The sequence below is a fragment of the Corallococcus sp. AS-1-6 genome, from assembly GCF_020037015.1.
GTDB lineage: Bacteria > Myxococcota > Myxococcia > Myxococcales > Myxococcaceae > Corallococcus.
Genome location: NZ_JAIQDE010000024.1, coordinates 1 through 57,159 on the forward strand (window position 1 = coordinate 1; position 57,159 = coordinate 57,159).

The window sequence follows — 57,159 nt, forward strand, 5'->3', positions numbered from 1 at the left end:
ATGACAAGGTTGAGAACGGAGGGCACGAGAAGCCCGGACTCATGCCTTCAAACCGGGCTTCTTCAACAGCCTGCTAGGGCTGGATGAAGGCGGTGGGCGGCTTCCGAAAACGCGTTTCAAAGGCCGGGAGCGGACAGAGCTGGCCGCCTACCTGGTTGGCGCCGCGTACAACCTGGTGCGGAGGGCGCGGCTGGCTGCCGCATAGGCACCCTCCGCTCTCCGCCCTCCGCCCCCCCGATGACAAGGTTGAGAGCGGAGGACATGGGAGGCCCGCTCTCATGTCTACAAACCGGGCTTCTTCAACAGCCTGCTAGTACCGTTTGAACAGATTCGCGACAGTTCCCAAGGAGGGGTGAGAGTACTGAGCTCGTGAGCGTATCTCCAAGCCAGGACTTCGCGGTTGAGCCCAGTGCTCGGTCAACACTGTGAGGGCACTCTTGCCGCGTACAATGCTTCCTCGACTTCGGATGGTAAGGGATGCGGACGAGTTTCCATGTTGACGAACGTCACCCCTGCGCCGTCACAGATGACGAGATGCTGACCGTGCTTCAACGCGCTCAGAACCTTGTCTGTCTGGCTTCTGGTGCGTGTCACCTTCGTAGGTTTCGCAATCCCCTCAAAGCTCAGCTTGAAAAAGCCTTCGTCGCGTTGCCACCGTGCCAATACAAGGGGACCACGAAAACCGATCGCCATTCCCGTTGGGAACCAGCACAGCACGTCTTTCTGTTTCCAAGCGACGGCCAGTTCCTTTGCTGCGGCGCAATGGGTGAGAAGCACGAATGAATTTTTGCCAGTTTGCTCGTTGGCCCAGTAGCCGGTCTTCGCTGGTGAGCCGTTTACGATGATGACGCGACTCATTTCATGCCTTTACTTCAGAGAACGAGCAGGCTCGTGCCGGAGGCGCGAGGTCCATGGGAAAACCAAGCCAGGATGGAAGGGGGTTGAATACTTCTTCCTGGTTTAGCTTGTTGTTGCCGTGAAGGTATTCGCCCCGGAGCCAGCCGATAGGGATTCTTCCGTTGTAGGGGCGCTCTTGGAAGTCGATGACGCCCGCGATTCCATCGGTTGAGTCGCCAAGGATGTCGTAGCCGCTGAACGGAGACGGAGTGGTTTCAAACGTGAAGACTTGATCGTAGATCGTCGTCGTGGCTTCACTCAGGTGGAACCGATGGAGGAAAAAACGAAATGATCCCTCGGTCATGCCCATGCCGGTCCGCCTGAAGTCCAATCTGCCCCCGGGCGGTATTTCCGCGACCAGGGGCGTGCCTCGGTGCTGTTGGGTGAAATTCTGTTTGAATTTGATTTCGTCGAAGAACCAAGGCTCGTATTGGAGTTCTTTGGTCAAGGCCTCAAACCGGAACTGTGCGCCGCGGATCTTCCAGGCCTGACCGACATCAGGACGCTCCCGCAGATGCTCATCAGCGACTTGTAGCGCCGCGACGGCGAGGGTCTGCAGGAGTGCGGGTTGAAGGTGCTTGGATTCAATCCAATGCCTTGCGTAGAACTTCAGGACTTCGAGTGGGAGGTCGCATACTTTCCCGCGAGGGATATGTGCCCCTGCGTAAGGAGAATTGAACTCGAACTCGCAGAAATCGCTCAGCAACGTCGATAGCCATGGGACGTGCTCGGGGCGGACGTAGCCGGGGCTTGAGCAGAGTCGGCCAACAAGCTTGCCCAGGAACTCGCCACAGGTCTCACGGGTCAAATCTAGTCCGCTCATGACGAGCATCGGGCGGTTGGGGACTTCGGGTGCCCATATTCTTCGTGGACCCTGAACGGAGTCGACGACCCGGAACTCGGACTCCAACTGTGCGCGCCGCTTCTGGCATGGGGCGCATAGGGACCTGGCAGGTGAAAGAGTGCGCTTGCAGTCAGCGCATGCGTGGAAGGGGGACTTGCTCCTTGGCTTCTTTCGCGGCGGAGGCACGAGATGGACTCTCGCACGAGCGAATTCGCGAAAAGCAAAAAGGCCCTGCCGGTTTAGGGCAGGGCCTTCTTTTTTTGCTCCCCGACGTGGACTCGAACCACGGACATGGTGATTAACAGTCACCCGCTCTACCAGCTGAGCTATCGGGGAATATGTCCCGTCGCGGCGATGCGTTGCCGTGACGGATGCGACTTCTAGAGAACCGAGCCTGCCCTGTCAACTGTCCTGTTCGATCCGATCTCCCGGCTTATCTCGCAGCCCTGGTCCTCGCTCCAGGGGCTGAGCCCTGTCGTGTCCGAGGCGCTTGCCCGTGTCCTCTCGGGCGACCCCGCCGAGCGCGTCCTCGACCGGACCCTGCGCTCCCACCGCGACCTGTCCCGCGAGGGACGCCAGGCGCTGAAGGAGGCCGTCTTCAACGTGGGCCTCTGGCGCCGCCGCCTGGCGTTCCTCCTGGACTCGCCGGATCCGTCGCCCTCCCAGCTCCTCTTCGCGCTGCTGCATGGCCTCGTGGGCGTTCCCGCCCCGGATGCCGCGTCGTGGGCGGGGCTGGCGGCTCCGCTGCCTTTGCGGACCGGGACGCCTCCGTCGCTGGCGCTCCGCGCCTCGCTGCCGGACTGGCTCGCGGACCACTTCTCCCGGGAGCTGGGGGCGGAGGCGGAGGACTTCTGCGCCCACCTCAACGTCCCGGGCCCCATCACGCTCCGGGTGAATCCGGCCCGCATCTCCCGTGAGACCCTGTCCGCGCGCCTGGCCTCCGAGGGCGTCTCGACCCGCCCCGGCTCCTGGAGCCCGCTGGCCCTCCATGTCGACGGCCCGCGTCCGAACCTCTACGCCCTGCCTTCCCTCCAGGAGGGCCTGTTCGAGGTCCAGGACGAGGGCAGCCAGCTCCTCGGACTGCTCGTGGAGGCCCGGTCCGGGGAGACCGTGCTCGACCTCTGCGCCGGGGCAGGGGGCAAGACGCTCCAACTGGGCGCCGCCATGAAGGACTCCGGCCGGCTGCTCGCCTACGACCCGGACGCGGAGCGGTTGGACCGGCTCCAGCAACGCGCCTCCCGGGCCGGGCTCACCCGCGTCCAGGTGCTCCGGGCGCCTCCGTCACCGGGCCTCGACGCCGACCGCGTCCTCGCGGACGCGCCCTGTTCCGAGCTGGGCTCGCTCCGCCGGGGGCCGGACCTCCGCTTCCGGCTCACCCCGGACTCGCTCTCCCGGTACACCGCCGTCCAGCGCGACATCCTGGCCCGGGCCGGGGACGTGGTACGCCCCGGTGGCCGCGTCGTCTACGCGACCTGCACCGTCAACCGCGCGGAGAACCAGGACGTGGTCGCGGACTTCCTCCGCTCCCGCCCGGACTTCCGGGCCGTCACTCCGGGCGCTGGCTGGCTCCCGGACGCGTGCCTCCAGGACGGCTTCCTCCTCGTCACCCCCCACCGCCACGGCACGGACGGGTTCTTCGCGGCGGTGCTCGAACGCGGCACGGCGGGGTAGGGCGGCTCGGCTCCAAACCTGTCCGACAGTCGGACAGGTTTCCAGTGACGGCCGGGCGGACGAGCGCTCCACGGGGCCTCGTTCCCCCGTCCTGCGGTACTCAACGCTTCGGGCCACGGCCTCCCTGAAACACCGTGTCGCCCTGGCACCGGGTGCTATGAAGCGCTGCGTGCGTTGGCTCAAGCCCCTTCCGCTCCGTCCCCGCGACACGGTGCAGGTCGTCGCCCCCGCGGGTCCCTTCGAACAGGCCCCCTTCGAGGCCGGCCTGCGCATCCTCTCCGAGCGCTACTCCCCGGTGGTCCGGCCCGACATCGGCGCGTCGCACCGCTACCTCGCCGGGGATGACGCCCGCCGCCAGGAGGAGCTGTCGCACGCGTTCCTCGACCGCGCCTCCCGCGCCATCTTCTGCGCCCGGGGCGGCTATGGCAGCTCCCGCCTGTTGCCGGAGCTGCCCATCGACAAGGCCGGCCCCGTCGCCTTCACCGGCTTCTCCGACCTGACGTCCATCCACTGCGCGCTCCAGGCCCTGCACCGCGTCTCCTTCCACGCGCCGGTCCTCACGCAACTGGGCCGCCAGTCGACCCAGGTCCACGACTACCTCTTCCGCCTGCTCGAATCCGCGGAGGCCCCGCCGCCCCTCAATGGCACCGCCACCTACGTCCCCGGCACCGCCGAGGGCGTCCTCGTGGGCGGCAACCTGTCCGTCTTCTCCCGGCTCCTGGGCACGCCGTACATGCCGCCGCTCGACGGCGCCGTGCTCCTCCTGGAGGACGTCACCGAGCGCCCCTACCGCATCGACCGCATGTGGACCCACCTGCGGCTCGCCGGGGTCTTCTCCCGCGTGCGCGGCATCGTCCTGGGCGACTTCACCGCCTGCGAGGAGAAGGACGCGAACTACTCCAGCGCGGACGTGCTCCGGGAGCTGGCGCGCGACGCGAAGGTGCCCTGCGCCGCGGGCTTCCCCATTGGCCATGGCGCCATCAACTACCCCGTGGCCCTGGGCACCCACGTGCGCCTGGACGCGGACGCCGCGCGCCTCACCTTCCTCGAAGGCGCGGTGAGCCCCGGATGAGCCAGCACCCCATCGCCAACCTCCAGGCCGTGCTCGATGACGGCGTGGAGCTGGGCATCTTCCCCGCCGCCCAGGCCGTGGTGCTCCACAAGGGCATGCAGGTCTTCGGCGGCGTCGCCGGCAACGTGACGGGCGACACGCGCTTCGACCTTGCGTCCCTCACCAAGGTCCTCTCCACCACCGCGCTCTTCCTGCGCCTGTGGACCGAGGGCAAGGTGGGCCCGGACACGCTCGTGTCCCGCTACTTCCCCGGCTCGCCCGCGGGCGACGCGGGCGTCACCGTCGCGGACCTGCTCTACCACCGCTCCGGCCTGCCGGCCTTCGTCCCGTTCTTCGCGGACGCGCTCAAGGCCCACCCGGAGCTGCTCGACGCCGGCTGCCCTGCGTCCGTCCGCGCGCAGGTCCACGCGGACGTCCTCCACGCCGCCGCAGCCACGCCGCTGGACTCGCCCGTGCGCACGAAGTCCGTGTACAGCGACGTGGGCTTCATCCTCCTGGGGGACATCCTCGCCCGCGCCGGTGGTGCGCCGCTGGACGTGCTCTTCCACCGCCACATCGCGGAGCCGCTGGACCTGAAGGCCCGCTTCCACCGCCTCACCGACTTCCCCACTGACGGCGCCACCGCGCCCACCGGCGCCATGCGCCCGCGCGAGCCCGCTCCCGGCCAGGAGTCGCTGTGGAAGGACGTGCCGTCCCGGCCGTCCCGCCCCGCCGAGGTGGACGACGACAACGCCTGGGTGCTGGACGGCGTCGCGGGACACGCGGGCCTCTTCGGCACCGCCGTGGACGTGGCCCGCTTCGGCCAGGCCGTGCTGGAGGGCGCCGCGGGCACGCATGCCGCGATTGCTCCGGGGCCCCTGTGGCACCGCGCGCTCGCCACCGACCCGAAGGTGGAGGGCAGCACGCGCTCCATGGGCTTCGACTCTCCGTCGAAGGGCTACTCCAGCGCGGGCCGCTTCATCGGCGACACGCCTCCGGGCGCGGTGGGCCACCTGGGCTTCACCGGCACCAGCCTCTGGGTGGACCTGAGGCGGTCGCTCGTCGTCGCGCTCATCACCAACCGCGTGGCCCAGGGCCGTCAGGACCTGCGCATCCGCGACTTCCGCCCCGCCTTCCACGAGCTCGTCGTGGAGGCGCTCGACCTCCACGTCCTCCCCTGAGGAAACCGCAGCATGGCTGACGACAACGGCAACGTCCTCGACTCACTCGACCCGAAGTCCGTGCGCCGCATCCACCTGGTGGGCGTGGCCGGCACCGGCATGGGCTCCTTCGCCGGCATGCTCAAGGCCGCCGGCTACGACGTCACCGGCAGCGACGAGAACGTCTACCCGCCCATGAGCGACATGCTCCGCACGTGGGGCATCCCCGTCAGCACGCCGTACGCGCCCGCCAACCTGGACGCGGCGAAGCCGGACCTGGTCATCATCGGCAACGTCATCCGCCGGGTGAACCCGGAGGCCACCGCCGTGCGCGAGCGGGGCCTCAAGCAGATGAGCTTCCCCGCCGCGCTGGGCACGCTCTTCCTGGACCGCTCGCACTCCGTCGTCGTCGCCGGCACGCACGGCAAGACGACGACGTCCTCGCTCATGGCCCACGTGCTGGTGTCCGCGGGCAAGGACCCGTCCTTCCTCGTGGGCGGCGTCACCCAGAACTACGCGGGCAACTACCGCGTGGGGACGGGCCCGCACTTCGTCGTGGAGGGCGACGAGTACGACACCGCGTACTGGGACAAGGGCTCCAAGTTCCTCCACTACCGCCCGCGCACCGCCATCGTCACCAGCGTGGAGTTCGACCACGCGGACATCTTCCGCGACCTGCCCCACTACGAGGCCACCTTCGAGAAGTTCGTGCGCCTGGTGCCCAAGGAGGGCCAGTTGGTCGTCTGCGCCGCGTACCCCAACGCCGTGCGCATCGCGCGCGGGGGCACCGCGCCCGTCAGCACCTACGTGGCGAAGGAGGGCGCGGACGCGGACTACACGCCCGTGAACCTCTCCTTCGGTCCCGAGGGCGCCCGCTTCAACGTCGTGGAGAGGGGCCACGACCTGGGCACCGTGACGCTGCCCCTGTCCGGCGCGCACAACGTGGAGAACGCGCTCGCGGTCATCGCCGCCGCGCGCGGCCTGGGCCTCACCTTCGCTGAAATCCAGCAGGGCCTGTCCACCTTCCAGGGCGTGAAGCGCCGCCAGGAGGTGCGCGCGGAGATGGATGGCGTGCTCGTGGTGGATGACTTCGCGCACCACCCCACCGCCGTGCGGGAGACGATTGCCGCCATCCGCCACCGCTACCCGGACCGGCGCCTGTGGGCCATCTTCGAGCCGCGCTCCAACACCAGCCGCCGCAACATCCACCAGGAGGACTACGCGCACGCCTTCCCCGGCGCCGCGCGCGCCAGCCTCAAGGTGCCCGAGCGCCACGACAAGGTGCCCGAGGGCGAGGAGCTCAACGTCCCCAAGCTCATCGAAGCGCTCAAGGGCCAGGGCATCGCCGCGGATGGCGCCACGGACGTGCAGACGCTGGTGGACCGCGTCGCCTCCGAGGCGAAGTCCGGCGACGTGCTGCTCGTCATGAGCAACGGCGCCTTCGGGGGCTTCATCGAGAAGCTGCTCACCGCCCTGAAGGCCCGGGCGGGGAAGGGGACCTGAAGCCATGCGCCGTCCGTTCCTCCTCTCGCTGGGGGCCCTGGCGTTCGCCCTGGGCTGTGCCTCCGCGCCGGCCTCGTCCCTGCCGCCGCTCACGGACCGGACCGGTGACGGTCCGCGAAGCAGCAGCGCCGCCCTGGAGTCGTCGAACCGGGGCCCGGGCCAGCCGCTCGTCTTCCAGGTGAAGCGCTACCCGGACAACAGCCCGTACGACTTGAAGAGCGACCGCGGGCAGGTCGTCCTGCTGGACGTGTGGGCCACGTGGTGCGAGCCCTGCAAGGACGCGCTGCCCATGTACGCGCAGCTCCAGAAGGAGTACGGCGCGCGCGGCTTCAAGGCCTACGCCCTCAACGTGGACGAGGACGTGCGCGCCATCCCCGCCTTCCTGGAGGAGGCGAAGGTGGAGGTGCCCATCCTCCTGGACGCCAACGCGCTGGTGTCCGAGCGCCTGCTGAAGGTGCGGCTGATGCCCACCACCTTCCTCATTGACCGCAAGGGCGTCGTCCGGCACGTGCACGAGGGCTTCGCCGAGGAGTTCCTCCAGCAGTTCCAGACGGAAATCGAGCAACTGCTCGCCGAGCCCGCCTCCTAGCGCGCACCCCCGGGGAAACGCATCCATGGCCCACGAACCGGAAACGCCCGCCGCGCTGCGCCGCACCGCGGAGGAGGGCGCCCGCATGGCCGGCCACATCCTCCGCGAGCGCTTCCCCCAGCACCGCACCATCGAGTTCAAGGGCGGCATCGACCTGGTGACGGACGCGGACCGCGCCTCCGAGGACGCGCTCCTGGCCTTCCTGCGCCAGCGCCACCCGCACCACGCCATCCTCGCGGAGGAGAGCGGCGCCACGCAGGGCACGGACACGTTCCGGTGGATCGTGGATCCGCTGGACGGCACGACCAACTACTCGCACCAGGTGCCGCACTTCTGCGTCAGCGTGGCGGTGGAGGGGCCGGAGGGCACCGTGGCGGGCGCCGTCTACGACCCCATGCGCGACGAGCTCTTCTCCGCCGCGAAGGGGCAGGGCGCCACGCTCAACGGCGTGCCCCTGAAGGCCAGCCCCACGGCCACGCTGGAGCGGGCGCTCCTGTGCACGGGCTTCCCCTACGACGTGCGCGAGCGGCCGGACCTGCCCGTGGGCCTCTTCAGCCAGCTCATCCTCCTGGCGCAGGGCATGCGCCGCACCGGCAGCGCCGCGCTGGACCTGGCGTACGTCGCGGCCGGCCGCTTCGACGGCTACTTCGAGTTCGGCCTCAAGCCCTGGGACATCGCCGCGGGCGGCCTGCTGGTGGCGGAGGCCGGCGGCGTCATCGTGCACATCGACGGGCGGCCCTTCGACGTGCTCAAGGGCGACGTGCTGGCGAGCGGCGCGAACCTGGCGCCCCAGCTCATGGCCCAGGCGAAGCGCTTCCTGGATGAAATCGGCTGGACGCCGCGCGACTAGAAGAAGCTCTCCGGCACGAAGACGATGTCGCCGGCCTGGAGCAGGAAGTTGCGCTCGCGCCCCACGCCGATGTCCTCCACGGGCACGCGAATCTTGCGCTCCTGCCCGTCCACCACGCGCGTGACGAGCGTGTTGTTCTTCGCCGCCAGCTTGGTGAAGCCACCGGCCAGGGTAATCGCCTGGATGATGGACACCTCGCCGGTGACGGGGAAGGTGCCGGGCTTCTGCACCTCGCCGAAGACGAAGATCTTCTGCGAGTTATACTCCCGCACCAGCACGGACACCTGCGGGCGGCGCAGGTAGCGCGCCAGGCAGTCGCGCAGCGCGTCCGCCGCGGCGCTGGCGGTGAGGCCGGACAGCGACACCTTGCCGCACAGCGGATAGTCGATGGTGCCCTCCGGCGACACGCGCCAGGTGCCGGAGTGCTCGGGCTCCTGGAAGACGCGCACCTCCACCACGTCCCCGGGCCCCAGGTTGCCGCCGGACGTCGCCGCGGCCTCCGCGGACGCGGCGGGCGTGGGCGGAGGGGGCGGCGGGCGCGTGTCCGCGTGACACGCCGACAGCACCGCGAGCAGGACGGGCAGGACGAAGCGGAGCCGCGAGGGACGCATGGGCGCGGAGGGCCTCAGTAGGAGACGGACACCCGCGCGTAGCCTTCGTGGCGGGTGTAGTTGAGGCCGGCGGCGCCCAGCGATGACGAGCGGGTGCCCAGCATGTAGCCCACCGCGCCCACCAGCCACGGGCGGATTTGATACTCGGGCCCCAGGTCCAGCGTCACCAGCGTGTCGCCGCGGCCGCCCGCGAAGGAGAGGAAGTCCAGCGCGCCCGTGGCGTGCAGCGCGAGCCGGCTGCCCATCACGGAGCGCCCCTCCGCGTAGACGCGGTCGTCGCGGAAGGTGCCGTAGGCGGCCACCGGCTGGAAGGCGCGCAGGTAGCCGCCCTTCACGGTGAGCGACGGGCCCAGCAGGTACGTGCCCTCCACCTGCCCCACCACGGTGCCGCCGCCGCTCGAGCCCAGGTTCTGGGCCCAGCCGGCCTTCGCCGTCAGGGTGATGCGCGGGGACACCAGGCCGGACACGCCCGCCATGGCGTGCAGGATGGCCGCGCTGGGCGTGGTGGTGTCGTTGAAGTAGCCCCGGTACTGCAGGCCCGTGTCCACCACCACCGCCGTCTTGGGCAGGAAGCGCCAGCGGCCCTCGGCGCCCAGCCGTAGGTTGCCGTAGTTGAACTGGCTGGCGGCGAGCGGATCACACGCGGCGTCCGTGCAGCCGATGGGCGTCATGCCGCCCAGGGGCTCGAAGAACTCCATCGCGTACGCCAGGCCCGGCGTCACCTCCAGCGCGCCGCCGCCCGGCTTCCACTGCGCCTTCACGCGCGCCTCGTTGAAGAGGCTGAGGATGCCCGCGCCCAGCGCCGCCGTGCGTGTGCGGTCCGAGCGCGTCAGCTCGTCGCCCACCTCCACGGACAGCGTGCTCTCCTGGTTGAAGCGCAGCGCCAGGTCCGCCGCGCCCTCCAGGTGCGACGCCGCGCCGGAGCCCGCCGTAATCAGGCCCGTGTAGGCCACGTAGTCCAGGTTGCCGCGCAGCGCGACGGCCAGCTTGGGGGACGGCACGTCCAGCATCAGCCCGGGGCGGATGTGCAGCGCCAGCTCTCCGGAGAGGTCCGGGGACAGGGGGCCGGTGCCTGCCTCGCGGAAGTAGCCCACGCCGCTGTCCAGCCGCGTCTCCAGGTCCAACGTGGGGTGCAGCCGCCCGTTGCCCACCTTCAGGCCGTTGCCCCCCGGGGGCCGTCCGCCCACGAACGCCTGCGCCGACGCCGTCAGCGGCAGGAGCGCCGCGAGCGCCAGGGCCCCGAGGGCCAGACGGAATGTCCCAGGCTGCTTCATGGTGTCAGACGCGCTCCACGCGGTGGGACGGCGGGCATAGCACGCGGGTTCCCGCGCCGGAACAAACGGTCCAGGGCCGGGACCGCGGGAGGTGGAAGGAGGCCAGCCACTCAGTCCACGGGGCTCGCGGGAGGAGGCCGGACAATCAGGTCCGGCGGAGGCGGGGGACGCGTGGGGTCACCCCCGGGCAGGTTGTCGGGCTCCTCCACCTCCACGAAGAGGTTCTCGTCCGTGCGGAAGGCGAGCTGCCCGATGCACTCCTCGGCCTCCGAGCGCAGTTGGCCCACCTTCTGCTGGGCGATCATCACCTTGGTGAACTCGTGCTCGCCGGGCGCCGCCTCGCTCTTGCTGACGGCCTCCTGGAGGGCCACGTCGGCCTGCTCGGAGATGCGCAGGAGGCCTTTTATCTGCGTCAGCTTCTCGTTGGCGCAGTTGAGCTTCACCACGTCCTTGGTGCGCCGCGCCTCCTCGACCTTCTCGAACACCTGGCGGAGCGACTCGCGCATGCCGCCCAGCGCCTGCGTGCTGCGCTCCAGCTTCTGGCTGTCCGGCACGTCACCGGCCTTGTCCAGCGCGGGCGGAGTGGGGCGCTGCGGCGCCGCGGGCGACTGCGCGAGCGCCATCCCGGAGGTGATGAGTCCTCCCACGACGGCGAGCATTCCCAGGGTGCGCATTCGCCTCACGAGTCCTTCCGGCCCTTCCCAAGCTTCGAGAGTCGAGCCTAGGAGTGAGGGGGAGGGGTGTCAACGCAATGCCCCATCGCCCCGGAGTCCGGTTTTCAGAGGATGGAGTCAGTCCTGGGGGGCCAGGCGGGCGTTGGCCTCGCGCAGGCGGGCGGACAGGCTGCGCGCGATGTTCACCACGATGAAGGTGAAGCCGTCCGCGTGCGCCAGCCGGAAGGTCCGCAAGTCCTGCGCGGTGAGCTGGAGCAGCTCCACCTCGCCCAGGGCGCGCACGGTGGCGGAGCGGTGGTCCTTGTCGATGAGGCCCATCTCCCCGAAGAACTCCGGCGGGCCCAGGACGGTGAGGGGCTTCACCCCGTTGCCCGCGCTCCGGCGCACCACCTCCACCTGGCCGCGCACGATGACGAAGAGGCTGTCACCCAGGTCGCCCTCCTCGAACACCACCTCACCGTGCGCGTAGCGGTACAGCCGTGCCAGCTCCGCCAGCCGCGCGAGCTCGGCCGGGGCCAGCATCTCGAAGAGTGGGGATGTGGCGATGACTGCCAGCTTCTCCATGTGCTCCCCGCGGTTCCGGTGCCTCCGGAAGGTCCGGGAGGTCCAGCCTATTCCCCTGGCGAGAAGATGAACGGGTAGCTGACGGGGACGTCATCACTCGGTTGGAAAGGGAACTTCCAGGCGCGGATGGTGGTGATGATGCAACTGCTGACGCCCTCGGAGCGCAGGGTGGATTCCTCCACCTCCACGTTGCCGGCGCGACCGTCCGGCTTGAGGTTGAAGCGGACCATCACCCTGCCCTTGAGGGTGGGGTCGCGCTTGAGCTCCTTCTCATAGCAGCGCTGGATGGACGCCTTCATGCGCTGGATGAAGCGGGCCAGCTCCTTGGGGCTGACCTCCGAGCTGTCCACTTCCGGCACCGAGTCCGCGACCTGGGGCACCTTGACGGCCTGCTTCTGGCCGGTGTTCACGGCGCCCGCGCCGGAGGTCTGCGTGGCGCCGATGCCCGCCACCTTGCCGCCGGTGTCCCCCTGCGGGTTGGCGATGCCGTTGCCGCCACCGGAGCCCACCGCGAGCGCGCCACCCGCCGTCGCGCCCTTGAGCGCCTCCTCCACGCTGCCCGCGCTGCTGCTGTCACCAATCAGCTTCGCGATGGCGTCCCCACCGCCGGCGCCGGTGCCGCCCAGCAGCTTGAGGATGCCGGCGTTGCCCACCTTCTCCGCGATCTGCTGCCGGCGCTCCGCGCTGTTGGCGGGCGCGGCCGGCGAATCCGGGGAGGCGGCCTTCTTCGCGGGGGCCTTCTGCTCGTCCGGCTTCTTCTCCTCCGTGGCGGGGCCCGTGTCCTTGGGCTCCTCCTTCTTCGCGGGCTGGGGCGGGATGATGGCGCGCACGAAGCGGTCTTCCAACTGGTCCAGCTCCACCTCCGCCTCCACCGGCGCGGGCTGGGCGACGATGAGCGCCACGCTCAGCACGTAGAGCACCAGCATCGCCGCCAGGATGCCGAAGAAGACGCGGTCCACCGTGCGCCACGGGCTGGCCTTCAGCTCCGGGGGGAGGGCGGGCTTGGAGCCCTCCGCGGGCGCGGGGATGAAGTGGAAGAAGAGCGTGGCGTCCGGCAGGTCCACCTTGCCGCGGGCGCTCTCCTGCAGGGGCAAGTCGAAGGTGTCGTCCGCGCGGCGGGTGGCCAGGCCCTGGGCCCGGAGCGCGTCGAAGTCCACGTCCGACGAGCCCAGGTTGACGCGGCCCTGCATGTGCTCGTCGATGATGAGGTGGAACTGCTGGCCGCGGTTCTCCAGGACCTTGAAGCGCGGCGGGCGCTCCTGGGTGGGGGGCAGGACGATGGTGTTGCGGGCGTCCTCGCCAATGGTGACGGAGTCGTGGAGCAGGTGGTGCTCTTCGACGATGCGCCCGTCCTGGATGACGCCGACGCGCAGCAGCTTGGGGCGGGTTTGAAGGGCCATGGAACTAGAACGGGTCCTGCTGCACGCTCTGGACCACCTTGGGCACGAAGCTCTCCGTGCGGTTCAGGTCGTCGAAGCTCGGCTTGGAGCGGTCGAGGAAATAGAAGGCTTCCGGCTTCTGGATGCGCCCCTCGACCTTGATGGCCTCCAGGCGGATGGCCTTGGCCGGCTTCTTCGGCGCCGGAGCCTGGGGCGCTGGCGTCGCGCCGTCCGCCGCCTTCTTCGTGGACGCGGGGTCCTCCGCCCAGGACGGGCGGGCGATGGCGACGAGCAGCAGGAGGAGGGCGGGGCGCATGGCTTCAGGTCGAGGCTACCGGACGTCTTGGGACACCTTACCCGAGGCGCCCGGCCGCGTGGCAGGGGGCCCGGAGGGCGAAGCAGGGGTCGGGTTTGCCTCGGGAGCCTTCGCGGGGGCGGCGGCTCCGGCGGCCTTCTTCAGGCCCTCCTTGCGCTCGCGCTCGCGGCGGCGGGTCTCCCGGTCGATGCCCTTCTGCGCGTCCTTGAGGTACTGCGCGGTGCGCTCGTCGGTGCCGCCCTTGGACTTGTACTGCTCCAGGAAGGCCGCGGCCTTCTGGAGGCGCTCCAGGGCGTCCATGCCTGCGGGCTCCAGGTCCAGGTGGAGCAGGCCCAGGTTGAAGTACACGTCCTTCGCGTCGGGCTGGAGCTGGAGCACGCGCTCGTACTCGGCCAGGGCGCGGGGGAAGTCGCCTTCGCCGCGGTACGCGTTGCCCAGGTTGAGGTGGGCGGCGGCGAAGTCCGGCGCGGCCTTCACGGCGGCCTCCAGCTCCCCGCGGGCGCCGGCGTAGTCCTCGCCCTCGTTGAGCAGGGTGCCCAGGTTGTTGCGCGCCTCGGCGAAGTCCGGCCGCAGCGCGATGGCCTGGCGGAAGCGCTCCAGCGCCAGGGGCCGCTCCTTGAGGCCCAGGTGCACCAGGCCCAGGGCGTTGAGGGTGGCCGCGTCCTGCGCGTCGATGGCGAGCGCGTTGCCCAGCACCATGGCGGCCAGCTCGTACTTGCCCTCGCGCGCGTACACCTGCGCGAGCACCTGCATGGCGGGCACGTGCTGCTCGCTGACCTGGAGCGCGCGGCGGGCCTCCGCGACGGCGGCGGGGTGCTTCTTCTGGAGCAGCAGGTTCAACGCCAGCGCCGTGCGGCGGGCCACCGAGTCCTGCTTCGTCAGCGCCTCGCGCAGCTCCGCCTCCAGCGACGCCGCGCGGCCGGTGCGCGCCGCCAGCCGCACCAGGCAGTCCCACGCGGCCTCCTGGTCCGGGTCCAGCGCCAGCGCCTGGCGGTAGGAGCGCTCCGCGTCCGGGAAGCGGCCCTGGCGCTCCTGCACGATGCCCAGGTTCGTCCACGCGGGGCCCAGCTTCGGGGACTTCTCCAGCAGGGCCTTGAGCGCGGTCTCCGCGATGGTCAGCTCGCCGCGCCGGGCGACCTCCACCGCGCGGGTGAAGTCCCGCTCCGGTCCCGCGAGCGACTTCGCCGCCGGCGCCAGCTCCTTCGCCTGGGGACTCGCGTCGCCAGCCTTCGCGTCGCCAGATTTCGCGTCGCCAGATTTCGCTTCGCCAGCCTTCGGCGACGTGCTGACGGCCGTGGCGGGCCCGGCTTCCGGCCCGGTGAGCTTCGAGTCCTTGCGCGTCTCCGGACCGGAGGCGCAGGCGGACAGCCAGAGCACCAGCCCGGTGAGCGCGAACTTGCGGCCCGCGTTCATGGCGTGCCCCCTTCCGTGAGCCGGGGCGCCTTGTCCGGGTCGACGCGCGCGGGCGCGGCGGGCGCGGCGAGGCTGCCCAGCAGTCCGTCCGGGTACACGGCCTCCAGCGCGAGCGCGCCCCGGGCCTCCTTGAGGACCGGGTACTCCTTGGGGCGGAAGCGGTTGAGCGCCTCCAGCGTGCGGCGCGTCCACTCGTTGGAGACGCGGTTGTTGCGCGCCTCCTTGAGCGTGGCGGCGTAGCTCTCCACCGCGCGGTCCTCCAGGGCCACGGTGCGCTGCGTGAGCATGTCCTGGTACGTCAGCACCGCGTCGTCCCCCAGGCGCTTCACCTCCGGAGGCACCGGCGCGTCCAGCAGCGTGGCCGCGAAGCGCTCCAGGGCGTAGCCGCGCCGGTAGAACGACGCCAGCGACCACTCCAGTTGCTTGTACGGCAGGACCTTCGCATACGCGGCATCCACCGCCTTCACGGCCTCGGTCTTCTTGTTGAAGCTCTTCTCCAGCGCCTTGCCGGCGCCGCTGAGCTTCAGCGCGTCGAAGCGCTGGAACTCCAGCTCGGCCAACTGGAAGCGGCTGTAGGCGGCGGCCTCCGCGGCGCGCGGCTGCGTGTCCGGCTTCAGCTTGCGGCGGTCGAAGTCATCCGCCGCGGCGGAGTACGCGCGCTGGGCCTCCTTCGCGTTGCCGCGCTTCTTCCACGCGTCGCCCAGGCGGCGCTTCGCGTCCACCACCAGCTCCACCTGGTCCGCCTTGCTGGCGAACTTGCGGACGAAGGCCTCCAACGCCTGGATTTCGCCCCGGGTGTCGCCCTGCTTCTCCAGGATGCGGGCCGCGCGGTACTGGTTCTCCGGCGCGTTCTTCCCGTGGGGATACAGCTCCACGCAGCGCTGGAAGGCGGCGGCGGCCTCCGCGTAGCGCTGCTGTCCTTCGAGCAGCGACGCCGCGTTGTAGAGCGCGGCCTCGCGCTCCTCGGCCTTCGGGTAGTCCTTCACCAGCTTCTGGTAGCTCGTGACGGCCTTGTCGAAGTCGTAGGACTTCTGCGCGTTCAGGGCCACGCGGAACAGCGCGGTGTGCGCCCACGGCGACTTCGGATAGTCGCGGTAGATGCGCTCGTAGAGCTTCATCGCGGAGTCGAAGCGGCGCAGCTCCTCGTACGCCACCGCCGCGTTGTTGAGCGCCTTGTCCGCGAACTCGTGGCGGGGGGCCTCCTCCACCAACTGGAGGTACTTCCTGGCCGCCTCGTCGTAGCGCTTCTGCGTGGCGAGCTGGTCCGCCAGGTTGAAGCGGCCGGCGAGCTTGAACTTCATCAGCTCGCGGTACTGCTCGCTGGACGGGTCCACCACCTGCGCGTTGCTGGCGAGCCGCGCGCTGACCTCCTCCACGCTCTTCCAGTCCTGGTCGATGAGGAAGGACTCGATGATGAGGTTGGTGGCGTAGCCGGCCACGGGATTGCGCGGGTACGCCTGCACCACGCGCTCGAAGCGGGGGCGGGCCTGGGCGAAGTCGTCGTGCGTGTAGAACAGCTCCGCGGCCTGATACGCGATGCCCGGCGCGGCCTCTTCCTTCGGCAGCAGCGCCACGTACGCGTCGGACGCCTTCACGAGCGCGGCCTCCGTGGGGGCCAGGGCCACGGGCGCGTGCACGCTGTCCTGGGGGCGCTCGCTGGCGCGCAGGGGCTTGCGCTCCGGCAGCCGGCCCGCCCTCACGTCGTCGTCCAGTTGCGCCTTCCAGGCGAGCACCGCGTTGTGCGCGGACACGTCGCGGTAGGTGTTGTCCTGGTTGGAGTCGCGCACGGCCTCGTACTCCTTCGCCGCCGCGCCGTACGCGTCCGAGTTGAAGAGGGACTCGGCGTGGAAGAAGCGCATCGCGTACGCGGTCTTGCTGCGCGGGAAGCGCTCCAGGTACGTGCCGTACGCGCGGGCCGCGGCGGCGTAGGTGGCCTTCGCCTCCGCGGCCCTGCCCTCCTTCTGGAAGGTCTGCGCCTGCTGGTGCTGGTACGCGGCGGCGGAGTAGAGGCTCTGCTCGGCGAGCGTCTGCGCGTGCGACAGCGCGTTCGGGTCGTCCTTGTTCTTCTCGTACCAGGCGCCGCCGGGCAGGTAGCTGTTGGCCAGCTTCTCCGACTCCAGCGCGTACAGGTCCATGCGCCGCTCGCGCTCGTAGGCCTGGACGATGCGCTGCTGCAGGCGGGGCGCGTCCGCGGTGAGCGGGGCGGTGGCCAGCACCTGCTGGTACGCGGCGATGGCGTCCTCGTTGCGGAGCTGGTCGAAGTAGACGTTGCCCAGCCGGCGGTACACCTCCGCCTCGTAGGGCCGGCCGCCGCGCTTGGCGAAGAGCTCACGGGCCTTCGCGATGCCGCCCCAGCTCTCGTCCGCGAGCGACAGAGCGATGTACTGGAGCGCCTCCGAGCGCAGGTCGCCTTCGTCCGCCTTGCTGCCGGACTGCTGGTGGGACTGGTAGTGGTCCAGCAGCAGCAGGAAGCTGTCCACGGACTCCTCGAACCAGTCCATCCGGTAGTACGTCCAGGCCAGCTTGTAGCGGGCCTTGTCGTAGAACCGGTGCTCCGTGTCGCGCGTGGCGGCGGTGTACGCGTCCGCGGCCTTGCGCAGCGCCTCCGGGTCGGACTCGTCCTCGAACCAGTACTCGCCGATGCGCGTCCACGCGTCGGTGGCGAAGCGGCTCTTCGGGTAGCGCGTGGTGAGCTGCTGGTAGGTGGCGAGGCTCTCCTCGTCCTTGTGCTGCTCGTTGAGGCAGTACGCCAGCAGGTACAGCGAGCCGTCGTTGAGCCGGTAGTCCGGGAAGCGCGAGAGGAGCGTGCGGTACACGCCGATGGAGGGCGTGAAGTCCACCTCCGGCTCCGGAGGCAGGTCCGCGATGGCCTCGTCGGACATCGTGCGCACGCGCTCCGCGTAGTCCTTGCGCGCCAGTTGGTGCTCGTCCGCGGAGCGCTCGTAGTACAGCTCCGCCAGCCGGAACATCACGTCCGGCGTGGCGCGAGGCTCGGCCGGGTAGCGGCGCAGGAAGTCCTCCGCCCGGGCGATGGCGTCCAGCCGCTGCGTGCGCTCCTGCGACTCCAGCGCGGTGAGCGTCTTCTCGTAGGCGTTGTCGAGCGCCGAGCGCTTCTGCTGGTAGCGCCGCTCGATGAGCTGCTTCACCTCGCGGTGGAAGTCGCGCGACTCCGCCTCGTACGCCTCCAGCGCGCGGCTCACGTCGCGCAGCAGCTTCTCCTGTTCGGGCGTGTGGCCCAGGCCGTCCAGGTAGCGCGAGGCGTTGGGCGCGGGCGGGGCCGGAGTCGCGGGCAGGGCCTTCGCGGGGGCCGCGGGCGCGGAAGGGGTGGAGGACTTCTTCGCGGCCTGGCTGGAGGCCTTCGGCTTCGCGGCGTGAGCGGCCAGCGGCGCCAGGGCGAGGAGGAGGGCGAGGGCAGGGCGGCGCATGGCGTCTCAGTCCCCCCCTTCCGACGTCAGGACGTCCTTGAACTCCAGCTCGAGCGCGCGCAGCGCGTCCGCCTTCTCCTTGGCGACCTTCTGGATGTTCGCGGCGTTGTCCTGCGTGCGGCTGAAGGCCACGTCCACCGTGCCGGTGTCGGCCTTGAGCACCAGGTCGTAGAACTGCTGCCGCACGCGGCGGAAGCTGTCGTAGGCGATGCGGCCCACCAGGTTGCGCGCGTCACCGGACGCGGCGGCCACCTCCTGCTCGTAGCCCTGGAGCAGCGCCTGCTCCACGCGCACCTTGTCCCGGATGGACTTCACGCGGTGCTCCAGCCGCGAGCGCAGCGCCACCCGGGCCACCGCCACCCGTCCGCGCAGCGAGTCGATGCGCGAGCGCACCGCGTGCATGCGCAACAGCACGCGGGTGTCCTCGCCGGACAGCCGGCCTTCACCGGCGCGCAGGATGCCGTGCTCCTGCTGGAGCGCGGCGGAGTAGCGGGCGCGGATGGCGGCCTCGCCCTCCAGCGACGTGTCCGTGGACTGGCGCTCGCTGGCGAGCCGGGCGCGGGTGCGGTCCAGCTCCGCCTGCAGGTCGCGCAGCGTGGCGATCTCCGCCTGGAGCTGCACCAGGAACTCGCGCTCCTCGGCGGGGTCCGCCTGCCGCTCGTCGCGCGTGTCCTCCACCCACTTGCGGATGGCGGCGGCGTTGGCGTGCAGGCTCTGCAGCTCGTAGCCCACGCGGAAGGCCTCGCGGTCCACCGCGTCCACCTTCGCCTGCATGCGGTGGCGGCGCTCCTCCAGCTCCTTGTTGGTGGTGGGCAGCGCCGCGAAGCGCAGCCGCTGGGCCTCGCGCGCGCCCTGGGCGACGAGCAGCTTCTCGCGCTCGGCGGGCGTCAGCTTCTCCTCCACCAGCGCGGCCTCCGCCTGCACCAGGGACTGCTCCACGGCGGTGAGCGCGGTGTCCACGGCCTCCGTGCGGACGTAGCCCTCCTGCAGCTCCGGGAAGGCCTCCAGCCCGCGCGCGTCCAGCGCCTCCAGGATGCGCTCCGCGATGGCCTTCGCCTCGCCTGCGCCCTGACGGCCGCTGTCCAGGTCGCCCACCATCCGCACCGCGTCCGCGACCTCCTTCTGCGTGGACGCGTACTTCAGCGCCAGCGGGGGCAGCAGCGTGCTCACGTCCAGCGAGCGCTCGTTGCGCGCGAGCAGGTTGTCGAAGTACGCGACCGGGTCCTGGTTCACGCGCAGGAGCGCGTCCACCTTGTCGCGCGCGGGCGTGAACATGCGCGCCACGCCGTCATACGTCTCCAGCGCCTCGTCGTACTGGCGCAGCTTCTGGAGCAGGTGCCCCTGGAGGATGCGCGCCTCGGGGGCGAGCTGCGAGTCCGGCGCGACGAGCAGCAGGATGTCCGTGGCGTTCTTCGCCTGCGTGAAGTCCTGCTTGCGCACGTACGTCCACGCGACCTCCAGCAGCGACTCCGGGAAGCGCTCGCTCTCGCGGGGAATCTGGCCGTAGTGGTCCAGCGCCTCGTCGTAGCGGCCCGTCTCGTACATCAGCCGGCCCAGGGACAGGAACGCGAGCTCGCGGAAGCGCTGGGCCTCCGCGTCGTCCAGGCCCGTGGACACCACGGCCTCCGGCCCGGTGCCCACGATGCGCTGGAACTCGGCGATGGCGGCCGGGTAGTCCCCGCTCTGCACGCTCAGCACGCCCAGGTGGTAGACGGCCTGCACGCGGAAGGCGCCGGGCGCCTGCGCCAGCGGGGCGAACAGCGCGCGCGAGCGCTGCTGGTGCTCCTCCGGCGTCAAGTCCTGGCGCTTGAAGGTGCCGCGCGCGTGCACGTAGGCGATGTCCGGCGACAGCACGCCGCCCGACAACTGCCGCGCCTTCTCCACGTACGCGTCGATGCCGTCGAACTGCTGGAGCCTGCCCGCCACCGCGAGGTAGCGGCTCACGGCCTCCTTGTAGCGCTGGGGCGTCAGGGGCAGGGCCAGCACGTCGCGCAGGTACACCCTCGCGCCAATGTCGTTCTTCTGCTGGTAGAGCGCGTCCGCCAGGTAGAAGACCGCCTCCGGGTAGCGCGGGTTCGCCTTGAACTCCGGGTCGCTCACCAGGTCGTAGAAGAGGACGGACGCGGCGGCCCAGTCCCCCAGCAGCGAGTACACCTCGCCCTCGGAGAAGCGCTTGAGCTGCGAGTCGGTGCTGCTGGGCTCGGGGCGCTCCGTGAACTGCGTCTCCACGAAGCGCAGCGACTGCTCCGCGGTGCGAAGCTGCGCCTCCACCGCCTCCACCGAGGCCGCGCGCGTGCTCAACGAAGCGGGCATGGGCGGCAGCGCGGCCCCCGGCTTGGAGGCCTGGGGCGCCGGAGCGGGCGCGGCCCCGAGGGACAGCGCGAGGGCCAGGGCGTGCAGCGTCGCGGTCACGGCCGTCCGCTCCTACTTCGGCTCGCTGGAGGTGGTGGCCGGCGCGGGCGTCCCCGGAGCGCCTCCCGGCTCCGAGCCAGGACCGGCGGGCCGGTTCGCGCGCGTGTCCTTGGCCACTTCAATGTCGTAGCGCACCGCGGGCCGGTCCTTCAGGTCCGTGGTGAGGCCGCCCTTCTCCACGCCCACCACGTTCACCGTGGTGACCTTTCCGGACTCCGCGTTGAAGGTGTAACTGGATTGCACCTTGAACTTGTAGCCTTCCAGGTAGCTGAACACGCCGTAGCCGCTGCCCCGGTACACCAGACGCACCGCGAGCTGGTGCTGGCCCGGCACGATGCGGCCGTTGAAGACCTCCAGCGCCTGGTGCCGGTTCAGGTCTCCCTGCGTGTCCACCTGGGTGAAGATGGGCGCGCCGTCCAGCGCGTACACCACCGACTCCAACTGGAACGCGTTGCCCATCTCGTTCTTGTGCACCAGCACCGCGCGGGCGCCGGTGGACAGCTCGCCGCCCATCACCGACTCCTGGAGCAGCAGCAGGCGCGCCTTGGAGCGGTAGATCTTCTCCTTCAGGTCGACGACCTGCTCCTCCAGCGTCTTCACGCGCGTCGTGAAGGCCTCGTCCGCCGTCTGGTCGCCCGCGGGGGCCTGCGCGGCGGGGGCCTGCGGCGTGCCCGCGGCGGCGGGGGGAGGCGGGGAAGCAGGGGAGGGGGACGCACCTTGCGCGAGCACCGGCCCGGACAGGCCAGCGCTCAGGAGCGCGAGGAGACGGAGGGTGGCGGATGCGACGCGCACGGTACGACCTCGGAAGGCGGCTCTGCCCGACGGCACGAGGTCATACCATCCTTTGCCGGGGGCTGCCCGGTGGGGGCCAGCCCGCCGGGCAGGGAAGCAGGCGGAGTGTCAACCGCCCTTGCGCAGCTCGGTGAGGACCAGCTTGGCCACGGCCTTGAGCGTGTCGAACACGCCCACGCCCGTGGGCGCCACGGCCTGGTACTCCGGGATGTTCCGCGGGTTGAGCGCCTTGCGCATCTCCTCCACGGTCACCGCGTTGGGCAGGTCGCGCTTGTTGTACTGCACGACGTACGGAATCTTGTTCAGGTCGTAGCCCTGCTCCGCCAGGTTGATGCGCAGGTTCTCCAACGACTCCATGTTGGCTTCCATGCGCTCGATCTGGCTGTCGGCGACGAACACCACGCCGTCCACGCCCTTCAAGATGAGCTTGCGGCTGGCGTCGTAGAACACCTGGCCGGGCACCGTGTAGAGGTGGAAGCGCGTCTTGAAGCCGCGGATCTCACCGAGCGACAGCGGCAGGAAGTCGAAGAAGAGCGTGCGGTCCGTCTCCGTGGAGAGCGAGATCAGCTTGCCCTTCGTGTCCGCCGCGGTCTTGTTGTAGATGTACTGAAGGTTGGTCGTCTTCCCGCAGAGTCCCGGCCCGTAATAGACAATCTTGCAGTTGATTTCGCGGGATGAGTAATTGATGAAGGACATGGCTTCCCGGGTTACTCGCTGAAGAGGTTGTCGATATCGTCGTCGGAGATCTCGGCGAACGGCGAACCGGCTCCGGGGCTGTCGGTCTTCTTCACGAGGCTTTCGAAGATCTTCGTCAGCTCGTCGCTGGCCTTCTTGATGCGCAGGCGCACCAGACCCAGGCTCGTGCGGTTGTCGAAGATGACGACCAGCACCACCCGGCTGCCGACGATGGTCATGTAGAGGCTGTCCTTCGCCCCTTCATGGAACTGGTTGGGGAACTCGTTCTCCCCGATGAGCTTCGCGAGTCCGCCCATGGCGGCCACGTTGCCGGCCGTCAGCGACGCGAGCGACGTGGTGTCGATGTTCTGCGTCTGGCCGGCCGAGGAGATGAGCTGGCCGTTCTTGTCGACGAGGAAGACCACCTTCGCGTTCGCGTCCTTGGTGAGCCGGTCGCAAACGGCGTTGATCTTGGTGAACTCCTCTTCGTACATCACCAGTTGCGTGCCCATGGGCGTATGCGCTCCTCAGCGTTCGCTCGCCCCGCGCACGGCGGCGCTCCGATGTTTCTGGAGTGAATCCCGGAGGTTAGACGAGGCGCTACCGACCGCCGTCATGCTTAGCAAAGCAGTTCCACTCCAGCAAGAAGCCAGCCGTGATCCGCGCCGCTTCTTGAAGGAATGACGGCTTCGCGGGTTGGGACACCTGCCCACCTTCTCTATACTCTCCCGGGCCTTGCGTCGCCCGAGCCCCCTCACCGACATCCTCCCGCGCCTCGTCGTCCTCGTCCTGGCGCTCGCCTGTACCGGGGCCGCCCGTGCGCAGGCCCCCGAGTCCGAGCGGGCCTCGCTGCGCCTTCGTTACGGGCTGTCCTCCCGGCAGGGTGAGCAGGTGGATGTAGGGCCCGGGCTCACCTACTCGGGGCTGACGCCGAACGACGTGGCGCTGACGTTGATGGGCTGGGCGGGCGAGCACCTGGGCGGCCAGGTGGAGTTCCAGCGCGAGGCGTTCGAGCTGCGGGATGCCTCTTCGCGCGTGACGGGTGGAAGCCTGGTGCGCGGCTCGGTGGGGCCGCGCGGGCGCCTGTCGCTGGGGCCGGTGCGGCTGGAGCTGGGGGCGGGCTACGGCTTCGCGCAGTTGCCGCTGTTCGGCGGGTTCACCTACGCGCCGGTGCTGCAGCGGGGCGTGCGGCACGCGGCGCTGTTCTCCGGGCGGGTGCTGGTGGCGCTGCCGGCGCGGCTTCAACTGGAGGCGCGGGGCGAGGTGCCGCTGACGCTCTCCGCGCACGCGGCGGACGGGCTGAAGGCGTCGTCGTCCGGCTACGTGGTGGGCGCGGCGCTCTCGTATCCGGTGGTGCGCCGGGACGGCTGGACGGGGCGGCTGCTGCTGGACGTGCAGCAGGCGCACGACACGATGGAGCTGGAGGACAGCGGTCTGCGCTCCGAGCAGCGCATGCGCCGCGTCGGCCTGGGCTTCGAGGTGGCGTTGGGACCGGCGCCGAGAATCATCGAGTGCCCGGTGCATGGATATGTCCCCATCCAGGTGGTGGACGCGGACACGGGGGCACCCCTGGTGGGTGCGCGGGTGCGCGTGCCCTCGTTGCTGCAACCGGGGATGACCGAGGAGAAGGTGACGGACGCGCAGGGGCGGGTGACGGTGAATCTCCCCACCGGGGAGCAATCCGCGCAGGTGAGCCTGGAGGGCTATGACTCCACGACGGAACGCACCACCGTCGCGTTCATCGAGAACCCAGGTCTGGCGATCCGGCTCCATAAGAACGCGCCGAAGACGGGCTCCCTCAAGCTGAAGGTGGTGCAGGGCAAGAACAGCGCGCCGGTTCCGGACGTGCAGGTGGTCTCCGGCGCCGCGCGGCTGCGCACGGACACGGCTGGCGAGCTGCTGCTCGAAGGGCTGGAGCCGGGGCCCGTGGTCGTGGCGATGTCCGCGCCGGGCTTCCGCTCCACGGAAGAAGCCGCGGTGGTGGTGGCGGGGCAGACGTCGGAGCTGGTGGTGGTGCTGTCGCAGGACCGCAAGGGCGAGCTGGCCACCCTGGTGGGCCAGGTGCGCAGCGCGCGCAGCGGCAAGCCGCTGGTGGCGACGGTGACGATTCCCCAGGCGAAGGTGCGCACGCGCACGGACAAGAGCGGCGCCTTCACCGCGCGCGTCCGCGGCGGCACGTACCGCATCACCCTGTCCGCGGCCGGGCACCGGACCCAGACGAAGACGGTCACCGTGCGCGAAGGCGAGCAGGCGATTCTCAACGTGGATCTGTTCCCGAGGGGCCGGTGAGTCGCGCGGCGGTGCCGCGACGCGCCCGTCCGTCGTCGTCGAGGTTTCAGTGAGTCCTGTCCGCATCCTGGCGCTGTCGCTGCTCGTCCTCCTCTCCGGCTGCTCGGGGTGCGAACGCGAGGAGGCGCCGAAACCTCCGCCGGTGGTGGAGGTGGACGCGGGCGCCGTCGTCCCCATTGGACGCCTGGAGGGGCTGTCCGGTGACGTGCGCCTGGAGCGCGGCGGCAAGGTGGGCCCGGCGGTGGAGGGCCCCCTGCTCGCGGGCGACGCGGTGGAGACGGGGGAGAGCGGCTCCGCGACGGTGCGCTTCCCGGGCGACCGGACGGTGGAGGTGGGCAGCGAGGGCCGGTTCGCGGTGGGCTCGGACGCGACGGGCATCGTGATGAAGGTGGAGCGCGGCATCGTGCTGTCGCGCGTGCCCGCGGGCGGGAAGCCGGACAGCGCGGGCTCCAAGGTGACGTTGAACATCCTCACCCCCTTCGGCCTCACGCGCGTGGGGCAAGAGCCCTCGGAGGTGAAGGTCGCGGTGGCGGAGGACTCGGCGCGGGTGGAGGTGAAGCTGGGCGCCATCGAGCTGGTCTCCAAGGACGGCAAGACGCTGCGCGCGGCCCAGGGCGACGCGGTGGACCTGACCCGCGAGCGCGCGCAGGTGACGCCCTCGGCCCCGCGCGTCGTGGAGCTGGCGCCCATCCCGGTGACGGTGCGCGCGACCTCCGGTGTCACGGAGGTGAAGGCGAAGGACACGGGCCGCTGGCGCAAGGTGCGCCGCGAGGGCGAGGTGCTGGCCTTCGGCGACGGCGTGCGGACGAAGGGCGGTGAGGCGGTGCTGTCCCTCAAGGACAGCGGCACGGTGCTGACGCTCGCTCCGGGCGCGGAGGCGGTGCTGGAGAGCGCGGGACAGCAGGGCACCATCGACGAGGCGCGCGTCAACCTGCTCCAGGGCCTGTTGGCCGTGCAGCTCGCCATGGGGCGTGAGAGCCGCGTGGTGCTGCCGGGGATGACGGTGGAGTCGGGCAGCGGCGCGCGGCTGGAGATCCGCCGCACGAACGCGGGCATGCAGGTGGCGGCGCACACCGGCGACGTGACGCTGCGGCGGGGCGAGGCGCGGCAGGAGCTGCGCGCGGGCGAGCGCGCCACCGTGGGCACGGACGGCAACGCGAAGGTGGAGCCGCTGGAGGAGGCGGCGGTCGCGGTGGGCCCGGGCGAGGGCACGGAGGTCTTCCACCGGGGCCTCGCGGAGGTGGCGCTCACCTGGGAGGGCCAGGGCGACGCGGTGGTGGAGGCGGCGCAGGACGCGGCCTTCAAGCGCCCGGTGCTCTGGGGCCGCGTGCACCGCGCCTCCGTCAACGTGTCCGCGCTGGCCCGGGGCACGCTGTACTGGCGGGCGCGCAAGGAGGACGGCACGCAGGTGGCCGCGGGCAGCATCCACTTCGCGCCGGAGTCCCCCACCAGCTCGCTGGCGCGCGTGCGCAACGTGGTGCCCGAGGGGCCGGAGAAGACGACCATCTTCTACCAGGACAAGCCCCCGGCGGTGACGTTCACCTACGGCGAGGAACCGCAGGCCCGTAGCTATCGCGTGGCGGTGTACAAGGCAGGCTCGTTGGCGACGCCCGTGGTGCAGCGCACGGTGTCGGAGACGCGCGCGGCGCTGGAGGCGGGACAGTTGGGGGAGGGCAGCTATCTGTGGTCCGTCACGCCGCTGTCGCAGGCGGGCGCGGCCCTCAAGGGCGGGCGGATGAACAAGCTGGAGCTCGTCTATGACAACTCGGTGGTGGGGCTGGTGGTGGACAGCCCACGCCAGGGTGGGCCGGCGGCGGAGAAGGTGCGGGCCTCCGGTGTCGCGCCCGTGTATGCCCGCCTGTCCATCAACGGACGGGCCGTGCCCCTGGACGCCAAGCACCGCTTCGATACATGGGTGGCCCCCATGGGAATGCCCCCCCTGCTGGTGTTTAAGATGACGCGCCCCGGTGCCCCGGACGTACTCACGGTGCGCACCCTGAAACCGCGAGGACCTTGAGGGATGGCACAGCCCAACGTTCCCATTCCGGATCCCGCCGGCGCGTCCACCGCCACGCTCCTCCAGCCCTACGGGCAGTACGTCCTCGTGCGCAAGCTGGCCGAGGGCGGCATGGCGGAGATCTTCCTCGCCAAGCTGCTGGGCGCGGACGGCTTCGAGCGCAACGTGGTGCTCAAGCGGATGCTGCCGACGCTGTCGGCCATCCCGGACTTCGTGGAGATGTTCCGCGACGAGGCGCGGCTGGCGGCGAAGCTGTCGCATCCGCACATCGTGCAGATCCACGAGCTGGGCTTCACGGAGGGCTGCTACTACATCTGCATGGAGTACCTCGCGGGCGAGGACTTCTCCACGACGCTGCGGCTCGCGGGCCGGCGCCGGCAGTACGTGCCGCTGCCGATGGTGCTGCGGGTGCTCATCGACGCGGCGCGGGGCCTGCACTTCGCGCATGCCTTCACGAACGAGCAGGGCCAGCCGCTGAACGTGGTGCACCGGGACGTGTCGCCGTCCAACCTGTACGTGACGTACCAGGGCCAGGTGAAGGTGCTGGACTTCGGCATCGCCAAGGCCGAGTCGCGGCTGGTGCAGACGCGCACGGGCGTGGTGAAGGGCAAGTACATCTACATGGCGCCGGAGCAGGCGCAGGGGAAGGAGGTCGACCCGCGCGCGGACGTCTTCTCCCTGGGCGTCAGCCTCTACGAGGCCGTCACGCACGTGCGGCCCTTCTCCCGCGAGAACGACCTGGCGGTGCTCAACGCGCTGCTCCAGGGCGAGTTCGAGAAGCCGCGCGCGCTGAGGGCGGACCTGCCGCAGGGCCTGGAGGACATCATCCTCAAGGCCATGGCCTTCAAGCCGGAGGACCGGTACGCGACGGCGGAGGACTTCGCGGTCGCGCTGGAGGCCTTCGCCTCGGACTTCCAGGGCGGGGCCGCGAGCGCCCCGGCGCTGGGCACGTTCCTGCGCAACCACTTTGGCGAGGAGCGCGTCGCGGAGAAGACGCGCATCCCCACGATGGCCACGCTCACCGCGGCGCGTCCGGCGGACCCCGAGCTCGCGGCGATTGCCTCCGCTGTCTCCGGCGCTGGGACGAACACGTACGGGCAGCAGGTGTCCCGTCCGAGCGGCACGGGCGTGAGGGCGCTGACCGCGCAGAACCGGGCGGCCCCCGCGCAGGCGCAAGCTCCCGAGCCGGAGGTCCTGCCGAGCGCGCCCGTGGCGAAGCCCGCGTCCCGGCGCTGGCTCCTGGGCGTGGTGGGCGGCCTGGGGCTGGTGGCCGCGGGCGTGGCGTTCGTCGTCGCGCGGCCCGGTGGCACCGCGGCGAACGTGACGCCTCCGCCTCCGGTGCAGCAGGCCGTCGCGCCCGTGGCCCACAGCGGGACTCCGGCGGGCACGCAGGCTCCCCCGGTCGCGGCGCAGGGGGCTCCGGCCCCGGGGCCTGAAGGGACCCCGCCTGGCGACGTTCAGGGCACCGTGCGGGACGACCCGCCGGGCGGCGACGCGGTGGCGGCGTCCGTGACGGATTCGCCCCCCGTGGACGACGGGGCGGAGGACACGTCCCCCCGCAGGGTGACGAAGCGGCCGGCGGCGAAGGAGCCGGTGTCGCTGGGCATCGACGACATCCAGCGCGTGGTGTCCGGCGGCCGCTCGAAGATCACCGGCTGCTTCGAGCGCTACAAGTCCGACCTGCCGGCGGCCTCGGGCGAGGTGCAGGTGGAGCTCACCATCGTGTCATCCGGCAAGGTGCGCGCGGGCACGCGCGGGCCGCTGGCGTCCACGGCGGTGGGCCGCTGCCTGGAGACGCAGGCCCAGAGCCTGCGCTTCCCGGTGCACCGCGACCAGGAGGTCACGGTGTTGATGCCGTTCTCGTGGAAGGTGACGCAGTAGCCCGCGCCGTCACAGGTCGCGGCGGGCGGACAGCGCCTTGGCGAGCGTGGCTTGGTCCGCGAACTCCAGGTCGCCGCCCATGGGCAGGCCCTGCGCGATGCGCGTCACCCGCAGGCCCATCGGCTTGAGCAGGCGCGTGAGGTAGAGCGCGGTGGCCTCGCCCTCGATGTCCGGGTTGGTGGCGAGGATGATCTCCTCCACCCGGCTGTCGTTGAGGCGGTGCAGCAGCTCCTTGATGCGCAACTGCTCCGGGCCCACGCCTTCCAGCGGGGACAGCACGCCGTGCAGCACGTGGTAGCGGCCCTTGAACTCGCGGGTGCGCTCCAGCGCCATCAGGTCGGAGTAGGTCTCCACGACGCACAGGGCGCGCTCGTCGCGGCGGTTGTCGCGACAGAAGCCGCACAGCTCCGAGTCGGTGAGGGAGAAACAGCGCACGCACAGGTGCACCTTCTCCTTCACCTCGCGGATGGCCTGCGAGAGGTCGACGGCGAACTCGCCCGGCGCCCGCAGGATGTGGAACGCGAGGCGCTGGGCGGTCTTCTCACCAATGCCCGGCAGCTTCGCGAGCTGGGCGACCAGGCGATTCAGCGGATCGGGGGTCATCCGTCTTTAATTAATGCCGGGGATCTTCACGCCGCCGGAGATCTTCGCCAGCTCCGCGTTCATGTGCTGACGGCTGCTCGCCAGGGCAGTGTTCACGGCGGCGGTGATGAGGTCCTCGAGCATCCCCGGGTCGTTGGGGTCGATGGCGCTCTTGTCGATCTTGATGCTGCGGATCTCCTGCACGCAGTTGGCGACGACCGTCACGCGGCCCTCGCCGGACGTCGCCTCGACGGTCTCTTCCGCCAACTGCTTCTTCCGCTCCTCGATCTTCTCGGTGAGCTTGTTCGCCTGCCGGATGAAGTAGTTCAGGTCGATGCCGGGCATGTGCTTCCTCGGTCCCCGGTCGTGGGAGCGCGGGGCCGCCATGGCGCCGCTCGGAGCAGGGACGTTGGCGCGCACCCTAGCGGGGCCGGGAGGCGTTGTCAGTCGTCAGGAGCGGCGGGGATGTCCGGGAGGTTGGCCGGTGGCCGCTCGGGCTCGTAGACCTGGATGTGTTCGATTTCGCCGCCCAGCATCTTGAGAATGGCCCGCACGGACGCGTGGGAGCGCACCTTGCCCTCGGTGGTCTTCTCGTGGGTGTTTCGGGTCTGGGTGTCCACCTCGGAGAGGCTCAAGCCCATGCCGCCCGGGAGGACGTCCTGGATCTGAGGCACGTCCGTGATGGTGAGCTTCACGGCGCGGCCGAAGTGTGACGCGAGCGCCGCGTCCACGGTGGCCTTGCCCCCGGGCGACACCACGGCGGCCTTGTGGAAGGCGGCGGAGGGCGGGAAGCCCAGGATGATTTCGCCCGCCTTCATTGACTGGAGGCGGCCATTGGCGAGCGCCGTGCCGTGGCGCACGGACGTGGACTTGACGGTCTCCACGGCGGCGCGCCAGCGCTCGGGCAGGGAGCGGTTGGGATTGTCGCGGCTGGTGGCGACGGGCGCCATCGCGGGCGGCGGCTCGGGCTCCGGCGGCTCCGGTTCGGGGGCGGCGGGCTCCGCGACGGGGATGCACTCGCCGGAGGCACAGCCTTCCGCGGAGCCCTCTTCCGGGAACATGCGCTCGTCCACGTCCTCGTCGCCGTGGGGCGGAGGCTCGGGCGGGGCCACGGGCTCCGGCTTGCGCATGTTGGTGATGCGCACGGTGGGCGTGGCGGGTTCGGGCGCGCGCGCCGCGGGCGGGGGAACGGGAGCAGGGGGCTGGGCGCCGCCGTTGCGGAGGAAGGAGAGGGGACGGGCCGCGGACGGAGGCAGGTCGTCCATGACGACGCCCGGGGCCGGAGGGGCCTCCATCGCGGGGGCCGCGCCGCCGCCATTGCGCAGGAAGGACAGCGGGCGCGAGGCGGACGGAGACAGGTCGTCCATCACCACCGGCGCGGGAGTCACGGCGGCGGGCGTGGGAACGGGGCCGCTGGCGCCGCCCCCATTGCGAAGGAAGGAGAGGGGACGGGCCGCCGAGGGGGACAGGCCCTCCATCAGCGCGGCCGGAGGCGTCCGGGTGGCCACTGCGGACGCACCGGCCGGCTCACCGCGAGAGGGAAGCGCAGGCGCTTCGCCCGGAGCTCCGTGTGCGGCGGTGGCCCCCGCGTGCGGGGATGCGCCGCGAGCCTCGAAGGGCTGCGGCGTCGGTCCCGTGCGCGTGGACGCGTCCTGCGCTCCGAAGGGACGGGGACTCGCCCCCGCATGGGCCGAGGGGCCCGGTGCCTCGCGGGAGTGCCCGTTGGACGCCGGGGGCATCGGAGCACGCGCGTCGTCGAAGGGCCTGACGGTGGCCCCCGCGTGAGTGGACGGCCTCTGCGAGTCCTGCGCGCGCGGCGCTGCCCCCGCGTGCGCGGACGGGCCTTGCGCTTCGAACGGACGCGACGAGACCTCCGTGTGCGCGGATGCCCCCTGTGCATCGAACGGACGCGGCATGGCGCCCGTCTGCGCGGGAGTGTTCGGACCTTCGACGGGACGCGCTGCTGCTACGGGCGCCGGCGCGCGGACTTCGGCCTGGACGTCAGACGCGAAAGTTCGCGGGACCGGAGCGACCTCCTGGCGCTCCGGTCGTGTTCTTCGCGCCTTCCGCGCCAAGGCCCGCCGACAGCCGCTCCACGCGGGCCAGCAGGTCGGGAATCGAACCGGCCGGGGACAACTGGATGGCCTTGAGCAGCGCCATCTCCAGCGCCAGCCGGGGCTGCGCCGCTCGCGACACGTCCCAGATGCAGCCGTGCACGATGTCGAACAGCCGCGACAACTGCGCCGTGTCCGATTCCTTCGCCAGCGCCAGGAGCGCCTTCTGCTCGGACTCCGCCAGCTCCGCGGGCGCCTCTCCCAGCGACTTCGTCACGAAGAGGTGCCGCAACTGCAGCGCCAGCTCCTCCGCCAGCCGCTTCAGGTCCAGGCCCCGGTTGAACACCTCGTCCACCCGGCCCAGCACGCGCTTCGCGTCCTTGCGGACCAGCGCCTCCGCGAAGTCCTGCACCACCGTGCGGTCGATGGCGCCCATCGCCTCCGCGACGGCCTCGTCCGTGGGGTTGGGACCGCACGACGCCAGGATCTGATCCAACAGGCTCAGCGCGTCGCGCATGCCGCCTTCGGACTGGCGCACCACCAGCGACAGCGACTGCTCGGAGATGCCCGCGCCCTCCGCCTGGCAGATCTCCTTCAACCGCTGGAGCATCCGCGCCGCGGAGATGCGCCGGAAGTTGTGGCGCTGGCAGCGCGACAGGATGGTGTCCGGCAGCTTGTGCGCCTCCGTCGTCGCGAAGATGAACTTCACGTGACCGGGCGGCTCCTCCAGCGTCTTCAGCAGCGCGTTGAACGCCGCGCCAGAGAGCATGTGGACTTCATCGATGATGTAGATCTTGTGGCGGTCGCGCTGTGGCAGGTACTTCGCGTTCTCGCGAATCTCGCGCACGTTCTCGACGCCGTTGTTGGACGCACCGTCGATCTCCGCCACGTCCACGCTGGTGCCGGCGGTGATTTCGGTGCACGCCCGGCAGGTGCCGCACGGGGTCGCCGTGGGGCCCTGCTCGCAGTTGAGCGCCTTGGCGAGCAGGCGGGCGGCCGTCGTCTTGCCCACCCCTCGAGGACCGCAGAACAGGTACGCGTGCGCGACCCGGTCCATCTTGATGGCGTTCCCGATGGTCCGGACCACGTGCTCCTGGCCGGTCATGTCATCGAACTTCTGCGGGCGCCATTTGCGGGCGAGGACGAGGTAGCTCATGGGGACAACCATCTAAACACGGCGGGCAAAAGGATCCATGGAACGTCCATTCCGCCCGCCGTGAGACGCACTCCGTGTCAGCGTCCGAGCGCCTGTAGCACCACGTTGGCCGCGTTGTGCCCGGCCGCGCCGATGACGCTTCCGGCGGGGTGGCAGCCCGCGCTGCAGAAGTAGAGCCCCTGCACCGGCGTCTCATAGGGCAGCCGGTCGGTGAACCCGCGCTTGTTGTCCACATGATGGATGTGGCCGCGGGTGATGCCGAAGTGGGACTCAATCTTCGGCGGCGTGAGCGCGAAGTACTCCTGCACCAGGTCGCTGGTCCCGGGCGCGAAGCGGTCGCAGATGGACAACAGGTGCTTCACGTAGCGCGCCTCCTCCTTCTCCCAGGTGGTGCCCTCCAGCTTCTCCGGCACCCACTCCACGAAGAGGGCGGAGTTGTGGTGCCCTTCTGCGTCCTTCAGGGTCGGGTCCACCGTGGTGTGCACGTACCATTCGATGGAGGGGAACTCCGCCAGCCGGCCCGCCTTCGCCTCCTTGTAGCCGTGCGCCAGCGCCCCCAGCACGTCGTCCCCCTGGGGCAGCAGGTGGATGGTGGGCCCGAACTGGCCCCGGTCCTCCGGCAGGCAGGTGAAGGTGGGCAGCGACTTGAGGCACAGGTTCACCTTCAGCGTGGTGCCCGGCGCGGACAGCCCGTCCACCATGCTCCGGTAGTCCTGGTTCAGCGCCTTCGAGTCCACCAGCTTCAGCGTGCGGAACGGGTCCGCGTTGGAGACCACGACCTTCGCGGACAGCTCCTCGCCGTTCTCCAGCACCACGCCCTTCACCACGCCGCTGTCCACGCGCACCGACGCCACCTTCGCGTTCGTGCGCAACTGGGCGCCGTGCTTGCGCGCAAGCTGCGCGATGCGCTGGGTGACGGTGCCCATGCCGCCTTCGACGATCATCCACGTGCCGCCGCTGCCGGGCAGCCGGCAGAGGTTGTGCACCAGCAGGTTCATCCCCGTGCCCGGCGTGTCATAGCCGCCGTCCAGGCCGGAGAACGCATCGGTGACGGCGTACATCGCCTTCACGAAGTCGGACTTGTAGCCGAAGCGCTCCAGGTACTCGCGCGCCGTGCCCCGGCACAGCCGGATGAAGTGCTGGCGCAGGGCAGGGCGCACGTAGCGCTCCGCCGTCTCCTCCAGCGACAGGGGCGGCAAAAGCCACGCGGGCGCCAGGTCCTCGCGCAGCGCCGCCAACTCCTCGTTCATGGCGACGTGGGCGTTCCAGTCCGCCTCGGAGAAGAACTCGCGGAACTGCCGCTCCAGCTCCCGCTCATCCGAGCCGAAGAGCAGGTAGCGCTTGTCCATCGTGGGCAGGAAGTAGTGCGGGTCGCGGCGCTTGAGGGGCAGCTCCAACTGGAGCTCCTGGAGCAGCTCCGGCGGCATCAGCCCCAGGAGGTACGCGCCCGTGGAGACGCCCAGCTTCGGGGCGGTGCGGAACGGGTACTCCGTCTTGCACGCGCCGCCCACCTGGTCCTTCTCCTCCAGCACGGTGACCGACAGGCCCCGGCGCGCGAGCATCGCCGCCGCGACAAGTCCGTTGTGGCCCGCGCCCACCACGATGACGTCTGGCATGGTCTTCCTCCTTGGGGAAAAGGCCGTTCCTAGTCGAGCCCTGGCCTCCCCGACAAACACCGTGCGTCTTGCGCTGGACGTCAGGGCCGGAAAGAGTCGCGCCCGCCCCGTGAACGCCCCTCCCTCCGACGCGCCCCCGGCCCCCGTCCCTCCCCAGGCTCCGTTGGAAGTCCCAGGCTCCGTCCGGACGGGGCTGCCCGGAGCCTTCCGCGTGCTGGGGCTCCTCGCGGTGGCGCTGGTGCCGTGCGTCCTCGCGGTGAGCGAGCTGGGGCGCATCCACCCGGACGAGGTGTTCCAGGCGCTGGAGCCCGCGTACTGGCGCGTGCACGGCTACGGCGTGCTGGCCTGGGAGTGGCGCGAGGGCCTGCGCAACTGGGCCGTCCCCGGCGTGCTGGCCGCGTTCCTCAAGGTGGCGCAAGGGTTCGGCGTCACCGACCCGCGCGTCTACCGGGGCGTGGTGGCGCTGCCGCAGTTCGCCCTGCACGCCTGGAGTCTGTGGGCCGTGTACCGCTTCGCGGAGCGCCGGGCGGGCCCGTGGGGTGGGGCGCTCGCGGTGCTGCTCGTGGGGCTGAGCGCGCCGGTGCTCCTCTTCGCCGGACGCACCCTGTCGGAGTCCTTCTCCGCGTCCCTCCTCCTGGTGGCCATGGAGGCCCTGGACCGGCCGGACACCGGCGCGGACGCGCGCGTGCGCCGGGCGGGGCTCCTGGGCGGCATGGCCCTGGGGCTCGCCGTGGTGACGCGCTACCCGTCCGCCCTCTTCGTGGTGGCCGCGCTCCTGTGGCTGGCCGCCGCCCGGAGGTGGCGCCTGCTCGGCTTCACCTGCGTGGGAGGCGCGGCGGTGGCGGCGGGCCTGGGCCTGCTCGACCAGGCCACCTGGGGCGCGCCGTTCCACTCGTTCCGGGCCTACGTGGACTACAACCTGCTCTCCGGGAAGGCCGCCGCCGCGTTCGGCGCCTCATCGCCGGACTTCTACTGGGGGCCGCTGCTCCAGGCCGTCCCCCTCTGGGCCTGGGCCGCCGTGCCCTTGTCGCTGGCCCCCCTGGTGCGCTTTCGCGCGCTGTCCCTGCCGCTCACCTGCGCGGCCGTCTACACCGCCGTCCTCCTGGCCACGCCGCACAAGGAGGAGCGCTTCCTCTACCCGGGGCTGGTGGTGGCGCTGCTCGCGGCGGCGTCCCAGGTGGCGGCGTCCATCACCGCGCTCTCCCGGCCGGGCCCGAGGAACGGGGCGGCGGTGCTCGCGCTGGCCCTGGGCTTCGTGCACGGCCGCGGCTTTCCCTCCAGCGACCTGCGCGCGGACCAGTTCCGCGCCATCGTCCGGGCCACGCGGGGGGACGCGACGGGGCTGCTCATCGTCAACGAGGGGCTGTGGGGCTCCGGGGGCTTCTTCTACATCGGCAAGAACATCCCCTGGCGCACCTGCGACTGGCCCCGGGACGCGGCCTTCCAGGCCTCCATCCGCGACCGCGCCTTCAACCGCGCCGTCACCTTCGAGGGCCGGGCCCTGCCGGAGCTCCAGGCGGCCGGCTTCCACGTCGTCCGCGAGGTGGGGCGCGAAACCATCCTCGTCCGGGACTGAAACAGGGCAGCGGACGGGCAGGGGAGGGCAAGCCCGCAAAGCCAAAGCGCCGGCATCCCCGGAGGGATGTCGGCGCTTCAGGTGAGACAGAACGGCCGGGACACACGCGGAAGTACGCTACCGTTGCTTCCTTCCGGACCTGGCGGGGTTCGCGCCCCCACGTTGTCCCGACCACAAAATCCGTGCTGCTGCTTCGAAAATAACAACGGAGAGGGTGGGATTCGAACCCACGATACCCTTTCAGATATACACGCGTTCCAGGCGTGCGCCTTCAACCGCTCGGCCACCTCTCCAGAGACTTTGGAGCGGAGAGCGTAGGATTCGAACCTACGGTACCGTTGCCGGTACGCCTGATTTCGAGTCAGGTGCCTTCGACCACTCGGCCAGCTCTCCAGAATATTCAGTTTTCGCGTCGCTTCGCGCGCAGGCGCTCGAAGAACGTCTTGAGAAGCTGGCGACTCTCTTCCGCCAGGATGCCGCTTGTGACCTGAAGCCGGTGGTTGTGCCGGGGCTCTTCCACCAGGTTGTACAGCGAGCCGACCGCACCCGCTTTCGGGTCCATTGTACCAAAGACGAGTCGGGTGACACGAGACTGCACCAGCGCACCGGCGCACATGGCACACGGTTCCAGCGTCACGTAGAGGGTCACCCCGGAGAGCCGCCACGCATCGCGTGCTTTCGCGGCGGCGGCGAGGGCAATCATTTCGGCGTGGGCGAAGGGGTTCCGGTCGCATTCGCGGCGGTTGAAACCCGTGCCAACGACGTTGCCGTCGAGCACCGCCACCGCACCAACCGGTACTTCCCCGAGTGAAGCCGCTTCCCGCGCGAGCTCTAAAGCCTGCTGCATGAAAGCGATGTCGTCACTCATGAGACGTGCGCGCCAAAGAAGAAGTGCGCTCCCTGGAGGATTCGAACCTCCGGCCTTCGGATTCGTAGTCCGACGCTCTATCCAGCTGAGCTAAGGGAGCATTTCTTCCGGCTGCTGCTTTACATCAAGTGGCGGAGAGAGAGGGATTCGAACCCTCGATACCCTTTCGAGTATGCAGGTTTAGCAAACCTGTGCCTTCAGCCTCTCGGCCATCTCTCCAACTCTTCTCTGTCAAAGAACCACGAAACTCAAGCTCAAAATCGGAGGCGGTAGGATTCGAACCTACGGAAGGCTTTCACCTTCTGCGGTTTTCAAGACCGCTGCCTTCAACCGCTCGGCCACGCCTCCACAGCAGGTGCCGCTCGGTTCCCGGCGGGCCAACCGCGCCCGTGGGGCCGCCCTTCTACATCATTTCTTCCGCGTGGCAAGCGAGATGTTGGCCCCTTTTTTACGTCCGGGGCCCCATCGGCCTGACTACAGGGGGCGCAGCTCCTTCAGCCCGCCCATGTACGGCACCAACGCCTCCGGGATGGCGACGCTTCCGTCCTCCCGCTGGTAGTTCTCCAGGATGGCGATGCTCGTGCGCCCCACGGCCAGCCCGCTGCCGTTGAGGGTGTGCACCATCTGGGGCTTGTCCCCCTTCTGGGGGCGGAAGCGGATCTTCGCGCGGCGGGCCTGGAAGTCGCCGCAGTCCGAGCAGGACGAAATCTCCCGGTACGCGCCCTGGCCGGGCAGCCAGACCTCGATGTCGTAGGTCTTGCGCGCGCCGAAGCCCATGTCCCCGGTGCACAGGAGCATCACGCGGTGGTGCAGCCCCAGCCGGCGGAGGATGTCGCACGCGTCGTCCGTCATGGCCTCCAGCTCCTCCAGGCTCCTGTCCGGCTGGGAGAACTTCACGAGCTCCACCTTGTGGAACTGGTGCTGGCGGATGAGGCCGCGCGTGTCGCGCCCCGCGGCGCCGGCCTCCGCGCGGAAGCAGGGGCTGAAGGCGCAGTAGCGGATGGGGAGCTGCTCGCCCTCCAGGATTTCGTCCGCGTGGTAGTTCGTCACGGGGACTTCCGCGGTGGGGATGAGGAAGCGCTCGGGGTCGCCGGACGTCTTGAAGGCGTCGTCCTCGAACTTGGGCAACTGGCCGGTGCCCATCATCGTCTCGCGCAGCACCAGGTAGGGCGGGAGCAGCTCCGTGTAGCCCTTGGAGGTGTGCACGTCGATCATGAACGTGACGAGCGCGCGCTCCAGCCGCGCCAGGGCGCCCTTGTAGAAGGTGAAGCGGCTGCCGGACACCTTCGCGGCGCGCTCGAAGTCGAGCATGCCCAGCGACTCGCCCAGCTCGAAGTGCTGCTTGGGCGTGAAGAGGAGGTGGGGCTTCTCACCCCAGCTCTTCACCTGGACGTTCTCGTCCGCGCTGGCGCCCACCGGGACGGACTCGTGGGGCACGTTGGGGATGACCAGGAGGATGCGGTTGAGCTCCTCCTCCACTTCCTTGAGGCGGGCCTCCTTCTCCTTGATCTCCTGGGAGACGCCGCGCAGGTCGCCGCGCAGCTTCTCCATCGCGGCCGGGTCCTCCTTGGCCTTGCGCTTCATCTCCTCGTTGGCGGCGTTGCGGCGCGCGGCCAGCGCCTCCATGGAGACATAGAGGTCGCGACGCTCCGTGAAGAGCGTCTGGAAGGGGCCGAGGTCCAGGCTGCCGCCCCGAGTCTTGAGTCGGGCGACGACCGCATCGAAGTTCTGCGCAACGTTCCGGAGGTCCAGCATAGGGGCTCGCCTTGTAGTCATCCCGGGCGTGGGCCGGCAAGGCTCACCACGCGCCGGGTGCTCAGGGCCTGACGCCCGGAGGGGTGGGGCTAGTGTTCGAGGTCGTAGATTTCGTCCTCGATGTCCTTCTTGTCCGCCGCGTCCGGCTTCTTCACCAGGTACTCCTTGAAGGCCGTGATGGCGTCCTTGCGCTTGTTGCGCTCCTTGTAGGCGAAGCCCAGGTAGTAGAAGGACTGGGCGTTGTCCGGCTCGGCGGTGGTGGCCTTCTTGTACCAGTCGATGGCCTTGGCGTACTGGGCCTGCTCCGTGAAGGCGCGAGCGACCTTGTAGTAGACGTACGTGAGCTTCGGATCCGCCTTGAGCGCCGCCTGGTAGCGGCGGACGGCGTCGTCCCAGCGGGCGGCGTTGAAGAGCACGTCGCCCATGGCGCCCAGCACCCGCGTGCGCTGCGGATCCGCCTTGAGCGCCGCCTCGAAGGATGCGATGGCCTCGTCGAACTCGCCCCGCTCCAGGTGCGCGTGGCCCAGGGCCTCGTGCGCGTCCGCGTAGTTGGGCTCCATCTCCACGGCGGCCTTCCACTGCTCGATGGCGTCCGGCAGCCGCTTCGCGTCGCGCAGGATGACGCCGTAGGCGTACTTGTAGTCCGGGCGCTTGGGCGCGCGGTCCACGGCGGTCTTCATGCTGTCGAGCGCCTGGGTGTACTCGGAGCGCTTCGCGCGCACGAGGCCCAGGTAGTAGAGCGCCTCGTGGTTGGACGGCTCGTTGCGCAGCGCGAGGCCCAGGTTGCTCTCCGCGCCGGCCAGGTCGCCCTTCTCCAGGAGCACCGCGCCCAGGGTGATGGGCGTGGTGGTGGAGCGGGGGTCCTCCGCCTTGGCCTTCTCCAGCTCCGCGGCGGCCTCGTCCAGCCGGTGCAGCCGCCAGAGGACCAGGCCGCGCTGCAGCCGGCCGTCCTTCAAGAGGTGCGGATCCAGCTCCAGGGCGCGGTTGGCCTCCGTCTCCGCGCGGGTGGCGTCGCCGTTGAGCAGGGCCACGCGCGACAGGCCCAGGTGGGCGTCCGCCAGGTTGGGGTCCAACTGCACGGCGCGGTCGAACTCCTGCTGCGCGAGCAGGCTGTTGTTCTCCGCGAGCGCCAGCTCTCCCAGGCCCGCGTGCACGCCCGCGTGCTCCGGCGCCTGCTTCGCGGCGGCCTCCAGCAGGGCGCGCGCGTCCGCGTTGCGGTGCTGCCGCAGGTACAGGCGGCCCAGGTACAGGCCTGCGTCCACCAGCTTCGCGTCCGCGGCGGTGGCGCGCTTGAAGTGGCCTTCCGCCTCCGTGGGCTTGTCGAGCGCGTCCTCGATGCGGCCGTAGAGGTACGCGATGCGCGCCTCGTTGGGGAAGCTCTTGCTGGCGGCCTCCACGGCGGTGAGCGCGTCCTGCATCTTGCCCGTCATCACCAGCGCGGTGATGTGGCCGTCCACGTACTCCAGGTTGTCGCTGTCCTCCTTCGCGAGCGAGGCGTAGAGCGGCAGCGCGCCGTCGTAGTCGCGCTGCGAGCGCAGCACCTGGGCGAGCTGGGCCTTGATGAAGTCGGAGTCCGGGTTGTCCTTGAGGGCGGCCTTCAGCTCCGTCTCCGCCTCCTTGGGCTTGAACTGCTGGTAGAGGGCCACGCCCTTGAGGCCGCGGGCGCGGGCGCGCTCGGCGGGCCCCAGCGCGTCCTGGAGCTTCAGGGCGCTGTCCACGGCCTGGGCGCCCTGCTCGATGTTCGACTTGCGCACCAGCAGCTCCACCGCGGCCAGCTCCACCGCGGAGGCGGCGTGCTGCGGATCCGCGGCGAGCGCCTCGGCGTAGGCCTTGGCGGCCTCGTCGGCCTTGCCCTGCGCCTGGTACAGGTTGCCCAGCGCGTGGTGGGCCTTGGCGGACTTCGCGTCCTTCTCCAGCACCTTGGTCAGCGTGGCGACGGCGTTGGGGATGTCCTTCTGCTGCGCGTAGGACTCCGCCAGCAGGAAGGCGAGCTCCAGGTCGCCCTGGTTGTCCTCGCGGACGGCGGCGTCCCGCAGGCGGGCCTGGGCCTCCGCGCCCTTGCGCTGGGTGAGCGCGATGCCGGCGGCGGTCTTGATGACCTCCACGTTCTTGTCACCCAGCAGCTCGATGGCCTCCATCTGCCTTTCGCACGTGGTCAGGTCGGAGCGCTCTCCGTCCGCGTAGCGGCGCTGCAGGTAGGCGACGGACTGGCACCAGAGGGCGCGGACCTCCGGGTACTCCTTCTTGGCCAGCACCTTGGCGCTCTTGGCGCGAGCCTCCTTGTAGCTGGCGTAGGTGTCCGCGAGCAGCCCCTTGCGCGCGTCCTCGACGAGCTTCGCCTCGGCGGAGCCGGAGGACACGCGGGCCGGGAAGAACTTGTTGCGGCCGAAGGCGCCGTAGCGGCTGGCCTCGAAGCTGGCGCCGGTGCCCAGCACGAGCACCGCCACGCCCGCGGCGATGAGGACGGGCAGGCGCTTCTTCCACCTGGCCTCGGAGGCGCTGCGGTCCACGACGGACACCGCGGCCATGCGGCCTTCGTAGAGCTGGCGCAGCCGATCCATGCTGGCCTGGGGGTTGGCGGGATCCGCGGCGCCCGCCGTCTCCGGGGTGGGCGCGCCCGGGGTGGGCGCGAGCGGCACGGCCTTGGCCGGACCCTCCATCAGCCGCTGGATGGCGGCGGCGAAGACGGGCACGGTGCCGATGGCGGACCACGCCTCCGAGTCCGGCGACACGTCCTCGTTGCCCAGGAGCTGGCCGTCCTCGAGCATCTTGACGATGACGCCCTCCTCGAACGGGCCGAACATCTTCCCGGAGCGGCGGCGCACGTGGAAGCGCTTCACCTGCACGCGGCCACCGGCGTCCTTGCCGGCGCTGTCGTCGATGAAGCTGAGCATCTCCAGGCCGTCCGCGGGGCCCGCGGCGGGCGGGGGCGGCAGCGGCGCGGAGAGGTCCGCTTCCAGGTCATCCATGGGCGCGGCGGTGGGGTCGAACTCCAGCGCGTCCGGCAGGCCCGTGGCCGCGGAGGACGGGACGGGGGAGGGGTCGCCGAAGTCCACATCGCCGAAGTCCGTGGCGGGGTTGATGCGAGCGGGCGGCGGCGGCGCGGCCGGGGCGGGGTCGCCGAAGTCCAACTGGAAGTTCGGAGCGGGCGCCGCGGCCGGGGGCGACGTGAAGTCCACGGCGAACGGATCATCCGTGGGCACGGGGGACTGGCCGTACGCGGGGGGCGGCGGCTCCGCGAAGTCGAAGGACACCGGGGCGGGGGCGGCGGGCGAGGGCAGGTCCGAGAAGTCCATCGCCTGGGGTGCGGCGGGCGAGGGCAGGTCGGAGAAGTCCAGGCCGGGCGAGGGCGGCAGGGCGAAGGGGTCGTCGCTCGCGGAGGGCAGCCCGCCCAGGTCGTAGGCCGGGGCACCGGCGGCGGGCGGCGGGGGCAGGGCGAACGGGTCGGCGTCCGGGGGCGGGGCCGCGTAGTCGGAGGGCGGGGGGAGGCCGAACGGATCCGCCTCCGGTTCCGCGGGGGGCGGGGCCAGGGCGAACGGATCCGCCTGGGGCTCCGGCTCGCCGTAGCCGTAGGTCTGCGGGTGGGGACGCGACGCCGCGGCGGGGCCGTGGGCGTTGCTCGGGTCGTTGATGTCGAAGGTGAACGCGTCCTCGGGCGCCGGCTGCGCGGGGACGGGCAGGGTGCCGTCGTCCGCGAAGTCGAAGTCGGGCGTGCCGAAGTCGGCCTCGGCGGGCGGGGCGGCGGCGGCGACGGGCTCCTCGGAGAAGTCGAAGTCGCGGGCGGTGCCGGCGGGCTCGTTCGTGCCGTAGGCGGCGGGCTCGCGGAAGGCAGCGTTGGGGACGGGGATGGAGACGACGCGGGTGACGTCCTCGCGGGGCTCGGAGAAGTCGCTGGTGTCGACCGAGGAGAACTCGCCGCTGCTCACCTCCGCGAAGTCGTCCTCCGCGGGGGCCGGCGGCGCGGCGTCCATGTCGAAGTTGAACGAGTCATCCGGATGGGCGACCGGCGCGCCGGGGCCCGCGTCCAGCGAGATGGCCCGGGGCGCGGCCACGCCCGGCGAGGCGTAGGCCTCGGGCGGGACCTCGTCGTCGAAGGAGAACGGATCCTCGGGGACGGGCGGAGCGGCGTTGCCCGGCAGCGGGATGGCGGCGGCGCGCGGGGCGGCGGTGCCCGGCAGCGGGATGGCGGGGCCCGTGCCCATGGGGATGGCGGAGGACTGGGGCGCGGCGCTCCCGGGCAGCGGGATGGCGGCGGCGCGCGGGGCGGCGGTGCCCGGCAGTGGGATGGCGGGGCCCGCGCCCATGGGGATGGCGGCGGACTGGGGCGCGGCGGTGCCCGGCAGAGGGATGGCGGAGGACTGCGGAGCCGCGGCGCGCGGGGCGGCGGTGCCCGGCAGCGGGATGGCGGGACCCGCGCCCATGGGGATGGCGGCGGACTGGGGCGCGGCGGTGCCCGGCAGCGGGATGGCGGCGGACTGGGGCGTGGCGCTGCCGGGGAGCGGAATCGCGGCCGACTGCGGAGCCGGAGCGGCGGCGCGCGGGGCGGCCGTGCCCGGCAGCGGGATGGCGGCGGACTGGGGCGCGGCGCTGCCCGGCAGCGGAATGGCGGCCGACTGGGGGGCGGCGCTGCCCGGGAGCGGGATGGCGGCGGACTGGGGCGCCGAGGCGCGGGGCGAGGCGGCACCCGGCAGGGGAATCGCGGAGGACTGAGGCGCGGCGGTGCCCGGGAGCGGAATGGCGGCGGACTGGGGCGCGGCGCTGCCCGGCAGCGGGATGGCTGCGGACTGAGGCGCGGCCGTGCCCGGCAAGGGAATCGCGGCCGATTGGGGGGCGGCGGAGCCCGGCAGGGGAATCGCGGCGGACTGCGGCGCGGCGGTGCCCGGGAGCGGGATGGCGGCCGACTGCGGCGCGGCGGTGCCCGGCAGGGGAATCGCGGCCGACTGGGGCGCGGCGGTGCCCGGGAGCGGGATGGCGGCGGACTGGGGCGCGGCCTCGGGAGCTTCGGCGCCCGCGCTATCGGCCTTGATGGGGAACGTGGTCTGGCACCGGGCGCACTTCAGCTTCGCGCCGCCGGGCGGGATCCGCCTGTCATCGATGTTGTAATTCGTCTGGCACGACGGGCAGGAGACTTTCATTGTTTTCCTTCGACGAGACCGGCTGGCGCGCGCACGCGCAGCAATGACGGGGGCGTGCGATGGTCCGCGCGGCGCGTGCAGGCTAGCAGAGCCGTTTCAAGCCCGGAAAGAACGCGTCCCCGGCGCGTACCGTTGTCACCCGGCCGGGCAGGAGGGCGGGCGCCCGCCAACACCAAGGGTGTGCATCCCTTTTCCAGGCCCCCTCCCAGGGTGGTAGACCCGGCGGAGCATGGATCCCATCGTCATCCTCGGGGCGGGCCTGGCGGGCCTCTCCACCGCGCACTTCCTCAAGCGCCCCTGGCGCCTCATCGAGAAGTCCGACCGGGTCGGCGGCCTCATCAAGACCGAGGTCATCGACGGGTGTTACTTCGACCCCACCGGCCACTGGCTCCACCTGCGCGACCCGGAGATCCAGCAACTGGTCAATACGCTCTGGCTCCCGGACCAGTTGGTGCGCATCCAGCGCCGCGCCGCCATCTTCTCTCGGGACACCTTCACCCGCTTCCCCTACCAGGTGAACACCCACGGGCTGCCGCCGGAGGTCGTCGCGGAGAACCTGGTCGGCTACGTGGAGGCCATCTACGGGGAGAAGGGCCGCGCCCTGCGCGAGCGCGACCCCGTGAACTTCGAGGAGTTCATCCTCCGCTACATGGGTGAAGGCTTCGCGAAGAACTTCATGCTGCCCTACAACCAGAAGCTCTGGACCGTGCACCCGCGCGAGATGTCCGCCGCCTGGGTCGGCCGGTTCGTGCCGCGCCCCACCCTCAAGGAGGTCGTGGACGGGGCGCTCGGCGCGGGCAGTGATCAACTGGGCTACAACGCGTCCTTCCTCTACCCGCGCGAGGGCGGCATCGAGAGCCTGGCGCGCGCGATGAAACAGCACCTGACGGGCGGCGAGCTGAGCGTGCGCACCGAGCCCGTCTCCATCGACTGGAAGGCGAAGCAGGTGGCGCTGTCGGACGGGCGGACCCTGCCGTACTCGGGGCTGGTGTCCTCCATCGCGCTGCCGGCGCTGGTGGAGCTGCTCGGGAAGGGCGCCTCCGGCGTGCCGGACGAGGTGCGGGCCGCGGCGAAGCGCCTGCGCGCCTTCATCGTCACGTACGTGTGCGTGGGCGCCCGGGGGGTGAACCGCCAGCCGTGGCATTGGATCTACCTGCCGGAGCCGGAGTTCCACTCGTACCGCATCGGGGCGCCGTCGGCGGTGTACGCGCCCCTGGCCCCGCCGGACACGGCCAGCTTCTCCGTGGAGTTCAGCCACCACGGAGAGCTGTCCGTGGCGGACGCGGAGCGGTACGCGGTGGAGGACCTGGTGCGCTCACGGATGATCCATTCAGCGGACGACATCCTCTTCGCCCGGGGGCGCGAGATCCCGAACGCGTACGTCCTCTACGACGACGCCTACGGCCCCGCGATGGCGGAGGTGAAGCGCTTCCTGGAGCACGCCGGCATCCTCATGGCCGGGCGCTACGGAAAGTGGGAGTACGCCTCCATGGAGGACGCCATCCTGGACGGGCGGGCTTGCGCCCGGACGCTGAACGGCTGACGCACGGAGTCGTCTCCTGTCGACGGTGGTCCGGGGGCGTGCTACGCCCCAACGCCTTCCCTTCGCATCTCCGGACCCATGGCCCTGCACCTCTCCGTCGTCATCCCCGTCTACAACGAGGAGTCCATCATCGCCCAGGCAGCCGAAGAGCTGCGCCAGGGGCTGGATGCTCGCGGGCTCGACTACGAAATCATCTTCGCGGAGAACGGCTCGCGCGACGCGACGCCCCGGCTCCTGGAGGGGCTCTGCGCGAAGAACCCGCGCCTGCGCTGGTTCCACTCGGAGACGCCCAATTACGGCGTGGCGCTCAAGGCCGGCATCCTGAAGGCGCGGGGCACCTACGTGGTCTGCGATGAAATCGACCTCTGCGACCTGACCTTCTACGACGCGGCGCTGCCCCGGCTGGAGCGCGGCGAGGCGGACATGGTCGTGGGCTCCAAGGCGGCCAAGGGCGCGAGCGACCAGCGCCCCCTCATCCGCCGCGCGGCCACGCGGGTGCACAACAAGCTCTTGCGCGTGGCGCTGGGCTTCCAGGGCACGGACACGCACGGCCTCAAGGCGTTCCGCCGCGAAGCGCTGCTGCCCGTCATCCAGAAGTGCGTGGTGGACATGGACGTGTTCGCCAGCGAGTTCGTCATCCGCGCGTGGCGCGAGGGGCTGAACGTCATGGAGATCCCCATCCAGCTCCATGAGAAGCGCCAGCCGTCCATCCACCTGTTCAAGCGCGTGCCCAACGTGCTCAAGAACGTGGGCAAGCTGTTCTACGTCATCCGCGTCCGCGGGACCTGAGCGGAAGGGGTGCCCCATGACGGCAGCGCGCCTGGCGTCCATCTCCGTCGACCTGGATTCGCTGCCGCACTACTGCCGGATCCACGGGCTGCCCGAGTCATTGCTCGACGAGCGCGCGAGGACGCTCATCCACCGCGTGGCGGTGCCGCGCTTCCAGGAGCTGTTCGCGGCGGTGGGCGTGCCCGGGACGTTCTTCGTCATCGGCGAGGACCTGGAGGCGGACCCCGGCGCCGCGGAGGGCATGCGGCGCGCCCACGCGGCCGGCGTGGAGGTGGCGAGCCACAGCCACGCCCATGACTACGCGCTCACCCGGCGCGGGCCGGACGCCATTTCAGCGGACCTGGCGCGCGCGGACGCGGCCATCCTGAAGGCCGTGGGCGTGCGTCCTTCCGGATTCCGCGCCCCGGGCTACACGCTGAACGCGGACCTGTACGCGGCCACCGTGGCGCAGGGCTACCGGTACGGTTCGTCCGCGTTCCCGGCGGCCCCGTACTACGCGGCGAAGGCGGCGGTGATGGGGGCGCTCGCGGCGCTGGGGCGGCCGTCACGCTCCGTGCTGGACACCCCGCGCGTGCTGCTGGCGCCGCGCGTGCCATACCGGCCGGACCCCGCGCAGCCCTACCGTCGCGGCTCGGGGGCGGTGCTGGAGCTGCCCATGACGGTGACGCCGGTGGTGCGCTTCCCGTTCATCGGCACGTTCGCCACGACGCTGCCTCGCGGCACGATGCGCGCCGCGTACCGCGCGTGCCGGGCGGATGCCTTCTTCAACTTCGAGCTCCATGGCGTCGACGTGCTGGACGCCACGGACGGCATCCCGCCGGAGCTCGCGCGGCAGCAGCGCGACCTGCGCGTGAGCGCCGCGAAGAAGCTGGAGCGGCTGCGCGACATCTTCCAGTGGCTCAAGGACGACTTCGACGTCGTCACCCTGCGCGACGCCGCGGGGCGGCTCTCCGCGACGCTCTGACTCAGCGCGCGGCCTTCAGGGCCTTCCAGTCCGCCTCGGCCTGATCCGCGTAGGCCCGCGCGAAGGCGACCAGCCGCTTCGTGGCCTCCTTCGTGTCTCCACCCACCCAGTCCTCCAGGCGCCGCGCCCGGGCCTGCGTGTTGCCGTGGGCGCGGGCCAGCACGACGCCCGCCTGCTCGAAGGTGGAGCGCAGGGACTTCTTCTTCCCGAGCACGGCGTCGTCCAGCTTGTTCTTCTCCGGCTCCACCTCGCGCACGAGGAACGCCCGGCCGCCCATGTCCACCGCGCCCGTGAGCGGGTTCACGGCGCCGCCCAGCTCCTCCTGTGCCTTCACCACGTCCGCGCCGCTGGCGGGCACCGGGGGCGACGCCACGCCGGACGCGAGCAGCTCCTTCAGCTCCAGCAGCACGGGGGGCGCCTTCGGATCCGCCGCGCCCAGGAGCACGTAGTCGCGCTCCAGGCCGTAGCTGCTGCCCCCCGCGTCCAGCCGCGCCGCCAGGTCCAGCACCTTCAGGGGGACCGCCACGCCCTCCGTGCCGTCCAGGGTCTTCGCGTAGGACGCCAGCGCCGTCCGCACCGCCGCCTTCTTCCGCGCGTCCAGCGGCTGGAGCGTGTCCGTCGTGAGGAAGCGCGGGCCCTTCGCGCCGTCGAGCTTCACGTACCTGGACAGCAGGTCCCTGGCGGACGTGTCGCGCGCCTTGCCGATGAGGTCCTTCACCGGCCCGGAGGACTCCTTCTTGTCCAGGAACGCCCCCGGGTTCGCGTCGCCGTCCGCCAGCAGCTCCAGCGTCTCGAAGTAGCTCTTCGCCAGCGCCTCCACCGCCTGGACCTGCTCGCGGGTGGGCAGGCCCGCCTCGCGCGCGGTGAGGACCGCGCTGGTGGCCAGACGCGTGAGGTCCGCCTCCGGCGACGCGGTGCCCGTCTGGTCGAAGTCGTTGAGCCCCCACACCGCCTTGCCGTCCGGCCCCCGGAACGTGCCCAGGTTGCCCACGTGCGCGTCGCCCACCACCCGGATGTCCGGCGCGGGCCGGTCCGTCAGCCGGGCCTGCCGCGCGTACGGGCCCCGCAGGTCCGCGTGGAACAGGGCGGGCATGGCGCGGAACAGGGCGGAGGGGCTCTGGCGCATCTGCGCCAGCTTCTCCTTCAGGCGCGCGGGCGGCAGGTCCAGCCGCGCGTTGAAGTCGCGCACGAAGGACACGGCCTGGGACGGCTGCCGCTCCAGCCCGGATGCCCGTGGGGGCGCGAGCGTGTTCCCCGCCACGCTGTTGCCCGTCCGTGACGGGGGGGCCTGGGGCTGGAAGTCGCTGACGCCGGAGGCCAGCCGCCCCGCGGCGGCCCCGGAGGTGGCGAGCGTCAGCACCGTGGCGGCGACGGTGGAGCCGGACGTCCGGGAGGGGGAGGCGGGCTTGGAGGGGATGCGCATGGGGGACCTTCCGGCGGATTATCGTCAGAAGGGCATCGCGGGTTGTGGGCCCACTCCCGGTGTGCATGCCGGGGTGCTAAGGAGCCAGCCCATGCTGGAGCGTTTCAGCGACAAGGTGAAGAAGGGCCTGCGCGGCTGGACCGAGCGCATGGCCGGCGAGCAGCAGTCCGACCAACTCCAGGCCCTGGCCCGGACGGAGAACGAGTACGGGGTGGACCCGTTCGGGTTCAACCTGGACTACAGCCTGGCCGCCATCGCCCCGTTCATGTGGCTCTACCGCCACTACTTCCGCGTGGAGGCCTACGGCGCGGACCGCATCCCGGCGGGGCGGGTGCTGCTGGTGTCCAACCACTCCGGCCAGCTCCCCCTGGACGGCGCGATGATTGGCATCGCCCTGATGGTGGAGGGCAACCCGCCGCGCGCCATCCGCAGCATGGTGGAGAAGTGGGTGCCGTCCCTGCCGTACGTCTCCACGTTCATGGCGCGCGTGGGCCAGATTGTCGGCACGCCGGAGAACTGCCGGCGGCTGCTGGAGGCGGAGGAGGCCATCCTGGTGTTCCCGGAGGGCACGCGCGGGCTCAACAAGCTGTGGCCCCAGCGCTACCAGCTCCAGGAGTTCGGCCTGGGCTTCATGCGCCTGGCGCTGGAGACGAACACGCCCATCGTGCCCATCGCCGTGGTGGGCGCGGAGGAGCAGGCGCCCGCGCTGATGAACCTGAAGCCGGTGGCGAAGCTGCTCGGCTTCCCGTCCTTCCCCATCACCCCCACGGGCACGCCCTTCCCGCTGCCCACGAAGTACCGCATCTACTTCGGCGACGCGCTCCACTTCACCGGCCGCGCGGACGACGAGGACAGCGAACTGGACAAGAAGGTGCGCACCGTGAAGGCCTCCATCCAGGCGATGCTCCACCAGGGTCTCAAGGAACGCCGGGGCGTGTTCTGGTGAGCCCCGCGAACGAGGAGAAGGACGGCGCGGTGGACAAGCGCCCGGCCGTCGTCGTCACCGGCATCAGCGGCAACCTGGGCCGCACGCTGGCGAAGCTGCTGCACAAGCGCGAGCGCATCATCGGCATCGACCGGCGCCCCTTCATCGGGAAGCCGAAGGACGTCGAGATGCACCAGTTGGACCTGCGCAAGAAGAAGGCGGAGGACGTCTTCCGCAAGAACGAGGTCCGCGCCGTCATCCACATGGGCATCATGCATGACCCGCGCATGAGCGAGGAGGAGCACCACTCGTTCAACGTCGTGGGGACCACGCGCCTGTTGGAGTACTGCGCGAAGTACGGCGTGAAGAAGGTGGTGGTGCTGTCCTCGGCGAACGTCTACGGCCCCAGCCCGGACAACTCCAACTTCCTCACGGAGGACGCGCCGCTGATGGCCGCCAGCCGCTTCTCCGGCGTGCGCGACCTCATCGAAGTGGACATGCTGGCGCACAGCTTCTTCTGGAAGCACCCCGACATCGAGACGGTCATCCTGCGGCCCGTCCACATCGTCGGGCCCACCATCAAGAACGCGCCGTCCAACTACCTGCGGCTGCGCCACCCGTGGACCATGGCCGGCTTCGACCCCATGGTGCAGCTCATCCACGTGGAGGACGTCGCCCGCGCCATGGTGGAGGCCCTGCGCCCGGAGCCCAAGGGCGTCTACAACGTCGTGGGCCCCGGCCAGGTGCCCCTGTCCGCCGTCCTGCGCGAGCTGGGCCACACCGCGATCCCCGTGCCACACCCCGTGGCCCGGCCCCTGTTGGGCCTGATGTTCCGCTACCGGCTGGCCAACTTCCCGCCGCCGGAGCTGGACCACATCCAGTTCCTCTGCGCCGTGGACGGCAACCGCTGGGTCCAGGACGTGGGCTGGAAGGCCCGGCACTCCATGCGCGACACCATCCGCTCCGTCGTCGGGGAGTAGCGGCTTTCCGTGGGGCCCCGCGCCGGTTCCCTGACAGTCATGTCAGGGGGGACGTGGCGGAGTGGCAGGGAGGGCCTGACAACACTGTCAGGCATGGGACGGTGGCGACGGGGAGTGAGGGCCGCCAAGTGCCTGAATTCCCGTGGGGAGCGGGGGTGGGGCAGGGGGGCTCGGCGGTTGGCACTCGCATTGCTCTAGAGACCAGGCAACACGGCGGGGTCGCAGCGGGCCGGAAGTACCGCGCGACCTCGTCACCCTGGTAGGGGGTTCCATGGGGGAACCCTCGACGCCCATCGTCTCGGCCGGCCCCGAGACGGTGGGCGACTTTTTTGCGGGCTACGGGGACGGCGGCGCCGCCTGGGGCTCCAGCTCTCCGTCGAAGGGCCCGGACTGCTGCTTCTCCAGCAGCCAGACGCCGTCCCGGAAGATGAACTCCGAGGTGACGGTGTCGTTCTGCTCGGTGACGGAGGGCAGGCGCATCCACTGGATGCGGCTGTGGACGGTGGCGCTCCGGCCGTCGTCGGCGAGCTTCACGGCCTCGATTTCGTAGTCGGTGACGGTGAGGTCGCGGTCGTCGTGGAGCTCGCGGCGCTTGCGCTCGAAGTCCTGGCGCTCCTCGGGGACGAGGAAGGTGGACAGGGCGCGGTAGTTCCTCCAGCGCAGGTTCTTGTGGAAGCCCTCGACGACGGGGCGGAGCGCTTCCAGGTCCGACTTGGGCGGGGTGTGGGCGCAGGCCCCACCGAGGACCAGGGCGACCATCAGGGCAGACAGGCGTTTCATGGCCGCGACGCTAGCAGCCGCTGGGCGGAACGGACGAGGGCAGTGGTATGGTCCGCGCTCCCCCGCTTAGCGCACCGGAGTCGCGACTCAACATGGCCAAGTCGATGGTGGAGCGTTACGAGCAGCTCCTCCGGCAGGACCCGACCTCTTCCGTCTTCGTGGAGCTGGCGAAGGCGTTGCTGGAGAAGGGAGACGCGCAGCGCACCATCGAGGTGTGCACGGAGGGCATCTCCCACCACCCCACGTCCATCGTGGGGCGGGTGCTGTGGGGCAAGGCGCTCATCCAGTTGGGGCGGCCCGCGGAGGCGATGGAGCAGTTCGACCAGGCCATCGCCATCGAGCGGGACAACCCGTACGCCTACAACCTCATCGGCGACGTGCTCCTGCAACGCGGGCTGTACCGCTCCGCGCTGCCGATTCTCCGCAAGGCCGTGGCGCTGCAGCCCAACAACGGGCGCGTGAAGCAGTGGTTGGATCAGGCCCAGCAGGCGCTGTCCGGTGGACCGGCCCCCATCTTCGAGGACCTGGGCGTCCTGGCGACCCCCGCGGCCGCGCCGGAGGAGGACGCGCCGGAGCCGCCGGGGCCGGAAGCCGCTCCGTCCGCGTTCGAGGCGCGTGCCGCCGCGGCGGCGGGACTGGAGCCGCGCCGCGCTGCCCGGACGGAGACGCCGGCGGGTGGAACGGACGCGCAGGCGGCCTCCAGGGTCGCCTCCGTCGAGGCGCATGGCGGGCCCACGGCTCCCATCGGGACGCCGGTGCCGGAGGACGCGCGGGGCCCCGTGGAGGCGGGTGAGCAGGAGCTCGGTGCGCCACGGGATGGCGCGAATCCGATGGATGCTGCGTCCGGTAGCCCGTCGGATCCAGGGCAGGAGCCGGGTTCGGGCCGGGGGCGTGCGGCGTCGGGCGAGGGCGCGGATCCGGCGAGCGAAGGAGCTTCGGCCTCGGGCCAGGAGCCCGGTGCGGACGCCCCCGCGGATCCGGTGGCCGCCGCGCCGTCGGATCCGGAGCAGGGTTCGGAGGTTCCTCCCGCTTCCGTGCAAGCGGCGGATCCGGGAGCCTCCAGCCGCAAGCGCGGGTCCGGGATGCTGGCGGATCTCCCAGACGCTCCTCCCTCGGATGAACCCTCCGCGTCGCAGGGCGGGGGACTGCTCGGAGACCTTCCGCCTCCGGAGGCGGTGCGGGCCCGCCCGGCCGCGCCGGTGACGCAGGCTCCGGTCGCTTCGGCTTCGGGTGGCAAGCGCTCGCTGCTGGACGACATCCCGGACGCGACGGAGCTGGCGGCGGCCGCGGCCCGCAACAAGGCGGCGGCGAACGCGAAGGACACGGAGGCGCTCGCGGCGAAGTACGAGCGCGAGATGCACGAGAAGATCGCCAAGGAGCGGGCGAAGCAGTCCCTCCTGGAGCGCTATGGCGCGAAGACCGTGGCGCTCTTCGTGGCCCTCATCTTCCTGGGCGCGAGCGCGGGCTTCTTCATCCTCTACCGCTCCCGCCAGGGCGGCCAGACGCTGTCGGAGACGCTGGAGCTCGCGAAGCGCGCCGTGGCGCAGGACACGGGCGCGTCGCTGGACGAAGCGCTCCGTCAGCTCGACCGCGCTCGTGACATGGACGAGGCGAGCCCCGCCGCCTGGGCGCTCGCGGGCTACGCGCACGCGCTGCGCTACCTGGACCACGGCGCCAACGCGGAGGACCGCCGGCTCGCGCTGGAGGCGCTGGAGAAGCCGGGCGTGAAGGACGGCTTCAACGGCCTGGTGCTGGCCACCAACGCGCTCGTCGCCGACGACCGGGCCCGCGAGGCCGCGAACCGCGCGCTGCTCGCCTCGCAGGACGACGTGACGGAGGTGCACGCGCTCGCGGGCAGCCTGCTCATCGCCGCCAAGGACGAGAAGAAGGCCCTGGACCGCTTCGACCGCGCGCTCAAGGCGTCGCCGGGCAACGTCCGCGCGCTGGTGGCGCTGGGCCACTACTACCTCGCCTCCGAGGACTTCGCGCAGGCGCTGGAGATGTTCAAGCGCGCGCGCGACGTCTCCAAGGAGCACCCCGCCGCCCGCATCGGGATGGCGGAGAGCCGGCTCGCGCTGGAGCAGGACCTGGACGCGGCGCTGGCGGACGTGGCGCCGCTCGCGCAGGACCCGAAGCTGCCCCCCGCGCTCCAGCCCCGTCAGCAACTGGTGCACGGCGAAATCCTGTCCGCGCTGGGCAGGTACGACGAGGCGCGCACCCTGCTGTCCAAGGGCACGCAGGGGCCGCTGGCCATGGACTTCCAGTTGGCGCTCGGGGCCGCGGGCCGCGCGGCGGGCAAGCTGGAGGCCGCGCAGCAGGCCTACGAGGCCGCGCTGAAGCTGCAGCCCAAGAGCGAGACCGCTAAGGAGGGCCTGGGGCGCACGCTGCTGGATCGCGACCGGGAGAAGGACGCCCTGCTGCGCCTGGAGGCCGACGGGGGCCGCAAGGTGTCGCTGGTGCGGGGCGCGGCGTACGCGCGGCTCGGGGACTGGAAGCGCGCCCGCGCGGAGCTGGGCAAGACGCGCGTGAACGACCGCTATCCGCCGGAGGCCGTCGCGTGGCTCGCGCTGGCGGACGCGCACGAGGGCAACGCCGCCCAGGCGCGCGACGTGCTGGAGAAGGCCGTGGCCAAGAAGCCCCGCACGGACCTGCGCGTGGCGCTGGGGCAGGTGTACTGGCGCGAGCGCGCGCTCGACAAGGCGCAGGCCCAGTTCGACGAGGCGATGAAGGACCCGCGCGACTACGAGGGCGCGTGCTCGCTGGGGCGGCTGCTCCTGTCTCGCGGCCTGCCGGACATGGCGCTCAAGCCGCTGACGCAGGCGGTGGAGCGCAACGGCTCGCACGGCGAGGCCCGCGACGCCCTGGGCCGCACGCTCCTGGCGCTGGGCCGCACGCCGGAGGCGCTGAAGCAGTTCGAGGCGTGGCAGTTGGACAACCCGGGCAGCGCCGCCGCGCAGAAGGGCTTCGCGCTGGCGCTGTACCAGTCCGGCCGCCGCAAGGAGGCGGAAGGGGCGTCCGGCCGGGCGGTGAAGCTGGCGCCGGACGACGCGGAGGGGCAGCGGCTGCGCGCGGCGCTCCTGTTCGCCAACGGCGACGCGAAGGGCGGCTTCTCCGCGCTGGAGCGCGCCAACAAGCTGGACTCCAAGGACCCGGACACCTTCTGCGAAATCGCCCAGGCGTTCCTGCGCCAGGGGCAGGTGGAGAGCGCGGACGCGGCCTTCGCGGCGGCGCGGCGGGAAGGGCCGGACGCGACGTGCGGCCGCGTGGGCGAGCTGTACACGCAACTGCCGGGCGGTGGTCGTGGCGCGGCGCGCACGCTGCAGGACCTGGCCGACAAGGCGCCCACCGTCTGGGACAAGGCCTTCGCCCAGGTGACGCTGGCGCGGGTGCTGCTGGGCGCCGGGGCCGTGAAGGAGGCCCGCGCGGCGGCGGACGAGGCCGTGCGGCTCGCCCCCTACAACGGGCGCGCGTACCTGGCCCTGGGCCTGGTGGCCTTCAAGCAGCGCCAGGAGGCCCCCGCGCGCGAGGCGCTGGCCAAGGCCGTGGAGCTGGAGCCCACGGACGGCCTGGCGCACCTGGCGCTGGCGGACGTGCTGGTGCGCGAGTCCTCGGAGCTGCCCCGGGCGGTGGAGGCCTACGAGGCCTTCCTGAAGCTCGCCGGGGGGGCGCCGGAGGCGAACCGGGTGAAGAAGGCCCTTCCGCTCCTCAAGCGCCGGGCGTCGCGCTAGCGTGGTCGACGTGAGCGACCCGCGGCCCCCGTCCTCCCCCCTGCTGAAGGTCATGTGGGGCAACGCCTTCCTGCTGTCGGTGCTCTACCTGCTGACGGGCATCGTCGTGGAGTCCATCCGGCGGCGGTACCACGCGCCCTTCTTCGAGCGCCTCTCCATGGCGCTCGACTCGCTGCCGGCGCGGGCGCTGGAGCTGGTGCGCGCCATGGAGCCGCTGCGCGAGGCGTACTTCACCGGCCGCATCACCGACCTGGGCGTGCGCTTCGTCTTCGGGCTCGTCACCGTGGCGGTCATCTTCCTGCTCGCCCTGGTGGTGGGCGCCCTCATGGCCGTGCTGCGGTGGGCGCTGCTGCGCGCCACCCGCGGCGGTGAGGGCCCTCCGCCCGGCGGCAACGGCTAGCGGCGCGACTTCGCCTTGCGGATGCGAGGGGCCACGGGCGAGGCCTGCGGCTCATGGCCCGCCGCGCGCGCCATCAGGCAGATGTCCACCACCTTGGGGCCGAAGCGCTCCCAGCGGCTCTCCCCGGTGCCCTTCACCGCGAGGAAGGACTCCCGGTCCACCGGCAGCGCGGCGGCCAGCCCCAGGAGCGTCGCGTCGTTGAAGATGATGAAGGGCGCGATGCCCAGGTCCTTCGCCAGGTCCTTGCGCCAGCGGCGCAGCTCCGTGGACGCCAGCTCGCTGAAGGCCATCACCGGCGCCCCGGCCGCGGCTGGCAGGGAACGCGAGGCGGAGCCGGACGGCTTGGGCATCATGCTGCCCGCGCACCGGTCGCACTTGCCGCACACCGCCGCCGCGTCCGCCTGCCCGAAGTAGCGCAGGATGAATGCGCGCCGGCACTTCGGCGTGTACGCGTAGTCCGCCATCCGCTTGAGCATCAGCCGGTTGAGCCGCTCCTGCTCGCGCACCCGGGACAGGTCCACGGACAGCTCCCGGAACGGCACGCGCTCCAGTGCGCGGATGGAGCGCCCCGCGAACGGCCGGCGCACCCGCACCACGCCGGACTTCTCCAGCAGGCCCAGCGCGTGCCGGACGTCGTCCTCCGTCAGCCCCGTGCGCCGCGCGAGGATGGGCAGCTCCGTGGTGGCCTGCCGCCCCACGGGGAAGGTCTCCAGCAGTGAGCGCAGGAGCCGCTGGGACTCCGCCGCGTGCGGCTGCGCGCTGGCGGCCTTGTCCGTCAGGGTGATGCCGTACTCGCCCTCGCCCCGGCCGCCGCGCTCCAGCTTGCCCTCGCGCTCGAAGATCTTGAGGGCGGCGGAGACCTCGAACTCGCTGGCGCCCACCATGCCCGCGAGCGCGTGCACGCCCCGGTCGAACTCCTCCACGGCCTGGAGCTGCGCCCAGATGTCCGACAGCACGGACTCGGAGGGGTGGCTGCCTTCGATGAGGCGCTCCTGCGTGTACACGTCCGCGTGGTTGAACAGGAGCACCGCCGTGGCGGGGTTGCCGTCGCGGCCCGCGCGGCCAATCTCCTGGTAGTACGCCTCCACCGCGCGGGGGATGTTGGCGTGCGCGACGAAGCGGATGTCCGGCTTGTCGATGCCCATCCCGAAGGCGTTGGTGGCCACCGCCACCGCCTCCTTCGCGGACATGAAGTCGTCCTGCGCGCGGCGGCGGGCGTCGTCCTCCATGCCCGCGTGGTACAGCACCGCCTTCACCTTGCGCGTGACGAGCGCGGAGTGCATCCCTTCCGCCGCCTTGCGCGTGGAGCAGTAGATGATGCCGCTGCCGCCCTTCGCCGCCAGGCTCGCGCACGCGTCCCGGCGCTCCTCGTCCCCGCTGACGTTCACCACGTCCAGGAAGAGGTTGGGCCGGTCGAACCCCTGCGCGAACACCGCCGGGTCCTTCATCAGCAGCACCCGGACGATGTCCTCGCGCACCTCCGGCGTCGCCGTGGCGGTGAGCGCCACCGTGCGCGGGGGCCGCAGCCGCTTGCGCACCTGTCCCAGCAGCGCGTAGTCCGGCCGGAAGTCGTGGCCCCACTGGGAGATGCAGTGCGCCTCGTCCACGGCGAACAGCTCCACGCCCAGCCCCGCCACCAGCTCCAGGAAGCTTGCGCTGCGGAAGCGCTCCGGCGCCACGTAGAGCAGCTTGTACTCGCGGGCGCGCAGCTTGCGCAGGCGCTCCGCCCGCTCCACGTCGGACAGGGACGAGTTGATGTACGTGGCCGCGATGCCCTTCGCGGTGAGCTGCTCCACCTGGTCCTTCATCAGCGCGATGAGCGGCGACACCACCAGCGTGATGCCCGGCAGCAGCAGGGCCGGGAGCTGGTAGCACAGGCTCTTGCCCGCGCCCGTGGGCATCACCACCACGGTGTTGCGGCCGCTGAGGACGGAGCTGATGACGGGCGCCTGGCCGGGGCGGAACTCCGACAGGCCGAAGTGCCGCACCAGTCCCTGCTGGGCATCTTCGAGGAAGGGCAGGGACTCCGTCATCGCGCGCATGTTCATCATCCTGGATGGGCCGTCAACGCCAATCCCCTCTGGGTTGCCGGCGCGCCCCGCGTCACAGCTCGAGCCCCGGAGGAAGGGGAACCGCCAGCGCGGCGCGTTTCAACGCCACCTCGCGCCGCAGCGCCTCCGTCCGCTCCGGGTCCAGGCGGCCGTCCACGACGAAGTCCCCCTCGCGCACGCCCGGTGGCAGCCGCCAGCGCTCCACCGTGCACGCCTGCCCGGCGTCGGTCCGCACCACCTGGGCCCGCGTCTCCTCCAGCACCTCCACCCGGAGGGGGCCTTCCTCCAGCCCCAGCAGCACGCACGCCCCCATCACCAGTCCCCGCCCGACACGCACTTGCGCCGCCCCTCCCGCTCGCTGTCCGGCAGGATGCCCCGCTCCAGCATGGACACGAACGCGCCGTCCCCCACGACGACGTGGTCCAGCAGCTTCACCCCCAGGATGCCCGCGCCCCGCGCCAGGTGCTCCGTCAGCCCCACGTCCTGGACGCTGGGCTCCGGGTCTCCGGAAGGGTGGTTGTGCGCGAACACGATGGCCGTGGCCCGC

General features: G+C 71.1%; 44 protein-coding genes, 6 tRNA genes and 1 other RNA gene (1 of these 51 only partly in view). 17 read left to right on the forward strand and 34 right to left on the reverse strand.

What is annotated here, in order from left to right; genetic code table 11:
* Positions 1-417: 417 nt before the first annotated feature.
* The 3 genes from K8612_RS27780 to K8612_RS27790 form a co-directional block, all read right to left on the reverse strand.
* Positions 418-858: a hypothetical protein gene (locus tag K8612_RS27780; protein ID WP_223764502.1), complete on the reverse strand. Its 441-nt coding sequence runs from the start codon at positions 856-858 to the stop codon at positions 418-420.
* Position 859: 1 nt separating this feature from the next.
* A complete protein-coding gene (locus K8612_RS27785) occupies positions 860-1,720 on the reverse strand; it encodes a hypothetical protein (protein WP_223764503.1) in 861 nt (286 codons plus the stop codon).
* Between the two features lie 284 nt (positions 1,721-2,004).
* Positions 2,005-2,077 (reverse strand) — tRNA-Asn (locus tag K8612_RS27790).
* 141 nt (positions 2,078-2,218) lie between these two features.
* Here K8612_RS27790 and K8612_RS27795 point away from each other — a divergent pair.
* The 6 genes from K8612_RS27795 to K8612_RS27820 all read left to right on the forward strand — a co-directional run bounded on the left by K8612_RS27795 (position 2,219) and on the right by K8612_RS27820 (position 8,565).
* Entirely contained in the window at positions 2,219-3,412 is a 1,194-nt protein-coding gene (locus tag K8612_RS27795; protein ID WP_223764504.1) for an RsmB/NOP family class I SAM-dependent RNA methyltransferase, read from the forward strand.
* A 157-nt stretch (positions 3,413-3,569) separates the two neighbouring features.
* The gene (locus K8612_RS27800) at positions 3,570-4,484 is read left to right on the forward strand and encodes an LD-carboxypeptidase (protein ID WP_223764505.1); all 915 of its coding nucleotides are present in this window, start codon (positions 3,570-3,572) and stop codon (positions 4,482-4,484) included.
* The gene (locus K8612_RS27805) at positions 4,481-5,644 is read left to right on the forward strand and encodes a serine hydrolase (protein WP_223764506.1); all 1,164 of its coding nucleotides are present in this window, start codon (positions 4,481-4,483) and stop codon (positions 5,642-5,644) included. The genes K8612_RS27800 and K8612_RS27805 overlap by 4 nt, the downstream gene beginning before the upstream one ends.
* 12 nt (positions 5,645-5,656) lie before the next feature.
* Positions 5,657-7,126, forward strand: a complete 1,470-nt coding sequence (gene mpl, locus K8612_RS27810) for a UDP-N-acetylmuramate:L-alanyl-gamma-D-glutamyl-meso-diaminopimelate ligase (RefSeq protein ID WP_223764507.1) — start codon at positions 5,657-5,659, stop codon at positions 7,124-7,126.
* A gap of 4 nt (positions 7,127-7,130) precedes the next feature.
* A complete protein-coding gene (locus K8612_RS27815; RefSeq protein ID WP_223764508.1) occupies positions 7,131-7,715 on the forward strand; it encodes a TlpA disulfide reductase family protein in 585 nt (194 codons plus the stop codon).
* Positions 7,716-7,740: 25 nt separating this feature from the next.
* Positions 7,741-8,565, forward strand: coding sequence for an inositol monophosphatase family protein (locus K8612_RS27820; RefSeq protein ID WP_223764509.1), 825 nt, complete (start codon positions 7,741-7,743; stop codon positions 8,563-8,565).
* On the opposite strand, the gene K8612_RS27825 is transcribed toward K8612_RS27820, so the two are convergent.
* The 12 genes from K8612_RS27825 to mglB all read right to left on the reverse strand — a co-directional run bounded on the left by K8612_RS27825 (position 8,562) and on the right by mglB (position 22,612).
* Entirely contained in the window at positions 8,562-9,176 is a 615-nt protein-coding gene (locus K8612_RS27825) for a polysaccharide biosynthesis/export family protein (protein WP_223738470.1), read from the reverse strand. The two genes, K8612_RS27820 and K8612_RS27825, sit on opposite strands and share 4 nt — an antisense overlap.
* A 14-nt stretch (positions 9,177-9,190) precedes the next feature.
* The gene (locus tag K8612_RS27830; RefSeq protein WP_223738471.1) at positions 9,191-10,450 is read right to left on the reverse strand and encodes a hypothetical protein; all 1,260 of its coding nucleotides are present in this window, start codon (positions 10,448-10,450) and stop codon (positions 9,191-9,193) included.
* Between the two features lie 110 nt (positions 10,451-10,560).
* Entirely contained in the window at positions 10,561-11,124 is a 564-nt protein-coding gene (locus K8612_RS27835) for a hypothetical protein (RefSeq protein ID WP_223764510.1), read from the reverse strand.
* Between the two features lie 117 nt (positions 11,125-11,241).
* Positions 11,242-11,688, reverse strand: coding sequence for a cyclic nucleotide-binding domain-containing protein (locus K8612_RS27840; protein WP_223738473.1), 447 nt, complete (start codon positions 11,686-11,688; stop codon positions 11,242-11,244).
* Positions 11,689-11,735: 47 nt separating this feature from the next.
* Entirely contained in the window at positions 11,736-13,088 is a 1,353-nt protein-coding gene (locus tag K8612_RS27845) for a TonB family protein (protein WP_223764511.1), read from the reverse strand.
* Between the two features lie 4 nt (positions 13,089-13,092).
* Positions 13,093-13,383 (reverse strand): hypothetical protein, encoded by a 291-nt coding sequence (locus K8612_RS27850; RefSeq protein WP_223764512.1) that lies wholly within the window; start codon positions 13,381-13,383, stop codon positions 13,093-13,095.
* 15 nt (positions 13,384-13,398) lie between these two features.
* On the reverse strand, positions 13,399-14,796 hold the full coding sequence (locus tag K8612_RS27855; RefSeq protein ID WP_223764513.1) for a tetratricopeptide repeat protein: 1,398 nt from the start codon (positions 14,794-14,796) through the stop codon (positions 13,399-13,401).
* A complete protein-coding gene (locus tag K8612_RS27860) occupies positions 14,793-18,221 on the reverse strand; it encodes a tetratricopeptide repeat protein (protein ID WP_223764514.1) in 3,429 nt (1,142 codons plus the stop codon). The genes K8612_RS27855 and K8612_RS27860 overlap by 4 nt, the downstream gene beginning before the upstream one ends.
* Positions 18,222-18,227: 6 nt before the next feature.
* Positions 18,228-20,633, reverse strand: a complete 2,406-nt coding sequence (locus K8612_RS27865) for a tetratricopeptide repeat protein (protein ID WP_223764515.1) — start codon at positions 20,631-20,633, stop codon at positions 18,228-18,230.
* Positions 20,634-20,645: 12 nt separating this feature from the next.
* Entirely contained in the window at positions 20,646-21,425 is a 780-nt protein-coding gene (locus K8612_RS27870) for a dihydrolipoamide acetyltransferase (RefSeq protein ID WP_223738479.1), read from the reverse strand.
* A 108-nt stretch (positions 21,426-21,533) separates the two neighbouring features.
* Positions 21,534-22,121, reverse strand: coding sequence for a gliding-motility regulator Ras-like GTPase MglA (gene mglA / locus K8612_RS27875; RefSeq protein WP_014394794.1), 588 nt, complete (start codon positions 22,119-22,121; stop codon positions 21,534-21,536).
* An 11-nt stretch (positions 22,122-22,132) separates the two neighbouring features.
* A complete protein-coding gene (gene mglB / locus K8612_RS27880; protein WP_002637270.1) occupies positions 22,133-22,612 on the reverse strand; it encodes a gliding-motility regulator GTPase-activating protein MglB in 480 nt (159 codons plus the stop codon).
* A gap of 223 nt (positions 22,613-22,835) precedes the next feature.
* Between mglB and K8612_RS39375 the strand changes: the two genes are divergently transcribed.
* The 3 genes from K8612_RS39375 to K8612_RS27895 are packed head-to-tail and all read left to right on the forward strand — an operon-like array spanning position 22,836 to position 28,287.
* Entirely contained in the window at positions 22,836-24,389 is a 1,554-nt protein-coding gene (locus K8612_RS39375; protein ID WP_306799735.1) for a carboxypeptidase regulatory-like domain-containing protein, read from the forward strand.
* Between the two features lie 49 nt (positions 24,390-24,438).
* A complete protein-coding gene (locus K8612_RS27890) occupies positions 24,439-26,406 on the forward strand; it encodes a hypothetical protein (RefSeq protein ID WP_223764516.1) in 1,968 nt (655 codons plus the stop codon).
* 3 nt (positions 26,407-26,409) lie between these two features.
* Positions 26,410-28,287, forward strand: coding sequence for a protein kinase (locus tag K8612_RS27895; RefSeq protein WP_223764517.1), 1,878 nt, complete (start codon positions 26,410-26,412; stop codon positions 28,285-28,287).
* Positions 28,288-28,296: 9 nt separating this feature from the next.
* Here the strand turns inward: K8612_RS27895 and recR are convergent, their stop codons facing one another.
* From recR to K8612_RS27920, 5 genes are all read right to left on the reverse strand, one after another.
* A complete protein-coding gene (gene recR, locus K8612_RS27900; protein ID WP_014394798.1) occupies positions 28,297-28,890 on the reverse strand; it encodes a recombination mediator RecR in 594 nt (197 codons plus the stop codon).
* Between the two features lie 6 nt (positions 28,891-28,896).
* Positions 28,897-29,214, reverse strand: coding sequence for a YbaB/EbfC family nucleoid-associated protein (locus K8612_RS27905; protein ID WP_223738482.1), 318 nt, complete (start codon positions 29,212-29,214; stop codon positions 28,897-28,899).
* Between the two features lie 98 nt (positions 29,215-29,312).
* Positions 29,313-30,377, reverse strand: coding sequence for a DNA polymerase III subunit gamma/tau (locus K8612_RS27910; RefSeq protein WP_223764518.1), 1,065 nt, complete (start codon positions 30,375-30,377; stop codon positions 29,313-29,315).
* 493 nt (positions 30,378-30,870) lie between these two features.
* Entirely contained in the window at positions 30,871-32,079 is a 1,209-nt protein-coding gene (gene dnaX, locus K8612_RS27915) for a DNA polymerase III subunit gamma/tau (protein ID WP_223764519.1), read from the reverse strand.
* A 77-nt stretch (positions 32,080-32,156) separates the two neighbouring features.
* Complete coding sequence (locus K8612_RS27920) at positions 32,157-33,695, reverse strand: NAD(P)/FAD-dependent oxidoreductase (protein WP_223764520.1); 1,539 nt, start codon at positions 33,693-33,695, stop codon at positions 32,157-32,159.
* A 109-nt stretch (positions 33,696-33,804) separates the two neighbouring features.
* On the opposite strand from K8612_RS27920, the gene K8612_RS27925 reads away from it, so the two are divergent.
* On the forward strand, positions 33,805-35,271 hold the full coding sequence (locus K8612_RS27925) for a glycosyltransferase family 39 protein (RefSeq protein WP_223764521.1): 1,467 nt from the start codon (positions 33,805-33,807) through the stop codon (positions 35,269-35,271).
* Positions 35,272-35,356: 85 nt separating this feature from the next.
* Here K8612_RS27925 and ffs read toward each other — a convergent pair.
* The 9 genes from ffs to K8612_RS27970 all read right to left on the reverse strand — a co-directional run bounded on the left by ffs (position 35,357) and on the right by K8612_RS27970 (position 43,029).
* An RNA gene (gene ffs, locus K8612_RS27930) (signal recognition particle sRNA small type) lies at positions 35,357-35,449 on the reverse strand.
* 28 nt (positions 35,450-35,477) lie between these two features.
* Positions 35,478-35,564, reverse strand: a tRNA-Ser gene (locus tag K8612_RS27935).
* Between the two features lie 13 nt (positions 35,565-35,577).
* A tRNA-Ser gene (locus tag K8612_RS27940) sits at positions 35,578-35,664 on the reverse strand.
* 7 nt (positions 35,665-35,671) lie between these two features.
* Entirely contained in the window at positions 35,672-36,139 is a 468-nt protein-coding gene (tadA, locus tag K8612_RS27945) for a tRNA adenosine(34) deaminase TadA (RefSeq protein WP_223738487.1), read from the reverse strand.
* Positions 36,140-36,165: 26 nt separating this feature from the next.
* Positions 36,166-36,239 (reverse strand) — tRNA-Arg (locus K8612_RS27950).
* Between the two features lie 29 nt (positions 36,240-36,268).
* A tRNA-Ser gene (locus tag K8612_RS27955) sits at positions 36,269-36,358 on the reverse strand.
* Between the two features lie 42 nt (positions 36,359-36,400).
* Positions 36,401-36,487 (reverse strand) — tRNA-Ser (locus tag K8612_RS27960).
* Between the two features lie 126 nt (positions 36,488-36,613).
* Positions 36,614-37,894 (reverse strand): serine--tRNA ligase, encoded by a 1,281-nt coding sequence (gene serS, locus K8612_RS27965; RefSeq protein WP_223738488.1) that lies wholly within the window; start codon positions 37,892-37,894, stop codon positions 36,614-36,616.
* Positions 37,895-37,983: 89 nt separating this feature from the next.
* Positions 37,984-43,029 (reverse strand): tetratricopeptide repeat protein, encoded by a 5,046-nt coding sequence (locus tag K8612_RS27970; RefSeq protein ID WP_223764522.1) that lies wholly within the window; start codon positions 43,027-43,029, stop codon positions 37,984-37,986.
* Between the two features lie 229 nt (positions 43,030-43,258).
* Here K8612_RS27970 and K8612_RS27975 point away from each other — a divergent pair, with 229 nt between their 5' ends.
* The 3 genes from K8612_RS27975 (at position 43,259) to K8612_RS27985 (ending at position 46,325) form a co-directional block, all read left to right on the forward strand.
* Positions 43,259-44,572: an NAD(P)/FAD-dependent oxidoreductase gene (locus K8612_RS27975; RefSeq protein WP_223764523.1), complete on the forward strand. Its 1,314-nt coding sequence runs from the start codon at positions 43,259-43,261 to the stop codon at positions 44,570-44,572.
* A gap of 78 nt (positions 44,573-44,650) precedes the next feature.
* Complete coding sequence (locus K8612_RS27980; protein ID WP_223764524.1) at positions 44,651-45,361, forward strand: glycosyltransferase family 2 protein; 711 nt, start codon at positions 44,651-44,653, stop codon at positions 45,359-45,361.
* A gap of 16 nt (positions 45,362-45,377) precedes the next feature.
* Complete coding sequence (locus tag K8612_RS27985; RefSeq protein WP_223764525.1) at positions 45,378-46,325, forward strand: polysaccharide deacetylase family protein; 948 nt, start codon at positions 45,378-45,380, stop codon at positions 46,323-46,325.
* A 1-nt stretch (position 46,326) separates the two neighbouring features.
* Here the strand turns inward: K8612_RS27985 and K8612_RS27990 are convergent, their stop codons facing one another.
* Positions 46,327-47,748 (reverse strand): DUF2252 family protein, encoded by a 1,422-nt coding sequence (locus K8612_RS27990; RefSeq protein ID WP_306799736.1) that lies wholly within the window; start codon positions 47,746-47,748, stop codon positions 46,327-46,329.
* Positions 47,749-47,839: 91 nt separating this feature from the next.
* On the opposite strand from K8612_RS27990, the gene K8612_RS28000 reads away from it, so the two are divergent.
* Positions 47,840-48,694 carry a lysophospholipid acyltransferase family protein gene (locus K8612_RS28000; protein WP_120592868.1) on the forward strand — a complete coding sequence of 285 codons (855 nt, stop codon included), beginning with the start codon at positions 47,840-47,842 and terminating at the stop codon, positions 48,692-48,694.
* Positions 48,691-49,653, forward strand: coding sequence for an SDR family oxidoreductase (locus K8612_RS28005; protein ID WP_223738493.1), 963 nt, complete (start codon positions 48,691-48,693; stop codon positions 49,651-49,653). Before K8612_RS28000 ends, K8612_RS28005 begins: the two co-directional genes overlap by 4 nt.
* A 336-nt stretch (positions 49,654-49,989) precedes the next feature.
* Here K8612_RS28005 and K8612_RS28010 read toward each other — a convergent pair whose 3' ends face one another.
* Entirely contained in the window at positions 49,990-50,433 is a 444-nt protein-coding gene (locus tag K8612_RS28010) for a hypothetical protein (RefSeq protein ID WP_223764526.1), read from the reverse strand.
* Between the two features lie 92 nt (positions 50,434-50,525).
* On the opposite strand from K8612_RS28010, the gene K8612_RS28015 reads away from it, so the two are divergent.
* Entirely contained in the window at positions 50,526-54,161 is a 3,636-nt protein-coding gene (locus K8612_RS28015) for a tetratricopeptide repeat protein (protein ID WP_223764527.1), read from the forward strand.
* 52 nt (positions 54,162-54,213) lie between these two features.
* Entirely contained in the window at positions 54,214-54,561 is a 348-nt protein-coding gene (locus K8612_RS28020) for a hypothetical protein (protein WP_223738814.1), read from the forward strand.
* Here the strand turns inward: K8612_RS28020 and K8612_RS28025 are convergent.
* The 3 genes in view from K8612_RS28025 to radC are tightly spaced (at most 52 nt apart) and all read right to left on the reverse strand, a layout consistent with a single transcriptional unit that may run on beyond the window.
* Positions 54,558-56,612: an ATP-dependent DNA helicase RecQ gene (locus tag K8612_RS28025; RefSeq protein WP_223764528.1), complete on the reverse strand. Its 2,055-nt coding sequence runs from the start codon at positions 56,610-56,612 to the stop codon at positions 54,558-54,560. The two genes, K8612_RS28020 and K8612_RS28025, sit on opposite strands and share 4 nt — an antisense overlap.
* A 52-nt stretch (positions 56,613-56,664) precedes the next feature.
* Positions 56,665-56,925, reverse strand: a complete 261-nt coding sequence (locus K8612_RS28030; RefSeq protein ID WP_223764573.1) for a DUF3006 domain-containing protein — start codon at positions 56,923-56,925, stop codon at positions 56,665-56,667.
* Positions 56,925-57,159, reverse strand: the 3' end of a protein-coding gene (gene radC / locus K8612_RS28035; RefSeq protein ID WP_223764529.1) for a DNA repair protein RadC. It continues 527 nt past the right edge of the window; only the last 235 of its 762 coding nucleotides appear in the window; its start codon lies off the right edge, out of view — the gene reads right to left on this strand; its stop codon occupies positions 56,925-56,927. Before radC ends, K8612_RS28030 begins: the two co-directional genes overlap by 1 nt.

Bases quoted from the DNA above. Each gene is read 5' to 3' on its own strand.
- K8612_RS27855 (WP_223764513.1), bottom strand. From the start codon at position 14,796: ATGAACGCGGGCCGCAAGTTCGCGCTCACCGGGCTGGTGCTCTGGCTG.
- K8612_RS27800 (WP_223764505.1), top strand. From the start codon at position 3,570: ATGAAGCGCTGCGTGCGTTGGCTCAAGCCCCTTCCGCTCCGTCCCCGC.
- serS (WP_223738488.1), bottom strand. From the start codon at position 37,894: ATGCTGGACCTCCGGAACGTTGCGCAGAACTTCGATGCGGTCGTCGCC.
- K8612_RS28015 (WP_223764527.1), top strand. From the start codon at position 50,526: ATGGCCAAGTCGATGGTGGAGCGTTACGAGCAGCTCCTCCGGCAGGAC.
- K8612_RS27820 (WP_223764509.1), top strand. From the start codon at position 7,741: ATGGCCCACGAACCGGAAACGCCCGCCGCGCTGCGCCGCACCGCGGAG.
- K8612_RS28030 (WP_223764573.1), bottom strand. From the start codon at position 56,925: ATGGGGGCGTGCGTGCTGCTGGGGCTGGAGGAAGGCCCCCTCCGGGTG.
- K8612_RS27815 (WP_223764508.1), top strand. From the start codon at position 7,131: ATGCGCCGTCCGTTCCTCCTCTCGCTGGGGGCCCTGGCGTTCGCCCTG.
- K8612_RS27990 (WP_306799736.1), bottom strand. From the start codon at position 47,748: ATGCGCATCCCCTCCAAGCCCGCCTCCCCCTCCCGGACGTCCGGCTCC.
- K8612_RS27905 (WP_223738482.1), bottom strand. From the start codon at position 29,214: ATGCCCGGCATCGACCTGAACTACTTCATCCGGCAGGCGAACAAGCTC.
- K8612_RS27980 (WP_223764524.1), top strand. From the start codon at position 44,651: ATGGCCCTGCACCTCTCCGTCGTCATCCCCGTCTACAACGAGGAGTCC.
- K8612_RS27825 (WP_223738470.1), bottom strand. From the start codon at position 9,176: ATGCGTCCCTCGCGGCTCCGCTTCGTCCTGCCCGTCCTGCTCGCGGTG.
- K8612_RS27840 (WP_223738473.1), bottom strand. From the start codon at position 11,688: ATGGAGAAGCTGGCAGTCATCGCCACATCCCCACTCTTCGAGATGCTG.
- recR (WP_014394798.1), bottom strand. From the start codon at position 28,890: ATGACCCCCGATCCGCTGAATCGCCTGGTCGCCCAGCTCGCGAAGCTG.
- tadA (WP_223738487.1), bottom strand. From the start codon at position 36,139: ATGAGTGACGACATCGCTTTCATGCAGCAGGCTTTAGAGCTCGCGCGG.
- K8612_RS28010 (WP_223764526.1), bottom strand. From the start codon at position 50,433: ATGAAACGCCTGTCTGCCCTGATGGTCGCCCTGGTCCTCGGTGGGGCC.
- K8612_RS27785 (WP_223764503.1), bottom strand. From the start codon at position 1,720: ATGAGCGGACTAGATTTGACCCGTGAGACCTGTGGCGAGTTCCTGGGC.
- dnaX (WP_223764519.1), bottom strand. From the start codon at position 32,079: ATGAGCTACCTCGTCCTCGCCCGCAAATGGCGCCCGCAGAAGTTCGAT.
- K8612_RS27780 (WP_223764502.1), bottom strand. From the start codon at position 858: ATGAGTCGCGTCATCATCGTAAACGGCTCACCAGCGAAGACCGGCTAC.
- K8612_RS27985 (WP_223764525.1), top strand. From the start codon at position 45,378: ATGACGGCAGCGCGCCTGGCGTCCATCTCCGTCGACCTGGATTCGCTG.
- K8612_RS28020 (WP_223738814.1), top strand. From the start codon at position 54,214: ATGTGGGGCAACGCCTTCCTGCTGTCGGTGCTCTACCTGCTGACGGGC.
- K8612_RS27895 (WP_223764517.1), top strand. From the start codon at position 26,410: ATGGCACAGCCCAACGTTCCCATTCCGGATCCCGCCGGCGCGTCCACC.
- K8612_RS27805 (WP_223764506.1), top strand. From the start codon at position 4,481: ATGAGCCAGCACCCCATCGCCAACCTCCAGGCCGTGCTCGATGACGGC.
- K8612_RS27830 (WP_223738471.1), bottom strand. From the start codon at position 10,450: ATGAAGCAGCCTGGGACATTCCGTCTGGCCCTCGGGGCCCTGGCGCTC.
- K8612_RS27850 (WP_223764512.1), bottom strand. From the start codon at position 13,383: ATGCGCCCCGCCCTCCTCCTGCTGCTCGTCGCCATCGCCCGCCCGTCC.
- K8612_RS28025 (WP_223764528.1), bottom strand. From the start codon at position 56,612: ATGATGAACATGCGCGCGATGACGGAGTCCCTGCCCTTCCTCGAAGAT.
- K8612_RS27835 (WP_223764510.1), bottom strand. From the start codon at position 11,124: ATGCGCACCCTGGGAATGCTCGCCGTCGTGGGAGGACTCATCACCTCC.
- mpl (WP_223764507.1), top strand. From the start codon at position 5,657: ATGGCTGACGACAACGGCAACGTCCTCGACTCACTCGACCCGAAGTCC.
- K8612_RS27975 (WP_223764523.1), top strand. From the start codon at position 43,259: ATGGATCCCATCGTCATCCTCGGGGCGGGCCTGGCGGGCCTCTCCACC.
- K8612_RS28000 (WP_120592868.1), top strand. From the start codon at position 47,840: ATGCTGGAGCGTTTCAGCGACAAGGTGAAGAAGGGCCTGCGCGGCTGG.
- K8612_RS27920 (WP_223764520.1), bottom strand. From the start codon at position 33,695: ATGCCAGACGTCATCGTGGTGGGCGCGGGCCACAACGGACTTGTCGCG.
- K8612_RS27845 (WP_223764511.1), bottom strand. From the start codon at position 13,088: ATGGCCCTTCAAACCCGCCCCAAGCTGCTGCGCGTCGGCGTCATCCAG.
- K8612_RS27860 (WP_223764514.1), bottom strand. From the start codon at position 18,221: ATGCGCCGCCCTGCCCTCGCCCTCCTCCTCGCCCTGGCGCCGCTGGCC.
- mglB (WP_002637270.1), bottom strand. From the start codon at position 22,612: ATGGGCACGCAACTGGTGATGTACGAAGAGGAGTTCACCAAGATCAAC.
- K8612_RS27970 (WP_223764522.1), bottom strand. From the start codon at position 43,029: ATGAAAGTCTCCTGCCCGTCGTGCCAGACGAATTACAACATCGATGAC.
- mglA (WP_014394794.1), bottom strand. From the start codon at position 22,121: ATGTCCTTCATCAATTACTCATCCCGCGAAATCAACTGCAAGATTGTC.